General features: G+C 70.8%; 49 protein-coding genes and 1 pseudogene (1 of these 50 cut by a window edge). 19 read left to right on the top strand and 31 right to left on the bottom strand.

The genetic code is table 11. The annotated features are described in order from the left end of the window. The 3 genes in view from ACIBQ8_RS28740 to ACIBQ8_RS28750 are tightly spaced (each overlapping or abutting the next) and all read right to left on the bottom strand, a layout consistent with a single transcriptional unit that may run on beyond the window. Positions 1–684: the 5' portion of a carbohydrate ABC transporter permease gene (locus ACIBQ8_RS28740; RefSeq protein WP_397169790.1), read on the bottom strand. It extends 120 nt beyond the left edge of the window; the window shows 684 of its 804 coding nt (coding positions 1–684); it begins with the start codon at positions 682–684; the stop codon falls past the left edge of the window. Then, on the bottom strand, positions 681–1,640 hold the full coding sequence (locus ACIBQ8_RS28745; RefSeq protein ID WP_397193423.1) for a carbohydrate ABC transporter permease: 960 nt from the start codon (positions 1,638–1,640) through the stop codon (positions 681–683). The genes ACIBQ8_RS28740 and ACIBQ8_RS28745 overlap by 4 nt, the downstream gene beginning before the upstream one ends. Beyond that, the gene (locus ACIBQ8_RS28750) at positions 1,637–2,929 is read right to left on the bottom strand and encodes an extracellular solute-binding protein (RefSeq protein WP_397193424.1); all 1,293 of its coding nucleotides are present in this window, start codon (positions 2,927–2,929) and stop codon (positions 1,637–1,639) included. Before ACIBQ8_RS28750 ends, ACIBQ8_RS28745 begins: the two co-directional genes overlap by 4 nt. Positions 2,930–3,122: 193 nt before the next feature. On the opposite strand from ACIBQ8_RS28750, the gene ACIBQ8_RS28755 reads away from it, so the two are divergent. Next, positions 3,123–4,085, top strand: a complete 963-nt coding sequence (locus ACIBQ8_RS28755; RefSeq protein ID WP_397193425.1) for an alpha/beta hydrolase-fold protein — start codon at positions 3,123–3,125, stop codon at positions 4,083–4,085. On the opposite strand, the gene ACIBQ8_RS28760 is transcribed toward ACIBQ8_RS28755, so the two are convergent. Together ACIBQ8_RS28760 and ACIBQ8_RS28765 are read right to left on the bottom strand one after the other, a co-directional pair. After that, complete coding sequence (locus ACIBQ8_RS28760) at positions 4,069–4,965, bottom strand: serine/threonine-protein kinase (protein ID WP_397193426.1); 897 nt, start codon at positions 4,963–4,965, stop codon at positions 4,069–4,071. The two genes, ACIBQ8_RS28755 and ACIBQ8_RS28760, sit on opposite strands and share 17 nt — an antisense overlap. A 38-nt stretch (positions 4,966–5,003) precedes the next feature. Continuing rightward, positions 5,004–6,827 (bottom strand): class I SAM-dependent DNA methyltransferase, encoded by a 1,824-nt coding sequence (locus ACIBQ8_RS28765; RefSeq protein WP_397193427.1) that lies wholly within the window; start codon positions 6,825–6,827, stop codon positions 5,004–5,006. A gap of 75 nt (positions 6,828–6,902) precedes the next feature. Between ACIBQ8_RS28765 and ACIBQ8_RS28770 the strand changes: the two genes are divergently transcribed. Beyond that, the gene (locus ACIBQ8_RS28770; protein ID WP_357970990.1) at positions 6,903–7,673 is read left to right on the top strand and encodes a protein phosphatase 2C domain-containing protein; all 771 of its coding nucleotides are present in this window, start codon (positions 6,903–6,905) and stop codon (positions 7,671–7,673) included. Positions 7,674–7,797: 124 nt separating this feature from the next. Continuing rightward, positions 7,798–8,730: a CHAP domain-containing protein gene (locus ACIBQ8_RS28775; RefSeq protein ID WP_397193428.1), complete on the top strand. Its 933-nt coding sequence runs from the start codon at positions 7,798–7,800 to the stop codon at positions 8,728–8,730. An 11-nt stretch (positions 8,731–8,741) separates the two neighbouring features. Here the strand turns inward: ACIBQ8_RS28775 and ACIBQ8_RS28780 are convergent, their stop codons facing one another. Further along, on the bottom strand, positions 8,742–9,794 hold the full coding sequence (locus tag ACIBQ8_RS28780) for a glucose 1-dehydrogenase (RefSeq protein ID WP_397169778.1): 1,053 nt from the start codon (positions 9,792–9,794) through the stop codon (positions 8,742–8,744). Positions 9,795–9,921: 127 nt separating this feature from the next. Between ACIBQ8_RS28780 and icmF the strand changes: the two genes are divergently transcribed. Both icmF and tpx read left to right on the top strand, forming a co-directional pair. Then, complete coding sequence (icmF, locus tag ACIBQ8_RS28785; protein WP_397193429.1) at positions 9,922–13,128, top strand: fused isobutyryl-CoA mutase/GTPase IcmF; 3,207 nt, start codon at positions 9,922–9,924, stop codon at positions 13,126–13,128. 129 nt (positions 13,129–13,257) lie between these two features. Continuing rightward, the gene (gene tpx, locus ACIBQ8_RS28790) at positions 13,258–13,758 is read left to right on the top strand and encodes a thiol peroxidase (RefSeq protein ID WP_397169775.1); all 501 of its coding nucleotides are present in this window, start codon (positions 13,258–13,260) and stop codon (positions 13,756–13,758) included. A 23-nt stretch (positions 13,759–13,781) separates the two neighbouring features. On the opposite strand, the gene ACIBQ8_RS28795 is transcribed toward tpx, so the two are convergent. Together ACIBQ8_RS28795 and ACIBQ8_RS28800 are read right to left on the bottom strand one after the other, a co-directional pair. Continuing rightward, on the bottom strand, positions 13,782–14,681 hold the full coding sequence (locus ACIBQ8_RS28795; RefSeq protein WP_397193430.1) for a TIGR03619 family F420-dependent LLM class oxidoreductase: 900 nt from the start codon (positions 14,679–14,681) through the stop codon (positions 13,782–13,784). 9 nt (positions 14,682–14,690) lie between these two features. Beyond that, positions 14,691–15,497 (bottom strand): SAM-dependent methyltransferase, encoded by an 807-nt coding sequence (locus ACIBQ8_RS28800; protein ID WP_397169771.1) that lies wholly within the window; start codon positions 15,495–15,497, stop codon positions 14,691–14,693. Between the two features lie 142 nt (positions 15,498–15,639). On the opposite strand from ACIBQ8_RS28800, the gene ACIBQ8_RS28805 reads away from it, so the two are divergent. After that, positions 15,640–16,365, top strand: coding sequence for a helical backbone metal receptor (locus ACIBQ8_RS28805; RefSeq protein WP_397193431.1), 726 nt, complete (start codon positions 15,640–15,642; stop codon positions 16,363–16,365). Here ACIBQ8_RS28805 and ACIBQ8_RS28810 read toward each other — a convergent pair whose 3' ends face one another. From ACIBQ8_RS28810 to ACIBQ8_RS28825, 4 genes are read right to left on the bottom strand one after another with little or no spacing between them, the layout of a single operon-like run. Beyond that, positions 16,366–17,511, bottom strand: a complete 1,146-nt coding sequence (locus tag ACIBQ8_RS28810) for an ROK family transcriptional regulator (protein ID WP_397193432.1) — start codon at positions 17,509–17,511, stop codon at positions 16,366–16,368. It lies immediately after the preceding gene. A 2-nt stretch (positions 17,512–17,513) separates the two neighbouring features. After that, complete coding sequence (locus ACIBQ8_RS28815) at positions 17,514–18,359, bottom strand: carbohydrate ABC transporter permease (protein ID WP_397193433.1); 846 nt, start codon at positions 18,357–18,359, stop codon at positions 17,514–17,516. Next, positions 18,346–19,260, bottom strand: a complete 915-nt coding sequence (locus tag ACIBQ8_RS28820) for a carbohydrate ABC transporter permease (RefSeq protein WP_397193434.1) — start codon at positions 19,258–19,260, stop codon at positions 18,346–18,348. Before ACIBQ8_RS28820 ends, ACIBQ8_RS28815 begins: the two co-directional genes overlap by 14 nt. Further along, on the bottom strand, positions 19,257–20,627 hold the full coding sequence (locus ACIBQ8_RS28825) for an ABC transporter substrate-binding protein (protein WP_397169763.1): 1,371 nt from the start codon (positions 20,625–20,627) through the stop codon (positions 19,257–19,259). The genes ACIBQ8_RS28820 and ACIBQ8_RS28825 overlap by 4 nt, the downstream gene beginning before the upstream one ends. Before the next feature lie 449 nt (positions 20,628–21,076). On the opposite strand from ACIBQ8_RS28825, the gene ACIBQ8_RS28830 reads away from it, so the two are divergent. From ACIBQ8_RS28830 to ACIBQ8_RS28840, 3 genes and pseudogenes are all read left to right on the top strand, one after another. Next, on the top strand, positions 21,077–22,111 hold the full coding sequence (locus ACIBQ8_RS28830; protein ID WP_397169761.1) for a zinc-binding dehydrogenase: 1,035 nt from the start codon (positions 21,077–21,079) through the stop codon (positions 22,109–22,111). After that, complete coding sequence (locus tag ACIBQ8_RS28835) at positions 22,108–22,893, top strand: sugar phosphate isomerase/epimerase family protein (RefSeq protein ID WP_357971002.1); 786 nt, start codon at positions 22,108–22,110, stop codon at positions 22,891–22,893. The genes ACIBQ8_RS28830 and ACIBQ8_RS28835 overlap by 4 nt, the downstream gene beginning before the upstream one ends. Beyond that, a pseudogene (locus tag ACIBQ8_RS28840) lies at positions 22,890–24,068 on the top strand (MGH1-like glycoside hydrolase domain-containing protein); the annotation flags it as partial. The gene ACIBQ8_RS28835 and the pseudogene ACIBQ8_RS28840, both read left to right, overlap by 4 nt. A gap of 9 nt (positions 24,069–24,077) precedes the next feature. Here the strand turns inward: ACIBQ8_RS28840 and ACIBQ8_RS28845 are convergent. Further along, positions 24,078–25,196 carry a zinc-binding dehydrogenase gene (locus tag ACIBQ8_RS28845; RefSeq protein ID WP_397169759.1) on the bottom strand — a complete coding sequence of 373 codons (1,119 nt, stop codon included), beginning with the start codon at positions 25,194–25,196 and terminating at the stop codon, positions 24,078–24,080. Next, a complete protein-coding gene (locus tag ACIBQ8_RS28850) occupies positions 25,189–26,139 on the bottom strand; it encodes a Gfo/Idh/MocA family protein (RefSeq protein WP_397169757.1) in 951 nt (316 codons plus the stop codon). The genes ACIBQ8_RS28845 and ACIBQ8_RS28850 overlap by 8 nt, the downstream gene beginning before the upstream one ends. Positions 26,140–26,237: 98 nt before the next feature. Here ACIBQ8_RS28850 and ACIBQ8_RS28855 point away from each other — a divergent pair, with 98 nt between their 5' ends. The 3 genes from ACIBQ8_RS28855 to ACIBQ8_RS28865 are packed head-to-tail and all read left to right on the top strand — an operon-like array spanning position 26,238 to position 28,948. Beyond that, positions 26,238–27,212: a glucosyl-3-phosphoglycerate synthase gene (locus ACIBQ8_RS28855; protein ID WP_397169756.1), complete on the top strand. Its 975-nt coding sequence runs from the start codon at positions 26,238–26,240 to the stop codon at positions 27,210–27,212. After that, positions 27,209–28,327: a glycosyltransferase gene (locus ACIBQ8_RS28860; RefSeq protein ID WP_397193435.1), complete on the top strand. Its 1,119-nt coding sequence runs from the start codon at positions 27,209–27,211 to the stop codon at positions 28,325–28,327. Before ACIBQ8_RS28855 ends, ACIBQ8_RS28860 begins: the two co-directional genes overlap by 4 nt. Positions 28,328–28,339: 12 nt before the next feature. Next, entirely contained in the window at positions 28,340–28,948 is a 609-nt protein-coding gene (locus ACIBQ8_RS28865) for a DNA-binding response regulator (protein ID WP_397169752.1), read from the top strand. Here the strand turns inward: ACIBQ8_RS28865 and ACIBQ8_RS28870 are convergent. Both ACIBQ8_RS28870 and ACIBQ8_RS28875 read right to left on the bottom strand, forming a co-directional pair. After that, complete coding sequence (locus ACIBQ8_RS28870; protein ID WP_397193436.1) at positions 28,889–30,991, bottom strand: sensor histidine kinase; 2,103 nt, start codon at positions 30,989–30,991, stop codon at positions 28,889–28,891. The two genes, ACIBQ8_RS28865 and ACIBQ8_RS28870, sit on opposite strands and share 60 nt — an antisense overlap. A 10-nt stretch (positions 30,992–31,001) precedes the next feature. Then, entirely contained in the window at positions 31,002–31,796 is a 795-nt protein-coding gene (locus ACIBQ8_RS28875) for a universal stress protein (protein ID WP_352349903.1), read from the bottom strand. 79 nt (positions 31,797–31,875) lie between these two features. Here ACIBQ8_RS28875 and ACIBQ8_RS28880 point away from each other — a divergent pair, with 79 nt between their 5' ends. Both ACIBQ8_RS28880 and ACIBQ8_RS28885 read left to right on the top strand, forming a co-directional pair. Then, entirely contained in the window at positions 31,876–32,178 is a 303-nt protein-coding gene (locus ACIBQ8_RS28880) for a hypothetical protein (protein ID WP_397193437.1), read from the top strand. A gap of 86 nt (positions 32,179–32,264) precedes the next feature. Beyond that, positions 32,265–32,813: a phosphatase PAP2 family protein gene (locus ACIBQ8_RS28885; RefSeq protein ID WP_358283356.1), complete on the top strand. Its 549-nt coding sequence runs from the start codon at positions 32,265–32,267 to the stop codon at positions 32,811–32,813. Here ACIBQ8_RS28885 and pip read toward each other — a convergent pair. Further along, positions 32,779–33,738 (bottom strand): prolyl aminopeptidase, encoded by a 960-nt coding sequence (gene pip, locus ACIBQ8_RS28890; protein ID WP_397169748.1) that lies wholly within the window; start codon positions 33,736–33,738, stop codon positions 32,779–32,781. The genes ACIBQ8_RS28885 and pip overlap by 35 nt on opposite strands. Positions 33,739–33,804: 66 nt before the next feature. On the opposite strand from pip, the gene ACIBQ8_RS28895 reads away from it, so the two are divergent. Further along, a complete protein-coding gene (locus ACIBQ8_RS28895) occupies positions 33,805–34,722 on the top strand; it encodes a threonine/serine dehydratase (protein WP_397193438.1) in 918 nt (305 codons plus the stop codon). Here ACIBQ8_RS28895 and ACIBQ8_RS28900 read toward each other — a convergent pair. The 5 genes from ACIBQ8_RS28900 to ACIBQ8_RS28920 all read right to left on the bottom strand — a co-directional run bounded on the left by ACIBQ8_RS28900 (position 34,713) and on the right by ACIBQ8_RS28920 (position 37,512). Next, positions 34,713–35,291, bottom strand: a complete 579-nt coding sequence (locus tag ACIBQ8_RS28900) for a hypothetical protein (protein WP_397193439.1) — start codon at positions 35,289–35,291, stop codon at positions 34,713–34,715. The genes ACIBQ8_RS28895 and ACIBQ8_RS28900 overlap by 10 nt on opposite strands. A gap of 67 nt (positions 35,292–35,358) precedes the next feature. Then, complete coding sequence (mscL, locus tag ACIBQ8_RS28905; protein WP_358283364.1) at positions 35,359–35,778, bottom strand: large conductance mechanosensitive channel protein MscL; 420 nt, start codon at positions 35,776–35,778, stop codon at positions 35,359–35,361. A gap of 80 nt (positions 35,779–35,858) precedes the next feature. Beyond that, positions 35,859–36,074: a DUF397 domain-containing protein gene (locus ACIBQ8_RS28910; protein ID WP_397169742.1), complete on the bottom strand. Its 216-nt coding sequence runs from the start codon at positions 36,072–36,074 to the stop codon at positions 35,859–35,861. A 164-nt stretch (positions 36,075–36,238) separates the two neighbouring features. Continuing rightward, positions 36,239–36,442 (bottom strand): DUF397 domain-containing protein, encoded by a 204-nt coding sequence (locus ACIBQ8_RS28915; protein ID WP_397169740.1) that lies wholly within the window; start codon positions 36,440–36,442, stop codon positions 36,239–36,241. Between the two features lie 221 nt (positions 36,443–36,663). After that, positions 36,664–37,512, bottom strand: a complete 849-nt coding sequence (locus ACIBQ8_RS28920; RefSeq protein WP_397169738.1) for a helix-turn-helix domain-containing protein — start codon at positions 37,510–37,512, stop codon at positions 36,664–36,666. Positions 37,513–38,118: 606 nt separating this feature from the next. Between ACIBQ8_RS28920 and glgX the strand changes: the two genes are divergently transcribed. The 4 genes from glgX to ACIBQ8_RS28940 all read left to right on the top strand — a co-directional run bounded on the left by glgX (position 38,119) and on the right by ACIBQ8_RS28940 (position 45,218). Further along, positions 38,119–40,212, top strand: a complete 2,094-nt coding sequence (gene glgX / locus ACIBQ8_RS28925) for a glycogen debranching protein GlgX (protein ID WP_397169737.1) — start codon at positions 38,119–38,121, stop codon at positions 40,210–40,212. Beyond that, a complete protein-coding gene (gene treY, locus ACIBQ8_RS28930; RefSeq protein WP_397193440.1) occupies positions 40,205–42,355 on the top strand; it encodes a malto-oligosyltrehalose synthase in 2,151 nt (716 codons plus the stop codon). The genes glgX and treY overlap by 8 nt, the downstream gene beginning before the upstream one ends. After that, complete coding sequence (gene treZ / locus ACIBQ8_RS28935) at positions 42,345–44,057, top strand: malto-oligosyltrehalose trehalohydrolase (RefSeq protein WP_397193441.1); 1,713 nt, start codon at positions 42,345–42,347, stop codon at positions 44,055–44,057. The genes treY and treZ overlap by 11 nt, the downstream gene beginning before the upstream one ends. Positions 44,058–44,252: 195 nt before the next feature. Next, on the top strand, positions 44,253–45,218 hold the full coding sequence (locus ACIBQ8_RS28940) for a hypothetical protein (protein ID WP_397193442.1): 966 nt from the start codon (positions 44,253–44,255) through the stop codon (positions 45,216–45,218). A gap of 172 nt (positions 45,219–45,390) precedes the next feature. Here ACIBQ8_RS28940 and ACIBQ8_RS28945 read toward each other — a convergent pair whose 3' ends face one another. From ACIBQ8_RS28945 to ACIBQ8_RS28985, 9 genes are all read right to left on the bottom strand, one after another. Further along, positions 45,391–46,992: an FAD-dependent monooxygenase gene (locus ACIBQ8_RS28945; protein WP_397193443.1), complete on the bottom strand. Its 1,602-nt coding sequence runs from the start codon at positions 46,990–46,992 to the stop codon at positions 45,391–45,393. A gap of 1,275 nt (positions 46,993–48,267) precedes the next feature. Then, a complete protein-coding gene (locus ACIBQ8_RS28950; protein ID WP_397169729.1) occupies positions 48,268–48,558 on the bottom strand; it encodes an MTH1187 family thiamine-binding protein in 291 nt (96 codons plus the stop codon). 432 nt (positions 48,559–48,990) lie between these two features. After that, the gene (locus tag ACIBQ8_RS28955) at positions 48,991–49,320 is read right to left on the bottom strand and encodes a hypothetical protein (RefSeq protein ID WP_397193444.1); all 330 of its coding nucleotides are present in this window, start codon (positions 49,318–49,320) and stop codon (positions 48,991–48,993) included. Between the two features lie 10 nt (positions 49,321–49,330). Beyond that, positions 49,331–50,008: a uracil-DNA glycosylase gene (locus ACIBQ8_RS28960; protein ID WP_352320349.1), complete on the bottom strand. Its 678-nt coding sequence runs from the start codon at positions 50,006–50,008 to the stop codon at positions 49,331–49,333. A 69-nt stretch (positions 50,009–50,077) separates the two neighbouring features. Then, positions 50,078–51,451, bottom strand: coding sequence for a M1 family metallopeptidase (locus tag ACIBQ8_RS28965; RefSeq protein ID WP_397193445.1), 1,374 nt, complete (start codon positions 51,449–51,451; stop codon positions 50,078–50,080). An 82-nt stretch (positions 51,452–51,533) separates the two neighbouring features. Then, positions 51,534–52,433, bottom strand: a complete 900-nt coding sequence (locus tag ACIBQ8_RS28970; protein WP_397193446.1) for a carbohydrate ABC transporter permease — start codon at positions 52,431–52,433, stop codon at positions 51,534–51,536. Then, on the bottom strand, positions 52,430–53,803 hold the full coding sequence (locus tag ACIBQ8_RS28975) for an ABC transporter permease subunit (protein WP_397169721.1): 1,374 nt from the start codon (positions 53,801–53,803) through the stop codon (positions 52,430–52,432). Before ACIBQ8_RS28975 ends, ACIBQ8_RS28970 begins: the two co-directional genes overlap by 4 nt. Before the next feature lie 12 nt (positions 53,804–53,815). Further along, positions 53,816–55,144: an ABC transporter substrate-binding protein gene (locus tag ACIBQ8_RS28980; protein ID WP_397169719.1), complete on the bottom strand. Its 1,329-nt coding sequence runs from the start codon at positions 55,142–55,144 to the stop codon at positions 53,816–53,818. 8 nt (positions 55,145–55,152) lie between these two features. Then, entirely contained in the window at positions 55,153–56,400 is a 1,248-nt protein-coding gene (locus tag ACIBQ8_RS28985) for an ABC transporter substrate-binding protein (RefSeq protein WP_397169718.1), read from the bottom strand. Between the last annotated feature and the right edge of the window lie 111 nt (positions 56,401–56,511).

The raw sequence follows: 56,511 nt of genomic DNA on the forward strand, positions 1-56,511 counted from the left end.
GACGTAACCGCTGGCCAGCGTGGACAGAGCCACCTGGACGGTCGGGTTGTCCGGGTTCAGCACGACCAGCGGCCAGAAGTAGTCGTTCCACGCCGACATGAACGTCAGCATGCCGAGCACGGCCGCCGCCGGCCGCGCGGCGGGCAGCACGACGTGCCAGAACAGGCCCCACGTCGTGCACCCGTCCACCCGCCCGGCCTCCAGCAGCTCGTCCGGCAGCGCCCGGGTCAGGTACTGGGTCATGAAGAACACCCCGAACGCGTTGACCAGCGCCGGCACGATCAGCGCGTAGTCCGTGCCGGTCCACTCCAGTTTCACCATGAGCAGGTAGAGCGGGATGATGCCGAGCTGGGCCGGGACCATCATGGTGGCCACGGTGATCACCAGCATGGCGTTCCTGCCCCGGAACCTCAGCTTGGCGAAGGCGAACCCGGCCAGCGTCGAGAAGAACATCACCGCGACCGCGATCGAGCCCGCCACGATGACCGAGTTCAGCAGCGCCAGCCCGAAGGGCACGGTGTCGAACACGCGGGCGACGTTGGCGAAGAAGTTCCCGCCGGGCAGCAGCGGCGGCGGGACCTCGGCCAGCGCCGAGTTGTGCCGCGAGGCAACCACGACGCTGTAGTAGAGCGGGAAGGCGGAGAAGAAGGCGACCGCGACGAGGGTCAGGTAGCGCAGTCTCATGTCGTGCCGCCCTTCACCCGCCGGCTGATCAGGAAGTTGATCCCGGCGGCGACCACCACGACCAGGAACATCAGCCATGACGCCGCCGAGGCGTACCCGAAGTCGAACTTGGTGAAGCCCTGCTCGTAGACGAACAGCGCGAGCGTCTGGTACTGGCGATCCGGGCCGCCGCTGGCCGCGCCGCCGCCCGCGCCGCTGCTCTGGCCGAACAGCAGGGGCTCGGCGATGATCTGCATCGCGCCGATCGTGGAGACGATGACGACGAAGATGATCGTGGGCCGGATCATCGGGATGGTGATCCGGCGCAGCTGGGTGAAGCTGCTCGCGCCGTCGAGGGTGGCGGCCTCGTACAGCTCGCGCGGTACGGCCTGCATGGCGGCCAGGAAGATGAGCGCGTTGTAGCCGGTCCAGCGCCACATGATCATCACGGAGAGGGCGATGTGCGAGGTCGCGGTGCCGGCCGCCCAGTCGATCTTCCCGATGCCGACCCACGACAGCACCCAGTTGATCAGCCCGAAGTCGCGGCCGAAGAGCTGGCTGAAGATCACCACCACGGCCACCACGCTGGTGACGTTGGGCAGCAGCATCGAGATGCGCAGCAACGTCTGGAAGCGCAGCCGCCGGTTCAGCAGGTGGGCCAGCCAGACGGCCAGCAGGAGCTGCGGCACGGTGGACAGCACGCCGATGGACAGCGTGTTGAAGGTGGCGTTCCAGAAGTAGCCGTCGGCCAGCAGCGTCTGGAAGTTCTTGGCGCCGACGAACGTGTGCTCCTCCGACAGCAGGGTCCAGTCGTGCAGGCTCACCCAGGCCGTGTAGACCAGCGGGAACAGCCCGAAGGCGCAGAAGAGCAGGAAGAAGGGGGCGACGTAGGCGTACGGCGACACCCTCACGTCGAGGGTGTGCCGCACGCTACGCCGCCGGTGCTGGGCCGGCGCCGACAGCGGGAGCGTACTCATTTGATCTTCTGGACGTCCTGGAGAACCTGTGCCCACGCCTCGTCGGGCGTCTGCTTGCCCTGCTCGACCCGGCCGAGCCCGTTGCCGATCGCCACCCGGACGTCGGCCTCCTTGGGGCCTAGGTGCTGCGGCTTGAGCGCCTTGGCGGCGTCGGAGTAGATCTTGCCGATGGGGGCGTCGCCGAAGAACGGCTTGGTGAAGTTCTGGATCGAGGGGTCGTCGTACAGCGACGGGATCGACGGGAACGTGCCCTCCTCCTTGAACACCTTGGCCTGGTTCTCCTTGGAGGTCAGGAAGTCGATCAGCTCGGCCGCCTCCTTGGGGTGCTTGCTCTGCTTGGGCACCATGAGATGCGAGCCGCCGCTGTTGCCCGAACCGCCCGGCACGGTCGCGATGTCCCACTTGCCGGAGGCGTCCTTGGCCTGCTCCTGGATGAACCCGGTCATCCAGGCCGGGCAGATGATCGTGGCGAACGAGCCCTTGGCGAAGCCGGTGTTCCACGGCGGGGTGAAGGCGGCCAGCTTGGCGGTCAGGCCCTCCTGGGTGAGCTGGTTGGACAGGTCCCACGCCTTCTTCACGTCGGGGTTGCTGTCCACGATGATCTTGTCCTGGGCGTCGTACAGGCCGACCGGGGCCTGGTTGACCATGGCGCGGAAGATCTCGCCGGGGGAGTCGACGAACTTGGCGCCGGCGACGTCCGCGGCGCCGAACTTCTTGCCGGTCTCGATGTACTGCTCCCAGGTCGGCCAGAGAGCGCTCACCGCGGCCCGGTCGCTCGGCAGCCCGGCCTTCTTGAACAGGTCCTTGCGGTAGCACATGGCCAGGCCGCCGACGTCGGTGCCGAGGCCGAGGAGCTGCTGCCCGTCCTTGCTCAGGCCCTGCTGCCACTTCCAGTCGAGGTAGTCGCCCTGGCGCTTGTCCAGCCCGTACTGCTTGAGGTCGACGAACTTGCCGGGCTGGGAGGTGAACGTGCTGATGTAGCCCACCTCGACGGCCTCGACGTCACCCGCGCCGGCGTTCGTGGCCAGGCGCTTGACCAGGTTGTTGTGGTGGTCGTTGAACTGGGTGACAGCTTCGGTGATCTCGATGTTCGGGTGGGTCTTCTTGTATTCCTCGTAGAGCGGCTTGAAGCCGAAGTCGCCGAAGAGCCCGATGGACAGCTTGATCTTCTCGCCGGGCTTGGCGCTCGCCTCGGTGGTGGGGCCGCCGCCGCCACCGCAGGCGGTCGCCAGCGCGAGCAGGGACGCGGTGAGCACGGGCAGGGCGAGCCGCCGGACACGAGGGGTCATGGAAACCCTCCTGGGGGGAGCTTGGGGGCAGGTGAGAGAGCGCTCTCTCGCCAGATTCGCGGCCGTCACGCCGCCCTGTCAACGGGGTCCGCATAACGATCGGCGTTACCAAGAGAGCGTGTTCAGGGCCGGTCCCGGAGTGGTTGGGGTAGGGTGCTGCAACGTCTCCGACCGGATCGAGGAGCAGCCCGCCTTGACGAGCGACCTTCCGCCCGAGACCCTGCCGGTTCCCCGTCCCGGCGCGGCCGTCACGCCCGTCGTCACCCGGCTCGACGACGAGCACGACGCGGTCACGTTCCTGTGGCGCGGCCCCGCCCGCGAGGTGCGCGTCCTGGCCGGCCGGCTGCGTCCCGACGGCGACGACGCCCTGCTGGAGCGCGAACCGAGCCTGTGGAGCCGTACCTTCCGCGTGCGGCACGGCTGGCGCGCCTCCTACCGCCTCCAGGTTGACGGCGCGCAGCTCGCCGACCCGCTCAACCCCCGCCTGTGGCGGGGCTGCTCGATCGCCGAGACGACCCCGTCGTCACCGTGGCTGGTCCCCGGCCGGCGCCGCCACCGGCTCGTGCGCGAGCGCGCCGGGTTCCGGTACGAGCCCGTCCTCCCGCCGGCCGGCTCGCTGGTCGCGCTCGACGGCGAGGAGTGGACCGGCGACCTGCCCGTCATCCTCGACAACCTCATCGCGGCCGGCCGCATCCCGCCGGTGCGGGCCTGGCTGGTCGAGTCGGGCCCCGAGCGCACGGCCCGGCTCACCTGCGACCCTGCCTTCGTGGACGCCCTGCCCCACGACGGCCGCACCGTGATCGCCGGCCAGAGCCTCGGCGGGCTCACCGCCGTCTACGCCGCCCACCGGCATCCCGGCAGGTTCGCGGCGGCGGTGTCGCAGTCGGGCTCGTTCTGGTGGCCGGACGGCCCCGAGCCCGAATGGCTGACGGGCGAGCTGGCCAGGGGCCCGGCGCCGCGCGTGCACCTCCAGCTCGGCAGCCTGGAGGACGACGACATGCACGGCCCGACCGAGCGGCTGCGGGCCGTCCTCGGCGCGGCGGCGGACTACCGGGAGTTCGAGGGCGGCCACGACCGCTACTGCTGGCGCGACCGCCTGGGGGACGCCCTGATCGCCGCCTTCGCCGGGCTCCCGGGCGCTACGACCGGCGGTTGAGCACGCGGCCCACCATGCGGGCGTACATGCGGCCGGGGCTCGGCGCCTCGGTCAGGAAGCCGGGCAGCATCGGCAGCTCGACGGCGAAGGGGGCCAGCCGCTCGTACAGGTCGTCGGCGTCGGCCGGACGGTTCTCCGGCTGCTTCTCCAGCAGCTCGGCCAGGAGCGCGCCCAGCTCGTCGGGCAGCCCGGGGATGGCCGGAGGGCGCTCCTTGACCTGCTGCTCGAACACCACGTAGTCGGTCGGCCCGGTGAAGAGCTGCCGCCCGGTCAGCATCTCGTGCAGGACGCAGCCGAGGGAGTACAGGTCGCTGCGCGGCTCGGCCACGCCGTGCTGGATCTGCTCGGGGGCCATGTACGCCGGCGTGCCGAGGATCTGGCCGATGCGGGTGAAGGTGGTGACGTCGGCGTCCCGCAGCAGCGCGAGCCCGAAGTCGAGCACCTTGACGCTGCCGTCGGGGCAGAGCATGAGGTTGGTCGGCTTGAGGTCGCGGTGGCAGATCGCCAGGGCGTGGGCCGCCGACAGCACCGCGCACGCCTGGGCCGCGATGGCCGCCGCCCACGGCACCGGCAGCGGGCCGTGCTCGCTGACCACGTCGGCCACGGTGACGCCCTCGATGAACTGCATCACCTGGTAGAGCCGCTGCTCGTGGGTGCCGAAGTCGTAGAGCACGGGCGCGCCCGGGTGCTCCAGCCTGGCCAGGATGCGCGCCTCACGGATGAAGCGGCGTTCCAGCTCGTGGTCGGGGCCGCTCGGCAGCCTGAGCAGCTTCACCGCCACCCTGCGGTCGAGGTGGCGGTCGTGGCCCGCGTAGACCGCGCCCATCCCGCCCTGCCCTAGGGGGAGGTCGTCGAGCTCATAGCGGTCGCCGATGACCATTCGCCCCTCCACGCAGCCTTTCGGGAAAAACTACACCGTCAGGACTGCGGGTGCAGATGGCCGTCGGCCAGCCCGTCGAGGCCGAGCCTGATCAGCGTGCGGCCGAGGGTCGAGGTCTCGCGAAGCGCGTCCTCCAGCACGGCCAGTTGCCTGAACGCCTCCCCGTACGCCTTCTGCTCCTTCAGCGACAGCCGCGGCACGCGGGTGCGGCGCACGTCGAACCTGCTGGACCCGGTGGTCACCCGGCCGCCCGCGGCCCGCAGGAAGCCGGCGAGGAAGTCGGGGTCGAGCCGGCGGGCGTCGACCCGGTAGAGGGTCAGGTGGGGGCCGAGCACCGCGCCGCCGTCGGTGATGACCCGCACCCCGGAGTAGGAGGCCACCACGTCGCCCGGACGGATCACGACCAGGCCCGGCTGCATGGTGGTCAGGCCGGACGGCGCGCCGCCGCGCAGCACGTCGTCGGCCGTGAGCACGGCCACGTCACCCCCGTCGGCGGCCATCTTGGGCGGCGCCTGGGACGTGCTCACCAGGCCCTCCTTGATCAGGTCGCCGAGCGTCGTGGACGGCTGGTCGAGCGGCTGGTCGAGCACCTTCAGATCGGGCGGGACGGCCGCGGCGGCCAGGAACCGGTCGCGGGCCTGCGCGAAGGCCCGGCCCACGTCGTCGCGGCGCTGGTGGCGGGCCGGGGTCATGTCGACCTCGTCGGCCAGCAGGTCGATGATGCGCACGGTCTGGTCGGAGCGGTCGTCGAGGTAGGCCAGCCAGGCGGGCTCGACCGGCGCCAGGTCGGCCGTCGCGTCGAGGATGAGCACCTCGGACGGCGGCCGCTCGCCCGCCTTGGGCCGGCGCAGCAGCCACAGGTCGGAGCCGGGCAGCGCCACCACCGCGCGCAGGGCCCCGGCGCGCAGCAGGTTGGCCCTGATCCGGCGGCCCGCCTTGCGGCTCGCGGCGGCCGGCGGCATGAGCACGGCGACCAGGCCGCCGGGCCGGACGTGGGTGAGGCAGTGCTGGACCCAGGCCAGCTCGGGCTCGCCGCGCGGCGGCAGGCCGTGCTCCCAGCGCGGGTCGCCGGTCAGCTCCTCGTAACCCCAGGCCCGCTCGTTGAACGGCGGATCGCACACCACGGCGTCGGCCTTGACCTCGGGGAAGCCGTCGAGCCGCATGGAGTCGCCGGCCACGATGTCGGCCTGGATGCCGCGCAGCCGCAGCCGGGCGGCGGTGATGGCGGCCGAGGTCTCGCTGAGCTCCTGCCCGAGCACCCGGGCGGGCCGGCCCGGCGGCGGGTCGTCGCCCGCGGCGGGCGCGGGGTCGCCGGCAGCGCCTTCGGACCGTTCCGCCGCGCCGGGCGGCGGCAGGAGCAGGGTGCCGACCCCGCAGGCCGGGTCGAGGACGGTGGCGCCCTCGGCGCGGACGAGCCGCAGCATCAGCTCGGCCACGTCGTGCCGGGTGACCGAGAGCTGGCGGGAGTGGGCCTCCAGGTAACGCTCGCAGAGGAACTCGTAGGCCGTCAGCGCGCCGTGGCGCTCGGCCAGCTCCGACACGAGCCCGGCCAGCTCGGGCTCCAGCTCGCTCTCACCGCTGGTCAGCAACGTTCCAGCCTGGGCGACCAACCGGCCCAGCCGCAGATCGCCGGCGGCTTTCAGGCGTTGCCACACCCGATCTCCCAGCGAGACCTGGTAGGACTTCCCGTAGCGGCGCAGCCAGGACTCGACCTGCCGCAGCGAGAACAGCGGCTGGTTCGCGGTTCCGCCGATCGGCTGGGGGAAGTCGTCGTGGCGGCGGCGCCAGTTGCTCACCGCGGCACGCCCGACACCGGCGAGCCGGGCGATGTCCCCGGCGTTCACGGTCGGGTCGTGGCTCATGAGGCCACAGTAGTTCACAAGAGTCTTCAGCGCATCTGCTTGTGAAGTCTTTCAACCAATGATTTACTGCTGGGTATGAAGCACAACATCCGCTATGCCGCCGGATCAGACGTGGGCCGCCGCAGGGAGCAGAACGAGGATTCCGGCTATGCCAGTGGCCGGTTGCTCGTGGTTGCCGACGGAATGGGCGGGCACGCGGCCGGCGAGCTGGCGAGCTCGGCGGCGATCGCCGTCATGCGCGAGCTGGATGCCACGCTTCCCGAGACGGGCTCGGACCTGGAGGCGGCCCTGGAGGGCGCCGTGCACGAGGCGGCCCGCAGGCTGGTCGAACTGGCCGACATCGACCCCGCCCGCCGGGGGATGGGGACCACGGTGACCGCCATGCTGTGGGACGGCTACCGGTTCGCCCTTGCTCATCTCGGTGACTCCCGCGGATACCTGCTTCGTGACGGTGCGCTCTATCAGATGACCAAGGATCACACACTTGTGCAGTCGATGGTGGACGAAGGGCGGATAACGGAGGATCAAGCCGCCGTGCATCCCCGGCGTTCCATGGTGCTGCGCGTCCTGGGCAGCGAGGGCAGGGCCGAACCGGACATGGCGCTGCGCGAGGCCGAGCCTGACGATCGCTACCTCCTCTGCTCCGACGGGCTCACCACCGTGCTCGGGCCCGAGGTCCTGCACGAGGTGCTGACCACGGTGGCAGACCCCGCGGCGGCCGTCCAGCGGCTCATCGACCTGGCGAACGAGGGCGGCTCGCCCGACAACGTCACCGTGATCGTGGCCGACGTGGTGGCGCCGGGCGCGGGCGAGGTGAGCGTCTACCGGGTCGGCGCCGGGACCTGACGGGCGGCGCACCATCCGTCTCAGTAGTCACATGCGTCCCGATGCCGAAATTTGGGCCCATAAATAGACACTTTCTGAATGATTCGAGCAATTTCGCGATGGCGCTACTACAGTCCATCGTGATTTGTCGGTTTTTCGGGGAGGAGTCACCCTGGACCCGATCGCGGACGCGCTGCTGAAGCAGGTACGGCAGGAACTCGGTTACAAGGAGAAGAGCGGCCAGACCACCAAATTCGGCCAGTGGTACGCGGATCGCGTCCAGGACACCCAGTACCGCGACGCGCCCTGGTGCGACATGTTCATCGCCTGGGCGGCCGACAGGACCGGCCTCGGCCCGTACGTCGGGCAGTTCGCCTGGACGCCGTCCCACGCCGCCTGGTTCATCAAGCAGAAGGCCTGGGCGCAGCGCCCCGAGCCCGGCGCGCTGGTCTTCTTCGACTGGAGCGGCGGGAAGAGCTACAAGGGCGTCGACCACGTCGGGATCGTGGAACGGGTCGAGGGCAAGAAGATCCACACCATCGAGGCCAACGTCGACCGCGTCTGGCTCAAGCGCAAGGTCAGGGACACCGACAAGGTCGTCGGCTACGGCCTTCCCCGGGTCGTCAAGGCCGCGGCCGACCAGGCGACCGAGATCCGGTCGACCGAGCGGCCGTTCGTGCCCGCGCCGCGCACGGACGCGGACCGGTCCTCGCCTCTCGACGTCCTGGGCACGCCGCCGGCGTTGCTGGTCGCCATGGTGCTGGTGACCGTCGTGCTCTCCTTACGCGTGACCGGCCGCCGTCGTGGCGTCCACCGCCGCTTCGGCTGGCTGCGGTTCTGGAACGCGCCAGAGGGCCGCGCCGCCGGGCGGACGAGGGACGACGAGGAGTGGGCGCCGCGCGTGACCGTGCTCACCCCCGCCCCGCCGCCGCGCGAGGCCGCCGGAGTCCGCGTGGGCGCCGCCCCCGCCGCCCCCAGCGCCTCCAGCGCCTCCACCGTGCCCGCGCCGCGCGACGGCCGGACGGGCGCGGGCCCTGTTCCCGCCAACCGCCGCAGGCCCTACGCCCCGAAGAACTGAGCTGGCGGGGATCACGAGGTGAGGTCGAGCACCACCTTGACGTCGCCTGGCTCGTGGACGAAGGCGTCCTTGGCCCGGCTGAGCGGGACGCGCCGGGTGACCAGGCGTTCGAGCCAGCTCCGGTCCGCCTGGGCCAGGGCGGTCGCGGCGTCCCGGAAGTGGCGGAGGTTGGCGTTGACCGTGCCGAAGATCGCGTCGTTCTCCAGGACGATGTCCCGGTTGATCTCGCTGACGTCCAGCCGGTGGGTGCGCCCGCCGGCCCCGAGCCCGGCCAGGCAGACGATCCCCGCCGCGGACGTGCAGGTCAGCGCCTCCATGACGAGCTGCCCCACCCCGGTGCCCTCGATGATGATGTCCGGCTTGGCGTCCATGAAGGCCTCCAGGTCGCTGCCCACGTGGTACGTCGCCCCCAGATCGGCCACCAGCGCGGGCTTGGCCCCGCCCGCCGTCCGGTCCAGGACGTGCACCTCCAGCCCGCGCTGCCGGCCCAGCAGCGCCGCCAGCAGCCCGATCGGCCCCGCGCCGGTCACCAGCACCGTGCGCGGCTCGAACCAGGCGCGCGAGCCGATGCGCTCGATGTGCTCCCACGCCTTGGCCACCACGGACGTCGGCTCGACGAGCATGCCCACGCTCTCCAGCGACGGGTCCAGGCGCACGGCGTACCCGGCCTTGACCGCCCACTGCTCGCTGGCGTAGCCGTCGATCTCCTTGATGCCGCGCTCGGTGTAGCGGCCGTTGCGGCACATGTCGAACTCGCCCCGCGCGCAGGCCCCGCACGGCTCGGGGTCGGGCCGGCGCACCACGCCCACGACCAGGTCGCCGGTGGAGAAGGCGGACCCGTCGGGCACCTGCAGCACCCGGCCGAGCGACTCGTGGCCGATGACCATGCGGCTCCTGCCGGGCGGCGCCCAGCCGTACTCGGCCGCCGCCAGCTCCCTGTCGGTGCCGCACACCCCCAGTGCCAGCCCCTGCACGAGCAGCTCCCCGGGCCCCGGCTCCGGATCGGGCACCTCTTCCACCTCTAGCGTCCCCTGCCGGCCCGGCTCGAATGTCAACGCGCGCATCGGCGTCACCCCCTGGGGCAGTCCTTACCCAGACCGGAAGGAGCTACGAGGACGTCCTACTATCGAAATAGTTGGACGTCCTAGTATCTTCGCAGGAGGGGTCCCCCTCACAAAGGAGTGATCAGGCGTGCACGTTCCGGCGTACCCTGTCCGTTTCGTGACCGCCGCGGCGCTGTTCGACGGCCATGACGCGGCGATCAACATCATGCGGCGCATCCTCCAGACGCAGGGGGCCGAGGTGATCCACCTCGGCCACAACCGGTCCGTGGACGACATCGTCACGGCCGCCGTCCAGGAGGACGTCCAGGGCGTGGCCATCAGCTCCTACCAGGGCGGCCACGTCGAGTTCTTCACCTACCTGGTCGAGCTGCTGCGCGAGCGCGGCGCGGGCCACGTCAAGGTGTACGGCGGCGGTGGCGGCGTGATCGTCCCCGAGGAGATCGAGCTGCTGCACGAGCGGGGCGTCACGCGCATCTTCTCCCCCGAGGACGGCCAGCGGTACGGCCTGCCCGGCATGATCAACAAGCTGATCGAGGAGTGCGACCACGAGCTGGGCGACCCGCCGTCGGTCGAGGCCGTGCTCTCGGGCGACCAGGCGGCGCTGGCCCGCGCGATCACCTTCATGGAGTCCGGCCGCGCCCCCGCCGAGCTGGCCGAGGGGCTGAAGGCGGCGGTCGCCGTCCAGGAGCGTCCGGCGCGGGTGCTCGGCATCACCGGCACGGGCGGTTCGGGCAAGTCCTCGCTCACCGACGAGCTGGTCCGCCGGTTCCGGGTGGACAACGACGACAAGCTGCGCATCGCCATCCTCGCCATCGACCCCACCCGCCGGCGCGGCGGCGGCGCGCTGCTCGGCGACCGCATCAGGATGAACAGCCTGGGCCCCCAGACCTACTTCCGCTCGCTGGCCACCCGCGGGGCCGCCAACGAGGTCCCGGCCTGCCTCGACGACGTGGTCACCGCGTGCCGCGCGGCCGGCTACGACCTGGTGATCGTGGAGACCCCCGGCATCGGCCAGGGCGACGCCGGCATCGTCCCGCACGTCGACGTGCCCATCTACGTCATGACCCCCGAGTTCGGCGCGGCCTCCCAGCTGGAGAAGATCGACATGCTCGACTTCGCCGAGGCCGTCGTCATCAACAAGTACGAGCGCCGCGGCGCCGAGGACGCCCTGCGCGACGTGCGCCGCCAGCTCGTGCGCAACCGGGAGGCGTTCGGTCAGTCGCCCGAGGACATGCCGGTCTTCGGCACCATCGCCGCCCGCTACAACGACGCCGGCGTCACCGCCCTCTACCAGCACCTCAAGGGCCTGCTGCTGGCGGACGTCGGGCCGGGGCTGCTGCCCGTCGTGACCGAGCGCACCTCCAAGGCGGCCGCGGCGATCGTCCCGCCCGCCCGCGCCCGCTACCTGTCCGACATCGCCGACTCCGTCCGGGCCTACCACGCCGAGACGCTGGCCCAGGCGGAGGTCGCGCGCCGCCGTCAGCAGCTCGCCGCCGTGCGGGAGCTCCTGGACGGCGAGGACGCCCGGCTGGCCGGGCTCGCCGAGCAGGCCGAGGGGGAGCTGAGCGAGGAGAGCCGCCGCCTGCTCGACGGCTGGCCCGCGGTCAGGGAGGCGTACCGCAGCGACGAGCTGGTCGTGAAGATCCGCGACCGGGAGATCCACACCCCGCTCTGGCGCGAGACGTTGTCCGGCAACCGCATCCCGCGCGTGGCCCTGCCGCGCTTCAGCGACCACGGCGACCTGCTGCGCTTCCTGCGCTCGGAGAACCTGCCCGGCTCGTTCCCGTTCACCGCCGGGGTGTTCCCCTTCAAGCGCGACGACGAGGACCCGACCAGGATGTTCGCCGGCGAGGGCGACCCGTTCCGCACCAACCGGCGCTTCAAGCTGCTGTCGGAGGGCCAGCCCGCCACCCGGCTGTCCACCGCCTTCGACTCGGTCACCCTGTACGGCCACGACCCCGACCTGCGTCCCGACATCTACGGAAAGGTCGGCACCTCGGGCGTGTCCATCGCCACGCTCGACGACATGAAGGTGCTCTACGACGGGTTCGACCTGGCGGCGCCCAACACGTCGGTGTCCATGACGATCAACGGCCCGGCGCCCACGATCCTGGCCTTCTTCCTCAACGCCGCGCTCGACCAGGCCCTCGACCGCTTCCGCGCCGAGCAGGGCCGCGAGCCCGACGAGCAGGAGGCCCGCGATCTGCGCGCCCGTACGCTGGCCACGCTCAGGGGCACGGTGCAGGCCGACATCCTGAAGGAGGACCAGGGGCAGAACACCTGCATCTTCTCCACCGAGTTCTCGTTGCGGATGATGGCCGACATCCAGGAATGGTTCATCCAGAACGGGGTCAGGAACTTCTACTCGGTCTCCATCTCCGGCTACCACATCGCCGAGGCGGGGGCCAACCCGATCAGCCAGCTCGCGTTCACGCTGGCCAACGGGTTCACGTACGTGGAGGCGTACCTGGCCAGGGGGATGCGGATCGACGACTTCGCGCCGAACCTGTCGTTCTTCTTCTCCAACGGCATGGACCCCGAGTACAGCGTGCTCGGCCGGGTGGCGCGCCGGATCTGGGCGGTGGCCATGCGCGAGCGTTACGGCGCGGCCGAGCGCTCCCAGAAGCTCAAGTACCACATCCAGACCTCGGGCCGGTCGCTGCACGCACAGGAGATGTCCTTCAACGACATCCGCACCACCCTGCAGGCCCTGATCGCCATCTACGACAACTGCAACAGCCTGCACACCAACGCCTTCGACGAGGCCGTCACCACCCCGTCGGCCGACTCGGTGCGCCGGGCGATGGCGATCCAGCTCATCATCAACCGCGAGTGGGGCCTGGCCAGGAACGAGAACCCGCTGCAGGGCTCGTTCATCATCGACGAGCTGACCGACCTGGTCGAGGAGGCCGTGCTGGCCGAGTTCGAGCGGCTGTCGGACCGGGGCGGCGTGCTCGGCGCGATGGAGACCGGCTACCAGCGCGGCAAGATCCAGGACGAGTCGATGCTGTACGAGATGCGCAAGCACGACGGATCCCTGCCGATCATCGGCGTCAACACCTTCCGCAACCCCGGCGCCGAGCAGTCCGACCCGCACAAGCTGGAGCTGGCCAGGGGCACCGAGGAGGAGAAGCAGTCGCAGCTCGACCGCCTGCGCGCCTTCCACGAGCGCAACCGGTCGCAGGCGCCCGCGGAGCTGTCCCGGCTGCGCGAGGTCGCGATGTCCGACGGCAACGCGTTCGCGGTGCTCATGGACGCGGCCCGCGTCTGCTCGCTCGGCCAGATCACCGAGGCCCTGTTCGAGGCCGGCGGCCAGTACCGGCGCAACGTCTAGCCGCAGGCGGCGAACCACGGCCCGCAGGCGGCGACAGCCGCCTGCGGGCCGTCCCCGAGCCGCTACGGCGTGGGGGAGATCGCGCCGCTAGGATCGCTGGTCGGGGAACATCGCTATCAGGAGGCTTTCATGTCCGACGTCACTTTCAAGGGCAACCCGATCACCGTGGGCGGCGCCTTCCCGAAGCCCGGCGACGCCGCGCCCGCCTTCAAGCTGGTCGGCACCGACCTGGCCGACCGCACGCTGGCCGACTTCGCCGGCAAGACCAAGGTGCTCAACATCTTCCCGAGCGTCGACACCGGCGTCTGCGCGGCCTCCGTGCGCCGCTTCAACCAGGTCGCGTCCGAGCACCCCGACGCGGTCGTGCTCTGCGTCTCGGCCGACCTGCCCTTCGCCCAGAACCGGTTCTGCGGCGCCGAGGGCCTGGACAAGGTGACCATGCTGTCGCTCATGCGCGGGCGCGAGTTCCTCGCCGACTACGGCGTGGCCCAGGAGTCGGGCCCGCTGGCCGGTCTGGCCGCGCGCGCGGTCGTCGTGATCGACGGCGACGACAACGTGGTCTACTCCGAGCTGGTGCCCGAGATCACCCAGGAGCCCGACTACGAGGGCGCGCTGTCCGCGCTCAAGTAACCCGCGCTCAGGCAGCCCCGCGCTCAGGCGGCGCCGAGGCGCTCACGGAAGTCGGCGGCCAGCTCCAGCAGGTGGTCGTCGTTCGCGGCGGTGTGCTGGAGGTCCAGGATGACCTCGTGGACCCCGGCCTCCGCCGCCTGCGACAGGTACGCCGCGATCTCGGCGACCGTGCCGCTGCGCGGCGGGACGCCGTCGCCGGTGATCACCGGGTTGGCGCGCAGGATCATGCGCAGGGCGCCGGGGTCGCGTCCGGCCTGCTCGGCGCTCTTCCTGACCGTCTCCCACATCGACAGGAGCACGGGCACGGGCAGCGTGGCCGTCAGCCAGCCGTCGCCCCTGCGCCCGATCCGGCGCAACGCCTCCGGGGCGAACCCGGCCAGCAGCAGCGGCGGGCGGCGGGCCGGCTTGGGGTCGATGTGGCTGGGCGCGATCGTCCACAGCTCGTGCTCGAACGTCACGGGGTCCGCGCCCCAGATCGCCTCCAGGGCGTCGAGGGTGGCCTCGTAACGTTCGGCCCGGCCCTTCCAGGGCACGCCCACGGCGGCGTACTCGTCGGAGGACCAGCCGAGGCCGAGGCCCGCCGCCAGCCGGCCGCCGCTCAGGTGGTCGATCGTGGTGAGCGAGCGGGCCAGCACCGGCGGGGGGTACCAGCAGGCGTTGAGCGCGCTGGTGCCCAGCCGGGCCGACGAGGTCACGGACGCGGCCACCGCCAGCACCGCGAACGGGTCGAGGAACACCCGATGGGCCTCAGGCACGCTGCCGTCGCCCCCGGGATAGCGGTCCTTGGGCCGCAGCGGCGTCAGCAGCCGGTCGCCCGCCCACAGGCTCGCGAACCCCATCGCCTCGGCCTCGCGGGCCACCCGCGTCACGCTGCCCAGCGCGGCGAACCTGCCGTACTGGGGGACGGCGAGGCCGAGGTCCATGGGCGCGTCCTAGACCTTCCTGGCCACGCCGCACACGATGAGCGACGACTCGGGACGGTCCATGAAGTCGATCGTGTCCGCCTGGTCGGGATGCCATTCGGGCAGCCACACCAGACCGGGCTCCACCAGCTCGAACCCCTCGAACAGCTCCCTGATCCTGGCCCGGCTGCGCAGCGCCAGCCGCGCGGTGGCGTTGCGGTAGACCTCGGTGCCCGTGCTGACCGCGTCGGGACGGGCGTCGCTGGTGCCGTGGGACATGACCAGGTAGCTACCCGGCGCCATGGCCTCACGCAGGGTCTTCAGGATCCGCTCCGGATCGTCGGACTCCTCGATGAAGTGCATGATCGCCACCAGCAGCACGGCGACCGGCCGGCTGAAGTCGATGGTCCGCAGCACCTCAGGGTCGCGCAGGATGTCGCCCGGGTTGCGCAGGTCGCCCTCGACCACCGTGGTGTCCTCGCCGTGGCCGGTGAGCAGCGCCCTGGCGTGCACCAGCACCACGGGGTCACGGTCGACGTAGACGACGCGGGAGCCCGGAGCGACCTTGGCGGCCACCTCGTGCACGTTCCCCTGGGTCGGCAGCCCCGTGCCGATGTCGAGGAACTGCCTGATCCCGGACTCGGCGAGGTGGCGTACGGCGCGGCCGAGGAAGGCGCGGTTGGCCCGCGCCGCCGCCCGTACCTCGGGCGCCACCGTGAGGATGCGCTCGGCCGCCTCGCGGTCGACCGGGAAGTGATCCTTGCCGCCGAGGTAGTAGTCGTAGAGCCGTGCCACGTTCGGCGTGTTCGGATCGAAATCCGATGCCTCGTGCTCCAACCGTCGAGCCCCCGATCACAGAGTTTTAACGATCTTTACCGGGATTCTACGGATCTATACCGACATAAGAGTGGTGCTACGCATATTTCAGGAAAACGCAACCTAAGGTGGTGCCGTGGTCCACGATGACACAGGGGTCCCTGTGGGGGTACCCCAGACCGTCCGGCGGATCGTGTCGCTGGTGCCGTCGCTGACTGAGTCGGTGGCGGCGACCGTCCCGGAGGCGCTGGTCGGGGCGACGGACTGGTGCACGCACCCGGCCGATCTGGACGTGGCCCGGGTCAGGGGCACCAAGAACCCCGACCTCGACGCCGTCCTGCGCCTGCGCCCGGACGTCGTCCTGGCCAACGCCGAGGAGAACCGCGCGCCCGACGTCGAGGCCCTGCGCGAGGCGGGCGTGGCGGTGTGGGTGACCAGGATCGAGACGCTGGAGCAGGCGTTCGCCTCGCTGGAGCGCATGTTCGCGCACGCCTGCCGTACCGGCTGCCCGGACTGGCTGGCGGAGGCCCGCCAGGCGTGGGGAGCCCCAGCGCCCGGCCCGCGCCGCACCGCGATCGTGCCGATCTGGCGCCGCCCCTGGATGGTCGTGGGCCGCGACACCTTCACCGGGGACGTGCTGCGGCACCTCGGCGTGGACAACCTGTACGCCGCCCACCCCGACCGCTACCCGAAGATCCCCCTGCCCGAGCTGACCGGCCACCGCCCCGACCTGGTCGTGCTGCCCGACGAGCCCTACGCCTTCAGCGCGGACGACGGCCCCGAGGCGTTCCCCGGCCTGGCCTGCGCGCTGGTCAGCGGCCGCCTGCTGACCTGGTACGGCCCCTCGCTCACCGAGGCCGCCACCGCCCTGCCGCGCGCGCTGGCCTGATCAGCCGACGGCGGCCAGCGCGCCGTCCACGGCCGCGGGGGAGAGCACGTGCTCCATCACGATCACCGCCATGCCCACGATCCCGGCCCGGTCGCCGAGCCTGCTGGTGACGATCTCCAGGTTGCGCGTCGTGTACGGCAGGCTCCGCCGGTAGACGATCTCCCTTATCCCGGTCAGGTAGTGCTCCTCCGTCTCGGCCATGTCCCCGGTCAGCACCAGCACGCCGGGGTTGAGCAGGCTGACCGCGGTGGCCAGCACCACGCCCAGCGTGCGGCCCGCCTCCTGGACGCCTGCGATCGCCGCCGGGTCGCCGGCCTGCACCAGGCGCACGACGTCGCGGCTGGTCTCCCGGCCGAGGTCGGCCGCGAGCGCGTGCCCGCTGGCCAGGGAGGCCACGCAGCCGCGGGAGCCGCAGGTGCACACCCGGTCGTCGGTCTCCCGGATGCGGACGTGCCCGATGTTGCCCGCGGCCTCCTCGACGCCCCGGTAGATCCGCCCGTCGAGGACGATGCCGGTGCCGATGCCGGTGGACACCTTGACCAGGATCAGCGACTCGGTCTCCCGCCAGGACGACCACCACTCGCCGAGCGCCATCGCGTTGGCGTCGTTCTCGACCAGCACGGGCACGTCGTACGCGCGCCCGACGGCCTCCCTGATCGGGTGGTCGTCCCAGCCGGGCATCAGGAACGACCTGATCACCCGTCCGCCGGTGTGGTCGACCGAGCCGGGCAGGTCGAGCCCGATGCCGCACACGTCGCCCGCCGGCCGCCCGGCCCTGTCCAGCAGGCGCTGGAACGCCTCGCGCACCCACGTCAGCACCGGCTCGGGCCCGCGGTCGATGCGCATCTCGGCGCGTTCCTCGGCCATCGGACGGGCGGCCAGGTCGGTGAGCGCCACCCTGGCGTGGGTGGCGCCCAGGTCGGCCACGAGGATCAGCCGCCGGGCGGCGTCGATGTCGAGCACCGAGGGCGGCCGGCCGCCGCCCGAGGCGCCGACGCCGGACTCGTGCAGGTAGCCGGCGGCGATGAGCCGGTCGACCCGGTCGGTGACGGTCGACCGGGACAGGCCGGTGAACTCGATCAGATCCTTGCGGGTACGGCAGGAGCCATCGCGGATGAGCTGGAGGACCTGCCCTGCCGTCAGCATGTCTATCCCTTCTCCGCTCCCGCCGTGAGGCCCTCCGTCAGCAGGCGTTCGCTGGCGAAGAACACGATCACGATGGGCAGCGTCAGCACCACGGATCCTGCCATCAGCACCGTCGTGGGGATCTCTATGCTCCCCGCCAGCTGAGAGAGCCCCAGGGAGACCGTCCAGCTCTCCCGCCGCTCCACGAGGAACAGCAGGGCGAACAGGAACTCGTTCCACGCGATCATGAACGCGTAGAGGCCGGTTGCCATGAGCGCGGGCTTGGACAGTGGCAGCACCACCCGCCAGATGGTCGACAGCCGCGAGCAGCCGTCGATCGCGGCCGCCTCCTCCACGCTCTGCGGCACGGTCTCGAAGTAGTTGCGCAGCATGTATACCGTGACGGGCACGGTTTGCGCGATATAAACCAGGATCAGTCCGACCAGAGATCCCCTGAGACCCAGCATGGTGAACAGCACGAACAGGGGGATGGCCAGCACGATCGCCGGGAACAGGTAGACGGCGAGGAACAGGAAGTGCACCTGCCGCCGGCCGAAGAAGCGCAGCCGCGCGACGGCGTAGGCGCCCGGGATCGAGATCAGCAGCGTGGCGGCCACCGAGGCGACCGCCACGACCGCGCTGTTCCTGATGAACGTGAGGAACCCCTGCGTGGTCAGCACGTTCACGTACGTGTCGAGGGTGAAGTGCCGCGGCCACACCGAGCCCGGCTCCAGGACGAGCTCCTGGATGTCCCGTACGGACAGCGTCACCATGTACAGGAACGGCACCCCGGTGACGGCGAAGAGGAACACGATAACCACGGGCCGCAGCGCCGCGAACAGCGCGCGCTCGAACCTATCCCTGCTCACGGTCGCCTCCCGAGAAGAAGCGCAGGTACACGGCCAGGAGGACGACGAGGACGACGGCCAGGACGATCGCCTGCGCGGCCGAGGCGCCGATGTCGTCGCGGCCGGTCAGGAAGTTGTAGACGCGCACGCTGACCACCTCGGTGCCGGCGCCGCCGCCGGTCAGCAGGTAGACGTCGTCGAACTTGGTGAAGGTGAACACGAACCGCAGCACCGCCAGCAGCGCCACGATGCGCCAGAGCTGCGGCATGATCACGTGCCGGAAGCGCTGGGTGGGGGTGGCGCCGTCCACGACCGCGGCCTCCTCCAGCTCGGCCGGCAGCGCCTGCAGCCGGGCCAGGATGAACAGGAACGCGAACGGGAAGTACCGCCACGCCTCGAACGCGATCACCGTGAGCAGCGCGACCGGCACCTTCAGCCCAAGAAGGTTGCCCTGGGCCTGGGTGAGGAAGGCGATCGGCTCCTTCAGCCAGGTGTTCACGATGCCGTACTGGGGGTTCAGCATGGTCTCCCACAGGAAGGCCACGGCCACCACCGGCGCCACGTACGGGATCAGGATCGAGGCCCTGACCAGCGTGCGGCCGGGGAACCTGCGGCGCAGGGCGAGCGCGGTCACCAGGCCGATCGCGATCGACAGCGCCGTGCCGGCCACCGTGTAGACCAGGGTGTTGAGCAGCGACGCCCAGAAGCCCGGCTCGGAGATCACGTACGTGAAGTTCTCCAGCGTGTAGTGCCCGAAGACGCCCGCCCGGCGGATGTTGATCAGCCGGACGTCCTGGAAGGCCAGCATGATCGCCCACAGCAGCGGCAGCACCACCACGACCAGCGTGATGACCAGCGTGGGCGAGATCAGCGCCAGCCCGGCCCGCCCCTCCCGCTGCCGCAGGGTGCGGGGTGCGCTCATTGCCGGATCCCGCGCTTGATGGTCTCCACGTCCTTCTTGGCCTGGGCGGCGGCGGCCTGCGGGGTCAGCGAGCCGTCGGCCACCTGGCTGAGGGCCTTGGGCACGGGCAGCTCGCCCATCGTGGCGCCGACCAGCTTGCCCTGGCCCTGCGGGATGCCCCAGCGGGCGAAGGTGTCGGGGCTGCGGCGCAGCGCGTCGAGCACGTCGGCCGGGTAGACCTCCGACAGCGGCTTCTTGACGTCCACGCCCGCGGGCAGCTTCTTCCACTTGTCGGCGAAGCCCTTGCGGGTGGGGAACTTGCCCTCGGGGGCCATCCCGATCCAGCGCTCGTAGCCCTCGTCCATCATGTACTTGACGAACGTGGCGGCCGGGTCGGCGGCGGCGCCGCGCAGCACCGCCCAGGAGACGATCTCGCCGTACTGGGCGGGCGCGCTCGCGCCGGGGCCCTTGAGCGCGGTGACCACGCCGGTGTTCCGCGCCAGCCACTCGGGGTCGCCGCGGCACTCGGCGCAGCTCGGCAGCGCGTCCTTACGCAGCCCCGCCAGCTCGTCGAGGATGAACGACGACCAGATCATCATGGCCGCCTTCCCGGAGAAGTACGTGGCCCTGGTGGAGTCGACGTCCTGTTTGCCCTTGACCGAGTAGTTCTTCGCCAGTTTCGCGTAGAAGTCGAAGGCTTTCACACACTGTGGGCTGTCTAGCGCGACATTTCCGGAATTGTCGACTAGTTGGCAGCCGTTCGCCAGCGCCACGTGCTCGAAGCTCTGCGCGGTGAAGGAGTCCTTGGGCGCGATCGCCAGCGTGATGCCCGCCACCCCACCCGCGTTCAGCTTCGCCGCCGCCGCCTCCAGCGCCTCGTAGGTGTCCGGCGGCGCCAGCCCGGCCTTGTCGAACAGGTCCTTGCGGTAGAGCAGGAGCTGCGCCCAGCCGTCGCTGGGCACGGCCAGCAGCCTGCCGCCCGAGGAGTCCAGTTCGAGCGCGCGCGGCGAGAAGGAGTCCCTGCCGAGCCCGTCCACGATCCGGCCCGGCGTCTCGGTGTCCAGCAGGTCGTTGGCCTCCAGTTCGCGGACGGAGGCCAGCGGCAGCGCGCCGATGACGTCGGGGAGGTCGTCCGCGGCGGCGGCCGCCGTCACGGTCTGGCTGAACTGGTCCTCCCCGACGCCGACCAGCTTCACCTTGATCCCGGTCTTCCTGGTGAACTCGGCGATGATCTGGTTCTGCACGGCCATCCGGTCGCCGAGGTTCTCCTCGGTCCAGACGGTGATCTGCTTCGGGCCGGACTGCTGCTCGCCGCCGTCGCCGCAGGCCGTGAGGGCGGCCGAGGCCAGCAGTGCGACGGAGAGGACGGCGGTGACCCTGTTCGGCATGGCGCGCTCCTCTGGTTGGGGATATGCCGCACTTACCCGTAGAAAAGGGGCAGGCACCTGGCGTAGGCGAGAACGAGACCGGTCCGTACCCTCGCCGTGCCGCCGCCGCACGTCATCAGGGCCTTCGGTAAAAGGTTGGTCGGCTTTGCGGCAAATCTTTCCCAGAACCGATCACGGACGCCCACCTCGAAACGATCTGGTCTGATGTCATTTCGGTCATCCGGCTGCTGCCCGGACAAGCACTTCCGGCGCTTCCGGAACAGGTGGCCAGACAGGGCGTGACATGTCGGTAAGGTCTCTTTCCAGAACGCGCCCTACCGGAAACCTGGATTCCATCGGCCGCGATCGACGGAAGTCGTAGACTTACGAGTGTTTCGAGCGCAACTATGGTGTGCAAACAAACACTAAATCTCCGACTTTTGTTTGATCAAGAAGCGTAAGTGTGGGGTATGCGCGTCATCACCTTCCAAGAGCCAGGCCGTGTCAGCGTCAGCCTGGAATCGCCCGCCGAACTCGTGCCGGGCTCCGTCCGGGTGCGGACCCTCTATTCCGGGGTCTCCGCGGGCACCGAGCTGACCGCATATCGCGGCACCAATCCCTACCTCACCCGCAAGTGGGACACCGAGCGCCGGCTCTTCCTCGAAGGCCAGACGCACGCCTACCCCCTGTCCGGCTGGGGCTACCAGGAGGTCGGCGAGGTGGTGGAGGCGGCCCCCGACGTCGCCGAGCCGCCCGTCGGCAGCCTCGTGTGGGGCATCTGGGGCCACCGCGCGGAGGCCGTCGTCCCCGCCGAGAAGCTGGCCGGGCACATCCTGCCGCCGGGTGCCGACCCCGTCGCGGGCGTCTTCGCCCGGGTCGGCGCCATCGCGCTCAACGCCGTCCACGCCGCCGACGTGCACCTGGGCGACCAGATCGCGATCTTCGGCCAGGGCGTCATCGGCCTGCTCGCCACCCGCATGGCGGTGCTCAGCGGCGCCCGGGTGGTGGCCGCCGACGCCATCCCCGACCGGCTCGAACTCGCCAGGAAGTTCGGCGCGGCCGAGACGTTCGACGTGCGGTCGGGCTCGGTCGCCGAGTTCCTGCGCAAGCGCATCGAGGGCGCCGACACCGCGATCGAGCTCAGCGGCAGCCACCTGGGCCTGCAGGAGGCCATCAGGAGCGTGCGCAAGGGCGGCCGGGTCGTGGCGGCCGGCTTCTACCAGGGCGACGGCATCGGGCTGCGCCTGGGCGAGGAGTTCCACCACAACCAGGTGCAGCTCGTCTCCTCCCAGATCGGCGGCGTCGCCTCCTGGCTGGCCCACCGCTGGGACGTCGAACGCCTCCAGCGCACGTTCATGGAGCTCGTCCACCGGGGCGAGGTCGAGGTCGGCGACCTGGTCACCCACCTGGTGCCGGTCGAGCAGGCGGCCGAGGCGTTCGACCTGATCGACAAGCACCAGTCCGAGGTGCTCCAGCTCGTCTTCACCTTCGAGGAGTCACGATGAAGCTCGCCGCCCAGGAGCAGCTTCTGCCCGGCCGCAGCCTGCAGGAGAAGTTCGCCTTCGCGGTGGAGGCCGGGTTCGACGCGATCGAGCTGAGAGGCAAGGGCGACTTCCACTTCGCCGGCCGGCTGACCGAGCTGAAGCGGGCGCTGGCCGACGGCGTCGTGATGCCGACGGTGTGCGTCGAGATGCCGCACTTCATCGGCGACTTCGACCCGGCCAAGCGCAAGGACGCCATCCAGCAGCTCAGGTCGCAGCTCACGGTGATCGCCGAGCTGGGCGGCATCGGCGTCATGACCCCGGCCTCGTGGGGCCAGTTCTCGCTCCGGCTGCCGCCGTTCGAGCCGCCGCGCACCGCCGCCGACGACCGCGAGGTGCTGGCCGAGGCGCTCGGCATCCTCGGCGAGCACGCCCAGCGCAACGGCGTGCTGATCATGCTCGAACCCCTCAACCGGTACGAGAACCACATGGTCAACACGCTGGCCGACGCGGTCTCGTACTGCTCGATGGACTCGATCAGGATCGTCGGCGACACCTACCACATGAACATCGAGGAGGACGACCCCTGCCGGGCCCTGGCGGAGGCGGCCCCGTACATCGCGCACATGCAGATCAGCGAGTCCAACAGGAACCAGCCCGGCACCGGTCACCTCGACTGGGGCGCCCAGCTCGCCACGCTCGACGCCGTCGGCTTCGACGGCTACCTCGCCCTCGAATGCCGGCTGCGGGGCGAACCCGAGATCGTGCTCCCGCAGACGGCGGCCTTCATCAGGAAATTCCTATGATCCTTCGCGACGCCGTACGCGTGCTCGTCGCCAACTGGGACGGCAGCCACACGGTCCCCTCCCGTCGCCTGTACCCCCACCAGTGGAGCTGGGACTCCGCCTTCATCGCGATCGGCAACGCCCGCTGGTCGCCGCGGCGGGCCAGGGTGGAGCTGCTGTCGCTGTTCGGCGCCCAGTGGGCCGACGGCCGGGTGCCGCACATCGTGTTCAACCCCGTCGTGCCCGAGGGCGCCTACTTCCCCGGCCCGCAGTTCTGGGGCGCCCGCGCGCCGTCCGGCTCGGCGACCTCGGGCATCGTGCAGCCGCCCGTGCACGCGCTGGCGGCCTGGAAGGTGCACCAGGCCGAGCCCGACCCGGCGTTCCTGGCCAGGATCTACCCCAAGCTCGTCGCCCAGCAGGAGTTCCTGCGCGCCTCCCGCCGCTCGCCCGAGGGCCTGATCTCGATCGTCCACCCGTGGGAGTCGGGCATGGACAACAGCCCGGCCTGGGACCTTCCGCTGCGGGCGGTCGAGACCGGCGCGACGGGCTTCGTCCGCCGCGACCTCAACACCGTCAGCGCCGACGAGCGCCCCACCGACCGCGACTACGAGCGGTACGTCGCCCTCGCCGCCGCCTACCGCGACAGCGGCTACCAGCGGGCCGGCTCGTTCGAGATCGAGGACCCGCTGTTCAACGCCGCGTACGGCGTGGCCGAGTCGGCGCTCGCCGAGATCGCCGAGGTGTGCGGCCACGACCCCGCGCCCCACCGGCGCGAGGCCGCCGCCGTCACCGCCGCCATGATCGACCACCTCTACCAGGACGGCCACTTCCGCCCTCGCGACCTGCGCACCGGCCGGCTGATCCGCTCGGGCAGCGCCGCCGGCCTGGTGCCGCTCATGCTGCCGGGCCTGCCGCCGGAGATCGCCGAGGCGCTGATCGGCACGGCCCTCGACAAGTTCTCCCTCAAGGACGGCGTGCTGCCCAGCCACGCCCCGGCCACGGCCGAGTTCGACCCGGCCCGCTACTGGCGCGGGCCGAGCTGGATCAACCTGACCTGGCTGGTCTGGCAGGGGCTCAGGGACCGCCGTCCCGACCTGGCCGACCTGCTGGCCGAGGGCATGATCCACGCCGTCGCCCACTCCGGCTTCCGCGAGTACTTCAACCCCTTCACGCTGCGCGGCCACGGGTGCCGGGACTTCAGCTGGTCAGCGGCCCTCATCCTCGACGTCGTGGCTGAGCACGGCCTGGACGGCCTGCCGCCGTCGGGCCGCGAGATCGGTCAGAAGTTCGGGAGCCTCCCCGAAGCCGACGACGTCGGTGACCAGGTGCTCGCGTAGCAGCCTCCCGCGCTCCCTGAGCAGGCCGATCGTCTCGTGCGACAGGCGTTCCCGGTCCCAGGCGTGCGCGAGGCCGCGCGGCACCCGGCCGATCTGGGCGCAGCGCAGTGCCAGCCCGTTGTGGTGGAACTCCTCGCCGAGCCGCACCTCGTCGGCGCCCTGGGTGTAGAACGCGAGGTCGATCAGCGTGCCCTGCGGGCGCAGCAGCCGCAGCCCCAGGGCCAGCGCCCGCGGTTGACCGCGGCACTGGAAGACCAGGTCCGCGCCGCGGTCATTGGGGGCGTGCCGCCAGCGGCGCTTCAGCGTCACCGCCGGGTCGTCGTCGGGGGCGGCCAGCGTCTGCGCGCCGATCGCCTCGGCCACCGCGAGCCTGGCCCTGGTCTCGTCCACGACCACCACCTCGGCGGCCCCGCAGGACAGGGCGAAGGACGCGGTCAGCAGCCCCACCACGCCCGCCCCCACCACCGCGACGCGGCGGCCGCGCACCCCGTCGCCCAAATGCTGGACGGCCGGGCCGTGCAGGTCGGCGGCCGCGTGCAGCAGGCCGTTGGCGCAGATCGGGCCCATGTGGGCGACGTAGATGCCGAGCAGCGGGTCGAGGTCGCCGGGCAGCACGACGAACCGGTCGGCCATCGGGTCGGCCACGTACGCCGTGCGGTGGCCGTAGGCCATGGCGACCCGCGCGCCCTCGGCCACGGCCCGCGTGCGGGTCTCGGCGACCACGCCCACCTGCATGTAGCCGATGCCGCGCACCGGGTACGCCACCGACGGCGTGCCCGGCAGGAACAGCCCGAGCGCCGGGTCCCAGGCCGAGTTGAGGTAGGGGTTGGCGCCCTTGAGATAGGTCAGCTCGGTGCCCGCCGAGACGCCGCTGTGCGTGGTGGCGACCATGAAGCCGCCGTCGGGCAGGCCGGGCAGCTTCTCCTCGACCAGGCGCACCTCGCCGGGCGCCTCGATGCTCAGGGTCGTGCTCGTCGCCTCAGTCATCCAGCATCACCGGCCTCCGTTCCGCCGCGGAGCGCGCCAGCGCGACGGCCAGGCGGTGGGTTCTCAGGGCTTCGCGGTACGGCGCGCGCACGTCGGCGTCCTTCCCGCGCACCGCGTCGATGAACGCGCGGTCCACGAGGGTCTTGGCGTGCCCGCCGTCCTCGACGGCCTCCTCGCCGTCCACCAGCAGCCGGGTCTCGCTGAGTTCCAGCGCGATGCCGTCGGCGCACACCTCCAGCCCCACCCGGTGCTTGCGGCGCAGCAGGCAGGAGGTGGCCAGCAGGCCGGTCGCGCCGCCCGCGAAGCTCATGACGGCCGAGGTGGCCCGGTCGATCTCGCCGTCCACGGCGTTCCCGGCCGGTACGGCGTGCACCATCGACACCTCGCCCACCAGCAGCCGGGCCAGGTCCAGGACGTGCACCGCCTGCTCCAGGATCTGGCCGCCCGACAGGCTCGCCTGGAGCCACCAGCCGACCGGCGGGACCTTGTCCAGCCAGTGCCCGAGCGCGAGCTGCACGGGCCGGCCGTCGAGCCGTTCCCTGGCCCGGTCGACGATGTCGAGGTAGCGCCAGTGGTGGCCGACCGCGGACGGCAGCCCGCGCCGGTCGATTTCGGCTGCGATGTTTTCTGCGGTTTTGAGGTCGAGAGAAAGGGGTTTTTCCACAAAAATCGGGAGATTACACGACAAGACGTCGTATTCGGGGTTACCGTGCGCGAAAGGAGGCACACAGACGTAGACAGCGTCGAGACCGCCGGCCTCCAGCAGGCCGGCATGGTCGCCGTAGGCGGGGGCGCCGTGCGCGGAGGCCAACGCCTCAGCCTTGTGGAGATCGGTGTCGGCCACCCCGGCAATCGTCACATCGGGGAAGCCGGACAGGACATCTGCGTGGCGAGCGGCGACATTTCCGGCACCAATGATGCCGACACGGGTAATTGGGGACACAACCCGACATATGCCACGTCTAGGGGTTAACAAACAACGATGTTCAAAGGCGCATAGATCGGGCAGGGGTCGTGCCCCTATGAGATGGGGCTGACTGCATGGAGACAGATGTGCGAGCCTTGGCCAGGGCCCAGGAGTGGTACGGCCCGCATTCCAGTACGGCCGCGGAATGGCCGGTGGATGCCTTAATCGCAGCCAAGGGCAACACAACGGTGAGCGTCGTCCTGCCGGCGCGCGACGAGGAGCGCACGGTCGGGGACATCGTCACCGTGATCAGACGTGAACTGGTGGAGCAGGCGCCACTCGTCGACGAGATCCTCGTCGTCGACTCCAACTCCACCGACGCCACGGCCGAACGGGCACGCGCGGCGGGCGCGCGCGTCGTGGCGCAGAACGAGGTGCTGCCGCACCTGCCGCGCCTGTCGGGCAAGGGGGAGGCGCTGTGGAAGGGGCTGGCCGCCTCCCATGGCGACATCGTCGCGTTCGTCGACTCGGACCTGCTCAACTTCGGCGCGCACTTCGTGTCGGGGCTGGTCGGTCCGCTGCTGGCGGACCCGGGCACCCATTTCGTCAAGGCGACGTACGAACGGCCCTTCACGGGCGAGGACGGCGTGCCGCGGCGAGGCGCGGGCGGCCGGGTCACCGAACTGGTGGCCAGGCCCCTGCTCAACCTGTTCTGGCCGGAGCTGGCGGGCTTTCGCCAACCCCTCGGCGGCGAGTACGCCGCCCGGCGCGACGTGCTGGAACAGGTCCCCTTCGTCACCGAGTACGGCGTGGAGTTCGGCCTCCTCGTCGACCTCCTCAACCTGGTGGGACTGGACGCGATGGCCCAGGTCGACCTGGGCTCCCGCGCGCACGGCCACCAGTCCGTGCACGCGCTCGGCCGGATGGCCGGGCAGATCATGCTCACCGCGTGGTCCCGGCTGGAACGCCAGGGCCGCGTGATGTCCCCGGCACCCCCGGCCCACATGCTGCTGCAGTTCGGCCTCGACGGGCGGGCCGGCCTGGTGGACGTGGGAGTGGCGGAACGGCCGCCGCTCGCCTCGCTCATGCTGGAGGAGGACGTCGCGTGAAGGTGCTGATCAACGCGGGACCGTGGCTGGCGGTCCCGCCGCCCGGCTACGGCGGCATCGAGAACGTGGTCGCCACCCTGGTCCCCGCGCTGCGCGAACGCGGCGTCGAGGTCGTGCTGGCCTCCGTGGCGTCGAGCACGCTGGAGGCCGACGAGCTGATCGCCGTCTACGACGAGGGCCAGTTCGCCGAGCTGCAGAAGCCGTACAACCAGGTCATGGGGATCGCGCACGCGCACCAGGCGCGGGTGGCGGCCGAGCTGCGCGCCCGCGACGACATCGACCTCGTGCACGACCACGTGGAGGTGGTCGGGCCGGCGGTGCTGGCCGCGCTGGGCGGGCCGCCGGTCCTCCACACCCTCCACTGGGACCTGCGCAAACATCCGGCGTTCTACGGCGCCTTCCCGAGCTCGATCGCGGTCAACGGGGTGTCGGACTCGCAGCTCGCCCGCGCTCCGGAGGCCCTGCGCGCCGCCTCGCTGGGGGCCGTCCACCTGGCCACGCCGCTGGCCGGCCAGGACGTCCGCGCCGAACGCGGCGAGCATCTGGTGATCATGGGCCGGATCTGCGGGCTCAAGGGCCAGCACGTGGCCGCCCGGATCTGCCAGAAGCTCGGCCTGCCGCTGGTCGTGGCCGGTCCGGTCTGCGGCCGGGACAGCCAGGCCGAGCTGGACGTCGTCCTGCAGGACCCCTACCACCCGCTGCACAGCCACCCCGACGTGCGCTACCACCTGGACCAGGTGTCCCGTTACCTCGACGGCGACCTGGTCAGGTGGATCGGCGCGGTCGGCGGCCAGGAGAGGGACGAGCTGTACGCCTCGGCCCGCGCCGCGCTCTTCCCCATCCAGTGGGACGAGCCCGGCGGCACGGCCGTCGTCGAGGCCCTGGCGCTCGGGGTGCCGCCGGTGGGCCTGCGCCGCGGCTGCCTGCCCGAGATCATCGACCACGGCCGCACCGGCTTCCTCGCCGACACCGAGGAGGAGCTGGCCGAGTACGTCCAGCGGGTGGACGAGATCGATCCCGAGGAGTGCCGCCGCGAGGCCCGGCGCCGCTTCTCGCCCGGCGTGATGGCCGACCGCTACCTGGACCTGTACGACCGGGTGCTGCGCGCGGACTGATAGACATGTCGGGTGATTCGCCTCCTTCTGGCCGAGGACCAGGCCGTGATCAGGCACGCGCTCGCGACCCTGCTCGGCCTGGAGGCCGACTTCGAGATCGTGGCCGCGGTCGAGTCAGGTGACGCGGCCGTGGCCGCCGCCGCCGCGCACCGGCCCGACGTGGCCGTGCTGGACATCGACATGCCCGGCACCCTCGACGGGCTGGCCGCCGCGGCGGAGATCCGGGCCAGGGTGCCCGGGTGCCGCACGCTCATGCTCACCGCCTACGGCAAGCCCGGCCATCTCAAGCGGGCCCTGACCGCCCAGGTGGACGGCTTCCTGCTGAAGACGGCGCCGCCGGAGGACCTGGTCGCGGCGATCAGGGAGGTCACCCGCGGCGGCCGGGTGCTCGACCCGTCGCTCGCGGTCACCGCCTGGGACCTGGCCGACAACCCGCTCACGCCGCGCGAGGCCGACGTGCTGCGGCTGGTGGCGGGCGGCGCCGAGGCACCCGACATCGCCCGGCGGCTGCACCTGACCGCCGGGACCGTGCGCAACTACCTGACGGCCATCGTGGCCAAGCTAAACGCGCGCAACCGCACCGACGCCGTGCGCATCGCCACCGAGGCCGGCTGGATCTAGCGGGGCCCGTGCGTCGAGCCGGAACCAGCCGTCGGCGGCGGAGGTCGTGAGCCGCCCGCCCAGCGTGACCAGGCGGGTGGTGAGGTTGCCCAGCCCGGACGAGCCGCGACGGGGGGCCGCCGTCCCCGCGCCGTCGTTGCGGACGAGCAGCCCGACCTCGCCCCCGGCCGCCGAGGTGGAGATCACGCAGGCGCGCGCGGCGCTGTGGCGCAGGACGTTCGTCACGGCTTCGCGCAGCACGGTGCTGAGCACGGTCTCGACCTCGGACGGCAGCTCGGGGTGCGCGAGCCGCAGGGTGACCTCGACCCCGGCCGCCGCCAGCACCTTCCCGGCCGACTCGGCCTCGGCGGCGAAGGACAGCTCGCGCTGCTCGCCGGTGACCGAGCGCAGGTCGTGCCGGGCGTGCTCAGCCATGGCGACGACGTTCTCCAGCTCCCGGACGGGGTCGGGCAGGCGGCGGGCCAGCTCGCAGGTGAGCAGGATGGCGGCCAGGCTGTGGCCGAGCAGGTCGTGCAGGTCGCGGGCGGCCCGCAGGCGCTCCTCGACGACGGCCGAACGCGCCAGGCTCTCCCTGGCCGCGTGCAGCTCCTTGGCGAGCTGGGCCAGGCGCAGCAGGCTGTAGACCACCAGGCCGGTGGTGAGCGTGCTCACCGTGATGTTGACGCGGCCGGGCAGGTCGTACAGGGAGGCGACGGTCCAGACCGCGGCCAGGATCGCGGCCGTCAGTGGCCAGGCCGTCCGGGGGCGGAAGGCGAGCAGCACCGGACCGGCGAGGAAGCCCGCCGTCCCCAGCCAGATCGGCCCGAACACCGGGATCGGGGCGAAGGTGAGCGCCGCCATCACCCCCAGCGCCACCATGTGGCGGCCGGCGACCGAGCGCAGCTGCATGACGACGATCACGGCCAGCGCCGCGACCGCCGGGGCCAGCAGCCCGGCCGGGATCTGCAGCAGCGCCTTGACGCTGAACCCGACCAGCACGGCGGCCAGCAGGACCACCGAGACGTCGGGCGGCTCGCGCCGGGCCGCCGCGGGCGGGCGGGTGGCGGGCAGCGCGGCCTCCACCGTGTACCGGCCCCGGCCGGACAGGCCGCGGGTGAGCGTGCCGCCCGCCGCCGCCACCTGGCGCGCGAGCCCCGCCGGGCCGGTGAGCCCGCCGGCGTCGTCGTCCTCGGCCGTGCGGCGGCCGTCGTCGGCCACGCGCAGGTGCACCTGGGCGCGTTCCGGCTCCTCCCAGGTCTCGATCGCGCACACCGTGGCGGTGCCGCGGCGGGCGACGTCCGTGACCGCCTCGCGCAGCACCGAGGCGAGCAGCGCGCCGGCCGGGCCCAGCGGCTCGGTGTGGGCGGCGCGCACCTCGACGCCGACGCCGGCCGCCTCCAGCAGGGCGCGGGCGGTGGTCAGCTCGGGGGCCAGGGACATCGCGCGGTAGCTCGCCGCCGCGGCGCGCGCGTCCGCCAGCGACAGCCGCGCCGTCGCGACCACCTCGCCGAGCGTCCCGGCCGCCTCCCGCGGGGCGGCCAGCGCCCTTCGCGCGCCCGCTTCGATCGCGGCCAGGCCGCGCCCGAGGCCGTCGCTCAGCTCCGCGGCGATGCGCAGCCGTTCCTCGGCCACCGCCGCCGCGGCCAGCGCGGGACGGGTGGCCTCCATCTCGGCCACCCGCTCGACCAGCCGGATCAGGCCGAACACGACCAGCGACACCAGCACCGTGGTGATCGCGAGGTCCGTCGTGGAGACCGCGTCCCCGGAGTGGCGCCAGTGGTGGATGACGACGCCGCTGAAGCCCACCGCGGGCGCCAGCGCCCACCAGCGCGTCACCAGCAGCGACCCGGCGAGGAAGCCCAGGATCGCGACGGACGCGCCCTGCCCCAGCGTCACCGCGTAGACCAGCACCCCCTGGACGGCGAGCAGCCACCCCTTCCTGGCCCGCAGCGTGAAGGCGCACTGCGCGGCCAGCACCGGCAGCGCCCCCCAGGCGCCGGCCACCACGTAGACGCCGGCCAGCGAGGCCAGCACCACGACGACGATCAATCGGGCGACACGCACGCCCAGAAGCTTAGGAGAACCCCCGCGGCAGCACGGTGACCGGGCAGGACGACGACCGCAGCACCTTCATCGCCAGCTCGCCCAGGAACACCCGGTGGGGCTGGGCGTCCTCGCCGGCGGCGCAGACCAGCAGCTCGCCGGGCAGCCACTCGACGTCCTTGAGGGCGGCCTGCACGTCGTGGCCCTCGGCCACCTCCGACTCGGCCTCGATGCCGGTGCTCTCCCAGGCCAGCCGTACGGCCAGGGCGAGGTCGTCGCGCAGCTTGCCCTGGTTCTCGGTGCGCAGGTCGAGGGTGATCAGCCGGAGCGGCACGTCGAGCCGCAGCGCCGCCTGGGCCACCCGCTCGACCGCCGCGTCGCACTGCGGCCGGTGGACGTAGGCCAGCGTGAGCCGGGCGGGCTCGTCGGGCGGCACGTAGCCCGAGGGCGCCAGCATCACCGCCTCCGGCGACAGGTGCAGCAGGTGGTCGGCGGTGCTGCCGACGGCGATGCGGCCGTACTGGCCGCCGCTCGCCGAGCCGACCACGATCAGGTCGGCCCTGATCCTGCTGGCCAGCACCGACAGCCCGCGCCCGGTGCCCCGGCTCTCGAACGCCATGTACTCGGCCGGGACGACGCCCAGCTCCTCGCCCGCGTGCGCCAGGTTGGCCTGCGCCTCGACGGCCAGTCCCGGGCTGCCCGGGGGATAGATCGACGCCACCGTGAGCTCGCCCCCGGTCAGCCGGGTGATGGCGGCCCCGAGCGCGAGGGCGTCCCGCCCACCGGGGTCGTTGCTGTAGCCGACGATCACGTGCTCTCCGATCACGTTTGCCCTCTTACCCGCTCTGAACTGGGAATACGCGGTCTCTGTCGATGCGTTTGAAACGATTGGAGGCGTAAAAACAGTGAAGATCACCCTTGACACCCGTTTCAACGGGTCCCTTGGCCCGGTCACCCTTCGTGAAGCGGTTCAGCAGCTCAAGGCGCACGACCTGACGTGCACCGTCCCCGCCGGAGTCGTCGAGCAGAAGGTCACCGTCTTCTCCGACTGCGTGGAGCGCGGCTTCACCCCGCTGCGCAGCGAGATCATGGCCGCGTACTACGTGGCCGAGCGGGACGCCGGCGCCGAGGCGTTCGACCGCGGGCTCATCACCGAAGGCGAGCTGGAGCAGAGACGCGCCCTCCTCGTGCGCCAGTATCTTGGGTAAGGACCGGAATCGCCCTTTCGGTCGAAGCATTTGACGATCAAAGTTCATAAGGTCGTGTCCACTACCCGTTCACGGATTGGACACCTGTGTACCGCGACATCGTCGACTTCGCCCTGACCACGCCCGGGTGGCTGCACGCCCTCGCCGAGTTCGGCACGGACGCCGGCCTGTTCATCTTCGCGGCGCTGTTCCTCGTGTGCTGGTGGCGGGCGCGCCAGGCCCCCGCCCGCGACCTCGCGCTGGCCATCGCCGGCCCGGCCGGGGTGGTGGGCGCGTACATCGTGAGCGAGGGCGTGAAGCTGCTGGTCCGGGAGGACCGGCCGTGCCGCGGCGGCATCGCCACGATCGCGGCCTGCCCGCCCTCCACGGACTGGTCCTTCCCCAGCAACCACACCGTGATCGCCGCCGGGGCGGCGGGCACGCTCATCCTGGTCTGGCGCGCCCTGGCCTGGGTGGTGCTGCCGCTGGCCGCCCTGATGGGCTTCTCCCGGGTGTTCGTCGGCGTGCACTACCCGCACGACGTGGCCGGCGGCTTCCTGCTCGGCCTGGTGCTCGCGCCGCTGTTCGCGCTGCTGCTGGTCGGCGCGGTCACCCCCGCGGTCAGGCTCGCGCGAAGCCGTCTGTCGCCGCGATGAGCCGGTCGACGATGCCGGGCTCGGTCGCCGCGTGCCCGGCGTCGTGCACCACCTGGAAGTCGGCCTCGGGCCAGGCCTTGTGCAGGTCCCAGGCGGTGGCCATGGGCGTGCAGGCGTCGTAGCGGCCCTGGATGATCACGGCTGGGATGTGCCGGATGCGGTCGACGTCCCTGATGAGCTGCTCGGGCTCGAACCAGCCGCCGTGGTGGAAGTAGTGGTTCTCGATCCTGGCGAACGACACCGCCATCTTGTCCTCGCCGAACTCCGCCACCAGGCTCGGGTCGGGCAGCAGGGTGATCGTGGCGCCCTCCCACTGCGACCACGCCTTGGCCGCCGCGAGCCGGACGGCGTCGTCGTCGCCTTCGAGGCGGGCGCGGTAGGCGGCCATGAGGTCGCCGCGCTCCTCGGCGGGGATCGGCGCCAGGTACGACTCCCACAGGTCGGGGAACAGGTAGCTCGCGCCCTCCTGGTAGAACCAGCGCAGCTCGTGCGGGCGCAGCGTGAAGATGCCGCGCAGCACCAGCTCGGTCGTACGGTCGGGGTGCGTCTGGGCGTAGGCCAGCGACAGCGCGCTGCCCCACGACCCGCCGAACACCTGCCACCGCTCGATGCCCAGGTGCTCGCGCAGCCGTTCCATGTCGGCCACCAGGTTCCAGGTGGTGTTGGCGGCCAGCGACGTGCCCGGCGTGCTGGCGTGCGGCAGGCTGCGCCCGCAGTTGCGCTGGTCGAACAGGACGATGCGGTACAGCTCGGGGTTCCACTGCCGCCGGTGGTTGGCGCTGCACCCGGCGCCCGGCCCGCCGTGCAGCATGACGGCCGGCTTTCCGTCGGGGTTGCCGCAGACCTCCCAGTAGATCTGGTTGCCGTCACCCACGTCGAGCAGGCCGGACTCGTAGGGTTCGATGGGCGGGTACAGAGTTCTCATGTCTCGCGATCCTGCCATGGAGCAGGAGCTCGCCGAATTGTGCCGGTCTGAGCCTAGAGTGACCGTATGGACCTGGTGACGATCGACGACATCCGCGCGGCGGCCGGGCGGATCGACGGAATCGCGGTGCGCACGCCGCTCCTGAGGATGGGCGAGGCGTGGCTGAAGCCCGAGAGCCTCCAGACCGTCGGCTCTTTCAAGATCCGCGGCGCCTACAACGCGCTGGCGGCGCTGCGTCCCGACGGCGTCGTCACGCACTCCTCCGGCAACCACGGCCAGGCGCTGGCGTTCGCGGCGGCCGAGTTCGGCGTGCCGTGCGTGGTCGTCGTGCCCGAGGGCACCCCGGCGGTCAAGGCGGCGGCGATCGAGGGATGGGGCGCCGAGCTGGTGGTCGTGCCGCCCGACCAGCGCGAGGTGACGGCCGAGCGGCTGGCCGGCGAGCGCGGCCTGACGCTGGTGCCGCCCTACGACCACCGCGCGATCATCGCCGGCCAGGGCACGATCGGGCTGGAGATCGTCGAGGACCTGCCGGACGTCGAGGCGGTGCTCGTGCCGGTCAGCGGCGGCGGGCTGGCCGCCGGCGTGGCGGCGGCGGTCAAGGCGCTGCGGCCCGACGTCCGCGTGTACGGCGTGGAGCCCGAGCTGGCCGCCGACGCCGCCGAGAGCCTGGCGGCCGGGCACGTGGTCGCCTGGGAGACCACCCGCACGTTCCGGACCATCGCCGACGGGCTGCGCGTGAACCAGGTGTCCGAGCTGACCTTCGCCCACCTGCGCGAACACCTGGAAGGCATCGTCACCGTCTCGGAGGACGAGCTGCGAGCCGCCATGCGGCACATCGCGCGCACGGCCCGCCTGGTGGCCGAGCCCAGCGGCGCGGCGACCACGGCCGCCCTGCTGTCGGGCCGCGTCCCCGCCGGGCGCACGGTGGCCGTGCTGTCCGGGGGGAACGTCGATCCTGAGCTGTTCGCCCAGGTCTACGCCTGAGCCCAGATGTGGCGGGTGAGGAACCCGCGCTCGCCGGTGGCGTACTCGTGGAAGGCCAGCCGCACCTCGGCCAGCTCGGGCACCACCGCGCGGACCATCTCGCCCTCCTTGTACTCCAGCTCGTAGCCGGGGGAGACCTGGAGGAAGTGCCGGCCGAAGTTCACCAGGGCGACGAACGGGTTCTGCGGCGACAGGGTGGCCAGGACGTCGTCGACCAGCCCGAGGTCGGGGTCGTGCACGACCATCCCGTCGCCGGTGTGGAGCTGCATGCCCTCGTACACGCCGAGCGGGGCCACGTTGTGCACCAGGTCGCGCTGGGGGTCGTAGCAGACCAGGCCGTGCGCGCGGGCGGTGGTGAACACCTGGGCCGAGCTCTCGTCCATCGTGTCCAGGTCCATCGTCACCAGGACGTGCCCGGGGTACAGGGTGACCTGCCCGGGCAGCTCCTTGGCGACGTCGGGCACGTCCCCCTCGACGGGGTCGCTCCGCTTCACCGCCAGATACGTGGCCCGGGCCTGATCCCTGCTGATCGGCACGGGCTCGTTCCAGACCATCAACTCAACGCTCATCGGTCCATCTTGCCGAACGACCACCGTGCCGGCGCGCCACTGGGGTCAAGAGTCCGTGATGTACGGTTCAGCGCGGTTTCTCGGACTGGGGCACCAGCTCCACCGTGCAATGGGCGCACCTGCTGGCCTCGGCCGGGATGTCGGACAGGCACTCGGGGCACTCCTTGGTCGTGGCGGCCTTGTCGCGGTCGAGCAGGTGGATCAGCCGCGTCATCGGGGCCACGACCAGCCAGTAGACGACCGCCGCGATGACCAGGAAGGTCAGCAGGTGGTTGAGGAAGTCGCCGTACTTGAACTGGCTGCCGTTGATCGTGAAGGAGTATTCGGCGAAGTTCGGCTGCCGGCCGCCGGTCACCGCGCCGATGAGCGGGGTGATGAGATCGGTGACCAGTGCCTGGACGAGCCCGCTGAAGGTCGCCCCGACGATGACGGCGACGGCCAGCTCGACGATGTTGCCTCGGAGTAAGAACTTCTTGAAACCGCCCATGGAGTCGGCATATTGCCGGGGGCCGCGGCCTGAAACCCCGATGGCCCCCGACAGAGCCCGATGGAGAACGTCGTGGCCGGTCAGACCTGGGGCGCGAGCCGTTCGAGATCGAAGTGGCCGTGCCGCACGCCGTCGAGGAACGCGGCCCACTCGTCGGTGGTGAACGACAGGACGGCACCGCTGGCGTCCTGACTTCCCCGCACCCAGACCCGGTCGGCGAGCATGGTGACCTCGACGCAGTCGCCATTGTTGCACCGTTGCCAGCGTGCCTGGTCAAGGGCAGGTGGGCGTTTCATCCATTACCTCCTGAAGGCGGCTGTAGAGGTATTGAGCCGAAGGTGATTTTACCTTGACAGCCGAGGATGACCAGGCGACAAAAGGGGCGGTGCACCCGCCGGCGCCGGACAAAACAAAAGGCGGGCGTCCGTGAGGACGACCGCCGGAAAAAAGCGCCGCGCGCTCAGTCGGCCTGACGTATTCCGCGCAGGAACGCGTCCCATTCCCGGGCGCTGAAAGTCAGGACAGGGCCGGCCGGGTTCTTGTTGTCCCGCACGCCGATCTCGCCGGGGGACAGCAACGCGACCTCGACGCATTCTCCGTTGTTGCAGCGCGACGCGGCCCGCCACCGCGGAGCCGCCTGGACGTCAGGGTGGTGGGACGTCATTGTCTCCCCCTCGTGCATCGACAATGGGCGCGGCGGCGGTCGGACCTCGCCGGGCGCGCTGGAAGGTGTGTGCTCGGACACCGGCGATCTCACGTGGAGAGCGAAAGCGTCCCAATGGATGAACAGTAGCACCTGGCACTTGCCACGGAAGCGAGGTCCCGATGTGTCGGAGGCATCGTGCCAGGTGGCCGGAGAAAAAGAGATGATCTCGTGACGGAGTGCTAAGCGAAGTTTGCGGCCATCTCGGTAATTCGCCGCTTCGATTCTTGGATGCCCAGCGCCTCGGCCCGCAGATGGTCGATGATCTCGCGAAACCGCCGGACCACCTTATCGGCCTCCAGGTAGAAAAGGCCCATTTGATGTTCCACGAAAATGGTGTCGGCGATGCCGGAGTCATGGTCGAACTCCATGAGCCGGAAGGTGCTGTCGAAACCCACGTGCGCGCCCGCCGTGAACGGGATGACCTGGACGGTCACGTGCGGCAGCTCGCTCAGCTCGATGAGCCGGTCGAGCTGCTCGCGCATGGCCTGCCGGCTGCCCACGTGCCGGTAGAGCACCGACTCGTCCAGCAGGACCCAGTAGCGCAGGGTGTCGTGCCGGTGCAGCCACTCCTGGCGTTTCATCCGCACTTTGACCCGGTCTTCCAGCACGTCGGGCGCGATGCGGGGCAGCCAGCCGCGGATCACGGCGCGGGCGTAGTCCTCGGTCTGGAGCAGGCCGGGGACGGTGGTGATCTCGTACTCGGTGATGGCGCTGGCCTCCGCCTCCAGGCCGAGCATCTGGCGCAGCTCGCGGTTGTCGTAGAACTGCCACCACTCCTTCTGCCTGGCGTCCTTGGCCAGCGTCATGAGCTGGGCGGACTCGGCGGCGGAGACGTCGTACAGGCGGCACAGGTCGCGCACGTCGCGCAGGCTGACGCCGCGCTGGGCGGTCTCGATCCGGCTGATCTTGGCCGGGGAGCACAGGAGGGCCTGGGCGACCTCGGCGATGCTGAGGTTCTGCTCGTTGCGCAGCTCGCGTAAGCGCATCGCCAGTTGCCGCTGCCGGAGCGTCGGGTTGGGGATGGTCATCGCCGTGCACTCCCTTGCCGCGCGGTGGCCGGTCGCCCCGGAGCGTACCCCCGGGTTCGGTTTCGAAGGCATGTGCGGTAGGTAATCGTCACCGGCACGTTCCTATGGCAAGTGCCAATTCGGGGTGGGTTTCCGGCGTCGGCGGGTAAAAGTCAGCCAAGCCGTAAGAGAGGGGGATGCCCTGGGCTGATTTGATCAAACCACCCGAGAGCGAAATGCCGCGTTCATTCCCTGACGTGATGGCTCACCAGAGGCCGTCCGTCACATAAGGCTGGGCCGACGGGGGCTCGTCGGACCGGCCGCGACGATCGTTCGCTCCTGCCAGAGCGAAGATCGACCGTCCTGATCGCGGGGGATCGGGGACGCAGCGTCGCGTCGCCCGATCGCGGGTGCGGATCCGGTGCGCGGGGGCCGCGCACCGGATCCGTGAACCTCGCCGCACCCCCCACCAGGCCGAACACGTGAGCCGCCTGCGACACCGCGCCGTCGGAGGCGGCTCACTCGATTTTTCGGAGTATTCCGGACGGACGCGTGGGAAGGAACAGGGTGGCCTTGTCCGGCGGAGCGGGGGAACAGAACATGGGGAGAGACCGCAAGGGAGCCTCGATGATCGAGATCTGGCCTGGAGACCCCTATCCCCTAGGGGCGACCTACGACGGCGCGGGCACGAACTTCTCGCTCTACACCGAGGTGGCCCAGGCGGTGGAGCTGTGCCTGTTCGACGAGGACAACGTCGAGTCGCGGGTGCCGCTCACGGAGGTCGACGGGTTCATCTGGCACGGTTACCTGCCCGGCATCGGCCCCGGCCAGCGTTACGGCTACCGGGTGCACGGGCCGTACGAGCCGGCGCGCGGGCTGCGCTGCAACCCCAACAAGCTGCTGCTCGACCCGTACGCGATGGCGATCGAGGGCGGCGTCGACTGGCACGAGGCCGTCTACGGCTACCGGTTCGGCCAGCCGGACACGCGCAACGACGCCGACTCGTCCCCGTACGTGCCGCGGTCCATCGTGATCAACCCGTTCTTCGGGTGGGGGCACGACCGGCCGCCGGCGACGCCGTACCACGACACGGTGATCTACGAGGCCCACGTGCGCGGGCTGACGATAAGCCATCCCAAGATCCCCAAGCACCTGCGCGGCACGTACGCGGCGCTCGGCCACCCCGAGATCCTCGACCACCTCACCAAGCTCGGCGTGACGGCGCTGGAGCTGATGCCGGTGCACCAGTTCGTCACCGACCACATCCTGGAGCAGCGCGGCCTGTCCAACTACTGGGGCTACAACTCCATCGGCTTCTTCGCCCCGCACAACCGCTACTCCAGCACCGGGCAGCGCGGCGGGCAGGTGCTGGAGTTCAAGGCGATGGTGCGCAGCCTGCACGAGGCGGGCATCGAGGTCATCCTCGACGTCGTCTACAACCACACCGCCGAGGGCAACCACCTGGGGCCGACGCTGGGGTTCAGGGGCATCGACAACAGCAACTACTACCGCCTGGTCGAGAACGACAAGCGCTACTACGTCGACACCACCGGCACGGGCAACAGCCTGCTCATGCGCTCGCCGCACGTCCTGCAGATGATCATGGACTCGCTCCGCTACTGGGTCATCGAGATGCACGTCGACGGGTTCCGCTTCGACCTCGCCTCCACCCTCGCCCGCGAGCTGCACGAGGTCGACCGGCTGAGCGCGTTCTTCGACCTGGTACAGCAGGACCCGGTGTTGTCGCAGGTCAAGCTCATCGCCGAGCCCTGGGACGTCGGCCCCGGCGGCTACCAGGTCGGCAACTTCCCCTCCCGCTGGACCGAGTGGAACGGCCGCTACCGCGACACGATCCGCGACCTGTGGCGCGGGCAGGCCGCCACGCTGCCCGAGTTCGGCTCCCGCTTCACCGGTTCGAGCGACCTGTACAAGGACGACAGCCGCCGCCCGGCCGCCTCCATCAACTTCGTGACCTGCCACGACGGCTTCACCCTGCAGGATCTCGTCGCGTACAACGACAAGCACAACGAAGCGAACAAAGAGGGCAACCGCGACGGCACCGACGACAACCGGTCGTGGAACTGCGGCGAGGAGGGCCCGGCGAGCCTGGCCATCGAGTCGCTGCGCGAGCAGCAGAAGCGCAACTTCCTCACCACGTTGTTCCTGTCGCAGGGCGTGCCGATGCTCTCGCACGGCGACGAGCTGGGCCGCTCGCAGAAGGGCAACAACAACGGCTACTGCCAGGACAACGAGCTGACCTGGGTCGACTGGTCCGACATCCGGGAGAACTGGCTGCTGCTGGAGTTCACCCAGGAGCTCGCGGCGCTGCGGAAGAAGCATCCGGTCTTCCGGCGCAGGAGGTTCTTCTACGGCAAGCCGGTGCGCGGGCTGAGCGACATCGCCTGGCTCACCCCGTCCGGGGAGGAGATGACCGACAGCGACTGGAACGTCGGCTACGCCAAGTCGCTGGCCGTCTTCCTCAACGGCGACGCCATCACCGAGCCCGACCGGCGCGGCCGCCCGATCCGGGACGACTCCTTCCTGCTGCTGTTCAACGCCCACCACGACACGATCAAGTTCACGATCCCCCAGGACTACGGCGAGATGTGGCACACCGAGATCGACACCGCGATGCCCATCAGGCTCGACGTGCGGATGGTGCGCGCCGGCGAGGCGATCGAGGTCCCCGGACGCAGCGTGCGGGTGCTGCGCCGTGTCTAGGCCGACCTCGACGTACCGGGTGCAGCTCACCCCCGACTTCGGTTTCGCCCAGGTCGCCGAGATCGCCGGCTACCTGCGCGACCTCGGCGTCAGCCACGTCTACCTGTCGCCGGTGCTCCAGGCCACGCCCGGGTCGCGGCACGGCTACGACGTCGTCGACCACTCCAGGATCAGGGAGGAGTTCGGCGGGGCCACCGGCTTCCGCGAGATGGCCCAGGAACTGGCCGCGCACGACCTGGGCATCGTCATCGACATCGTGCCCAACCACATGAACACGATGAACGCCCAGTTCTGGTCGGTGCTCAAGGACGGGCCAGCCTCGCCGTACGCGAACTGGTTCGACATCGAGTGGGTGGAGGGGAAGGTGGCCCTGCCGGTGCTCGGCGACGACACCGAGCCCGTGGTCGACGGCGACGTCCTGCGCTACCACGAGCACGCCTTCCCCCACCCGGGCCACTACCGGCTGGTCGACTGGCGCGAGGGCCCCGGCTACCGGCGCTTCTTCGACGTGTCGTCGCTGATCGGGCTGCGCGTGGAGGACCCGGCGGTGCTGTTCGCCACGCACGAGGTGATCTTCTGGCTGCTCGACGAGGGCCTGGTCGACGGGTTGCGCATCGACCATCCCGACGGCCTGGCCGACCCCCGCGGCTACCTCGACCGGCTGCGCGAGCGGACCGGCGGCCCCTGGACGGTCGTGGAGAAGATCCTCATCGGCCCCGAGCGGCTGCAGCCCGACTGGGCCTGCGACGGCACGACCGGCTACGAGGTGCTCAACCGGGTCAACGGCCTGTTCGTCGACCCTTCGGGCAAGGAGCCGCTGGTCCGGCTGTTCAGCGAGCTGACCGGGCAGCCCGACGACTACCGTCCGGTGATGACGCAGGCCAAGCGCGAGGTGCTCGACCTGTTCTTCGGGGCGGAGATCGACCGGCTGGCCAGGGTCACCGGCTGCGCGCCCGCCGCGGTGTCGGAGCTGCTGGCCGCGATGCCGCTCTACCGCGCCTACCTGGTGCCGGGGGAGGAGCCGCCGCCCGAGTCGGTGGAGATCGTCGAGCTGGCCGCCGCGGAGTGCTCGCCCGCCGTGCGGCCGCTCGTCCAGGAGGTCCTGTACGGCTCGCCGGAGGCGATCGTGCGCTTCCAGCAGACGTGCGGGCCGGTCATGGCCAAGGGCGTGGAGGACACCGCGCTGTACCGGTGGTTCCCGCTGTCGTGCCTCAACGAGGTGGGCGGCGAGCCGGACGTGTTCGGCGTCTCGGTCGAGGAGTTCCATGACTTCTGCGGGGAGATGTCCCCGTACACGATGACGACCCTGTCCACGCACGACACCAAGCGGTCGGAGGACGTGCGGGCCCGGTTGTCGGTGTTGTCGGAGATGCCGCGGGAGTGGGCGTCCGTGGTGTCCGAGTGGTCGCGGGAGCTCTCCTTCGACCCCCACCTCGACTACCTGGCCTGGCAGAACCTCATGGCCGCCTGGCCGATCTCCGCGGAACGCTTCACCGACTACCTGCTCAAGGCGGCTCGCGAGGCCAAGACCGCGATCTCGTGGGTGCGTCCGGACGCCGGCTACGAGCGGCGGCTGCGGGAGTTCGCGCAGGCCGCCGTGCGGCTGCCGGTGGAGGAGTTCACCGAGCGCATCGAGCCGTTCGCGATGTCGAACTCGCTCGGGGCCAAGCTGGTGCAGCTCATGATGCCCGGAGTGCCCGACGTGTACCAGGGCAACGAGACCACCGACTTCTCGCTGGTCGATCCGGACAACCGGCGGCCCGTGACGTACCCGCGCAAGCCCGAGACCTCCTGGGACGCCGCCAAGCTCCTGGTCACCACGCAGGCGTTGCGGCTGCGCAGGCGGCTCGGGGGCGCGGCGCCGTACCTGCCGCTGCGGGCGGAGGGGGAGGCGGCCGAGCACGCGATCGCCTTCGCCAGGGGCGAAGGCCCGCAGGCGGTGGCGGTCGCCACCAGGCTGCCGGTACGCCTCGCGCGCCGCTCCGCGGTCGCCGGCCACTCGGTGTGGGGCGAGACCACCTTGACGCTGCCCGGCGGATCCTGGCGCGACCTGCTCACCGGCGAGCCGTACTCGGGGACGGTTCCGCTGGCCCGGCTGCTCGATCAGTACCCCGTCTCACTGCTGGAGCGACATGATCTTTGAGGTCTGGGCACCGAAGGCCACGGCTGTCGAGGTCGACGTTCTGGACGGACGCCGGCCGATGTCCCAGGGGGAGAGAGGCTGGTGGTGGGCCGAGGTCGCCGAGGCCGGCCACGGCACCAGGTACGCCTTCGTCCTCGACGGCGGCGGGCCCTACCCCGACCCGCGCTCCCGGCGGCAGCCGGAGGGGGTGTTCGGGCCGAGCGCGGTCTACGAGCACGACCGCTTCACCTGGTCCGACCACGACTGGAAGGGCCGCGACCTGCGCGGTTCGGTGATCTACGAGCTGCACGTCGGGACGTTCACCGGCGAGGGCACGTTCGCCGCGGCGATCGAGCGGCTGGAGCACCTGGTCGAGCTCTGCGTGGACTTCGTGGAGATCATGCCGGTCGCCCCCGTCCCCGGCGGGCGCAACTGGGGGTACGACGGCGTCGACCTCTACGCGGTCAACGAGACGTACGGCGGGCCCGACGGGCTGAAGTCGTTCGTGGACGCCTGCCACCGGGCCGGGATCGGCGTCATCCTGGACGTGGTCTACAACCACCTGGGGCCGTCGGGCAACTTCCTCCACCCCTTTGGTCCGTATTTTTCCGGCTTTGCTGGTAGCTATTGGGGCGAAGCGGTCAACCTGGACGGGCCGGGGTCCGACGAGGTCCGCCGGTACTTCGTCGGCAACGCCGTCCAGTGGCTGCGCGACTACCACATCGACGGGCTGCGGCTGGACGCCGTCCACGCCCTGCACGACAAGCGCGCCCGACACCTGCTGGCCGAGCTGTCGGAGGAGGTCGACGCGCTGGCCTGCTCGCTCGGCCGGCCGCTGTCGCTGATCGCCGAGTCCGACCTCAACGACCCGCGCATGGTGCGCCCGCTGGAGGCCGGCGGCCTGGGGATGACCGCGCAGTGGAACGACGACGTCCACCACGCCCTGCACACCGCCGTGAGCGGCGAGAGCCACGGCTACTACGCGGACTTCGCCGACCCGTCGGCACTGGCCAAGGTGCTGACCCAGGGCGTGCTGCACGACGGCGGCCACTCCAGCTTCCGCGACCGGGCGCACGGGCAGCCCTTCACCGGCGTGCCCGGACACCGGCTGGTCGCCTGCCTGCAGAACCACGACCAGATCGGCAACCGGCCCGGCGGCGACCGGCTGCCCGTGTCCGCGCTCAGGCTGGGCGCCGGGCTGCTGCTGACCTCGCCGTTCACGCCGATGTTGTTCATGGGGGAGGAGTGGGGGGCCGGCACGCCGTTCCTGTTCTTCTCCGACCACGTGGAGCCCGAGCTGCGGGAGAGCGAGGGGACGCGGCGCGAGCGCGAGTTCGACGGCTTCGGGTACGCCTGGGACGCGCCGAACCCGTCCGACGAGGAGGCGTTCCTGCGTTCCAAGCTGGACTGGAGCGAGCTGAAGGAGGAGGAGAACTGGTCCCTGCTGTGCTGGTACCGGGACCTCATCGCGCTGCGCAAGGCGCTGCCGGAGCTGTCGGATCCGCGGCTGGACCGGGTCCGGGTGGAGGCGGATCCGGCGGGCAGGTGGCTGGTCATGTGGCGCGGGACGGTGTGCGTCAGCGTCAACTTCTCGCCGGAGACGCTGACGTTGCCGCCGGCAGGCGCCACCCTCCTCCTGGCCTCGGACGACCCGGTCGCCACGGGCCCTGACGGCCTCCGCCTCCCCGGCCAAACCCTGGCCATCACCCGCACCACCCCCTGACCCCTTTGGTTGGACGGCTTCCGCCTCCTGTGCCCTCGTCCACCCCTGACCGGCCGACCTCCGCCTTCCTGGTGGTTGTCCACAGGGTGGGGGCCGGGCGGCGGGTTCGTCCCCAGAACCGGGTTCGGCCGCACCGCCGCCGGCCGGGTTCCGGATCCTGGGTGCCTCACCACGTTCTCGAAGGCGAGGCACCTCATGAAGATCGTCCTGCCGCTCCCCGCCATGCTGACCTCACTGTTCGTCGTAGCCGTGGAGCACCTGCCGTTCGACGTCGACACGTTCGTGCCCTGGCGCGTCCCCGGGCCGTACCGGAAGGCGGCCCGTGACGCGCTCGACACCCCGCCGTCCCTGACCGTCACCCATGTCCCCGCCCCCTGGCGACCGGCCGGCCTCACCCTCACGGGCGACGAACGACGGCGGCTGCGCCGGGCCGGTCAACACGTGCTGGTGTCCACCACCGTGCCCCCACGCCGCCTGCCCGGCAACGCGCAGACCGCCAGAGCCGTCGCCCGCGCCCTCGCCCGCCAGTGCGACGGCCTGCTGATCGACCCGTCCACCGCCTCGGCCGTGCCCGCCTGCCCGAGGTCGCCGGGCGAGCCGGAAGACTTCCGCCTCGGCGACGACTGGCTCACCTGGGACGTGCAGATGCGCGACGACGCCACCTGCCCGCCGTGGGACCCGTCCGAGACGGCCGCCTGCGACTGCCTGCGCGTCACCTCGCGCGGCCTGAGCCGCTTCGCGCTGCCGGAGATCACCCTCGACGGCGCCGCCTGCGCCCACAGCCGCTGCGCGACGGCCCTCCTCCGATCGGTGGCCCATCGCCTGGTCGCCGACCAGCTCGCCCACCTGCGGGCGCACCCCCTGGCCAGCTGCCACGAGATCGACGACCTCCTGCGGATCCAGCCGTCCGGCGCTCTGCGGGGCGTCCCGCCGTTCGGCGTGCGGCTGACCCCGTGCGACGGCGACCTCGGCGGACCGAACAGCTCGGGCGCCATCCGCCGCCTGAAGGTGGGTCCCGCCCCCGGCTCCGGCCGGCTCACCTGTCTGAAGGTGGGGCCGCCTTCCGGCTTCACCGGCTCGGTCAACGACTGGCTCCACGCCGCCGGCAGCCTCGACCTGACCTCCGCCGACCACCCCGCACGCCCGGCCCTCGCCGCCTGACCCCCGCCCCCGCGAGACGGCCAGACCCGTGGAACAGCCGCGTGCCACCCCGCTCATGAGGGCGTCTCACGCCTCCGTCGAACGTCGCCGGGGCGCAGGTCGCGCTCATGAGCGCCGTCTCACGCCCTCGGTGAACGTACGTCCGGGCGCCGGTCCGGCGCGAGGCAGGTGATCAGCGATGCAGGATCCGGGTGAGGGCCTGGTCGAGCGTGGACATGGGGTCGGAGGTGGGGCGAGGGGCGCGCCAGGCCACGTACCCGTCGGGCCGCACCAGGACGGCGCCGCCTTCCCGCACCCCGTACCGCTCCCGCCAGCGGCCCTCCACGTCCACCAGCTCGTCGTCCACCAGGATGCGGGTGAGCTGCACGCCCAGGCGCTCCTTGACCACGCGGCCGGCGTCCATCCAGACCTGGCCGCCGCACTTGTCGGCCAGCAGGACGAAGCCCGAGCCGAACAGGTCGATGGTCGAGATGCGCTGCCCCTCCCAGTCGAGCACGACGTGCGGGGCGCGGCTGCCGGGCCGGCCGCTCGGGACACGCGGGTCCTCCAGGAGCGAGCCGTCGTCCCCGGGCTCCTCCAGGACGGCGGCGGAGTGGTACCGGTAGCCGAGCATCGCCTGCAGGAAGTCCTCCAGGGGCTCGGGGTAGTCAAAGCGCTCGTCCACGGGCATGCGCACGCTGAGGTTGGCGAGCTGGGCGTCGGCGGTCAGGGCGCCGATCGGGCGGCGCTCGGCGTCGTAGGTGTCCAGGAAGCCGGGTCCGGCCTGCCCGCTGAGCACCAGCCAGAGACGCCAGGCGATGTCGCAGCCGTCCTGGAGGGCGGTGCTGCCGCCCTGGCCGCCGGTGGGCGGCATGGTGTGGGCGGCGTCGCCGGCGAAGAAGACGCGTCCGGCGCGGAAGGTGTCGGCCACGACGTGCGCCAGACTGAACGTCGCCGTGTCGAGCACCTGCACGTCCAGGTCCGGGATGCCGGTTCCGGCGCGGATGAGCTCGACGCAGCGTTCCTCGGTGAGGGCGTCCGCGCCGCCGTCCGGGGAGGGGGTCTGGTTGATGCCGAGCACGTGCGCGCCGACGCCCGTGCCGGTCACGATGACGCCGGTGAACGCGTCGTTGTGCAGGTACCAGACGATGACCTCGCGCTCGTTCACCAGGCCGGTCAGGTCGGCGTCGAACATGATCGAGCGCATCTGCACGAGGTCGCCCCTGCCGGAGGTGGGCACGGCCAGCAGCTCGCGCAGCGGGCTCCGGTGGCCGTCGGCCGCCACCACGTAGTCGGCCCGTACGACGCTTTCCTCGCCGTCGGCGGCGCGGATCACGGCGGTGACGCCGTCGTCGTCCTGGTCGAGGGAGATCAGCTCGGTGGAGAAGCGCAGGTCGGCGCCGAGCTCGTCGGCGTAGGCGCGCAGCACCCGCTCGACCTCCGACTGGGGAGCGCCCACGCGGGGCACAGGGGTGAGATCGGCCAGGACGTCGGATTCGCCCGTCTCCTCGAAGATCATCTGCGGGTCGGGGTCGGCCAGCGTCTTGGCGATCGCGATGCGCATGGAGTCGCCGATGCCGATCCAGATGTCGGCGAACGTCTGCTCGATCCCGGGGAGCGGCCGCAGCAGCTCGACGGCTCGCGGTCCCATGCCGAACGCCTTGGGCTGGATGGACGTGCTCGGGTGCCGCTCGACCAGAATGACGGGCACCTCGCGCCACGCCAGCAGCGCGGCAGCGCTGAGGCCCGCGTACCCGCCGCCGACCACCAGCACGGGCACTCGCTCTTGTCTCATTGCCTCCACCTCCGGGCACGAGTAGTATCGCGTTCCTCGATCAAGCGACACGATATGTCGCGTCTACGAAGCCGGTCAAGACATATCGCGTTTCCAACATTCATCGGACCTCTAAGCGTCCCTGGGGAAGCGCACCGCCTTCTGCCCCGAGGTCGAGCGGACGCTGCCCGCCCCGCCCGCGAGCCACGCAGCGCCGACACCCCCGGAAGGCCGACCCGTGGCACGTCGGCCCATGGCACGTCGACCCATGGCATGTCGACCCATGGCATGTCGACCCAAGCTCCGGCGCTACGCACCGGCGACGGGTCACCACGCCATGTGTCCGCTACGAGGCTCCGCACTACGCATCCCTCACAGGGGTCGCGCCGTGTACCCGCCACAGGGCCCCTCACCGCATGCCCGTCATGGGGGGCTCCTGTCCTATGCCCACCATGGGGACTGCGTGCCCGCTACGGAGTCTGCACTACGCGCCCGTTACGGAGGTTGTGAGCCCTGTGCCCGCCGTGGGGCTGTGCGCCGCGTACCCGATGCGGGGCTCTCCACCCTGTGCCCGCTATGGGACGGGTGTGCGTCACCCGCTTGCCGCGCGGCTCCTCGGTACGTGCTGCTCTGTGGCGGCTTCGCGCCATGTGTCTGTCGCCGGCGCTCCTCCCCACGTGCCCGCTAAGGGATCTCTGCCCCTGTGCCACCGTGGGGGCCGCGCCGCATGCAAGCTGCGGTGCTCAGCACCACACGCCCGCTACGGGACGGGTGTGCGTCACGTGCCTGCTGCGCGGCTTCTGGCCATGTGTTGCTACGAGGACGGTTCCGAGCCCTTGCCCGCTGCGGGGGCTCCTCGCCACGTGCTTGCCACGGGGGTTTCCTACCACCTGTGCCTTGGGGACGCGCCGCATGCCCGCTGAGGGGCTTCGCGCTCCGCGACCGCTACGGAGACTCTGAGCCGGTGCCTCCTGGGGTCCTTCGCGCTACGCGCCCGCTGCGGGGGCTCTGAGCCCTGTGCCCGCTGTGGGGGCTGTGCGTCGCGCTTCCCGGGGCTTCCCGCCATGTGCCCGCCACGAGGGATGGGGGCGGGCTACGTGCTACGTGCTGTTGCGCGGCTCCTCGGCGCGTGTTGCTCTGGGACGGCTCCGCGGGACGGGGATGGGGGCGGTTGGTGGGCGGTCGGGGTCGGATGTCGAGGGGCTGGCTGGGGCGGCTTCTGGGGGTGAGGTGCCCTGGTGGGGGGTGAGGGGTGCTGCTTGCAGTTGCGGGTGTTCTGCTTGTGGGGGAGGTGGGTCAGGGGAGGTGGCGTTCGAGGCTTTGGAGTTTGGAGGTCATGCCGTCCGTCACGCCTGGGCGGAGGTCGGCCTTGAGGACCAGGCTGACTCTCGGGGCGACCTCGGAGACGGCGTCTACCGCGCGCCGGACGACGTCCATGACCTCGTCCCATTCGCCTTCGATCGTGGTGAACATCGCGTCCGTGCGGTTCGGGAGGCCGCTCTCGCGGACGACCTTGACGGCGCGGGCTACCGGTTCGGCGACCCCTTCGCCGACGCCCAGCGGGGTGATGGAGAAGGCCACGATCATGGCGACAGATCCCTCGGAGAACGGAAAGAGCCCGGACGAGACGATCGTATCCGGGGCGAAGAGCCACGACGCGGGTGGGGCGTCGTGGCTGATCGCCGTACGTCAGAGGTCACGACGTGATGGGCACCGTGGCCGGCGTCGTACGACGGAGCCACGACGCGGGTGGGGCGTCGTGGCTGATCGCCGTACGTCAGAGGTCACGACGTGATGGGCACCGTGGCCGGCGTCGTACGACGGAGCCGCGGCGCGGAGGGGGCGCCGTGGCTGATCGCCGTACGTCGGAGCCGCGGCGCGGGAGGGGCGTCGTGGCCTGTCGCCGTGCGCCGGAGTGGCAACCCCGGGCGAGGCGTCGCGGCCGGTCGACGTACCTCACGTCACCTCACGTCACCTCACGTGAAGAGGTCACGTCTGAAGAGGTCACGTCTGAAGAGGTCACGCGTGGTCGTGGTCGTGGTGGTCCTCGTCGTCGTCCTCGCTCGGCCCCTCGGACGGCTCCACCCCGAGGACGGCCTCGCGCGGCTCGATCTCGGTGATGTGGTCCACGAGCTGCAGCACGTGGTCCGGCTCGATCAGCCACTGCAGCGCCGAGGCGCCGGTCTCGTCGGAGTTGACGAGGTCGGCCTGCTCGGAGCGCTCCTCGTCGCTGAGGTCGGCGTCGGGATGCCGGATCTCGGCCAGCGCCGCCGCCTGCAGCGCGTTCACGTCGAGCACCTCAACGGTCAGCTCGACCGTAAGGCGCAGGTATTTCGGTTCATCACTCATGGCGACGATGCTAGGGCAGCTTCCACTCGACAGGTGCGGCGCCTTGCTGGGTGAGCAGCTCATTGGCGCGGCTGAACGGCCGCGAGCCGAAGAAGCCGCTGCGCGCCGACAGCGGGGACGGGTGCGCCGACTCGATGCGCGGCACGCTGCCGAGCATGGGCGCGAGGTTGCGGGCGTCGCGGCCCCACAGGATGGCCACCATCGGCTTGTCGCGGGCCACGAGGGCGCGGATCGCCTGCTCGGTGACCTGCTCCCAGCCCTTGCCCCGGTGGGAGGCGGGCTTGCCCGGCATGACGGTCAGGACCCTGTTGAGCAGCAGCACGCCCTGCTCGGCCCACGGGGTCAGGTCGCCGTTGGCGGGACGGGGGAGGCCGAGGTCGGACTCCATCTCCTTGTAGATGTTGAGCAGGCTCCCGGGGATCGGCCGCACCTCGGGCGCCACCGAGAACGACAGTCCGACGGGGTGGCCGGGCGTGGGGTAGGGGTCCTGACCCACGATCAGCACCCTGACGTCGTCGAAGGGCTGGTTGAACGCGCGCAGGACGTTGGGGCCCGCGGGCAGGTACTGCCTGCCCTCGGCGATCTCGTTGCGCAGGAACTCACCCATCAAGGAGATCTGCTCGGATACGGGCTCAAGAGCCTGAGCCCATCCGGCTTCGACGACTTCATGCAAAGGACGACCGGCCATGGCCGTGAAGCTTATCTAGGTCTGGTACGGCTTGCCGCCCAAACGGACGCGCAAGCCGTACCGGAATGATCACAACGACGGCTTGCCGGGCTGGAAGAGCCAGGCGTCGAAGAGGGCGTCGAGCTGCCTGCCGGACACGCGTTCGGCCAGGGCGACGAAGGCGGCGGTGTCGGCGTTGCCGTACTTGTGGTCGTTCGCCCAGGTGCGCAGGATCGTGAAGAACGCGTTGTCGCCGACGGTCCGGCGCAGGACGTGCAAGGTCGCCGCGCCGCGGTCGTAGACGGGGTCGTGGAAGAGCGCGGCGGCGCCGCCGGGGTCGGCGGTGGGCGTCTGCCAGAACTCGTCGTCGGCGGGCCTGGCGTAGACGCCGTCGAAGGACGTCTGCACGGTACGGCTGCCGATCTTCTCCAGCCAGAGCCATTCCGCGTACGTCGCGAAGCCCTCGTTCAGCCTGATGTCCCGCCATAAGGTGGGCGTCACCGAGTCGCCGAACCACTGGTGGGCCAGCTCGTGCGCGAGCAGCGACTCGCCGGGCACCACGGGGTAGATGGGCCGGGTCTGGGTCTCCAGGGCGTAGCCGACGTTCGGCTCGTGGTCCACGATCCCGCCGGTGGAGGAGAAGGGGTACGGGCCGAAGAGCGAGCTGAAGTAGTCCAGGACGGGGGCGTGGCGGGCGGCGAAGTCCGTCGCCTTGGCGGCGAGCTTGGGGTCCACGGCGGTGATCACCCGGTAGCCGCCGGATCTGGTGTCGGTGAGCTGGAACTTGCCGATCGACACCGTGGTCAGGTAGCCGGCCATGGGCTCGCGGGCGTCCCACACGTAGGTGGTCCGGCCGCCGGACGACGTCCTGGCCACCAGGTCGCCGTTGGCCACCGCGACCCTGGTGCTGGGCACGGTGACCGAGAACCGGTAGGTCGCCTTGTCCGACAGGTGATGGTTGCCGGGGTACCAGGTCATCGCGCCCTGCGGCTCGTTGGCGTTGAAGACGCCGTCGCTGGTCCTGATCCAGCCGTCCCTGGAGCCGTCGGGGTCGAGGACGTGGGTGGGCCTGCCGTCGTACCGGACGACGACGGAGAAGCCCTGGCCGGAGGCAAGCGCGGCGGCGGGGGTGACGACCAGTTCGTCGCCGCTGCGGGTGAAGGCGGCGGGCCGGCCGTCCACGGTGACCGAGCGTACGGACAGCGAGCCGGACAGGTCGAGGTCGAAGCGGCTCAGCGCCTGGGTGGCACGGGCCGTGACGGTGGCGACGCCGGTCAGGACGTTGGAGGAGGGCTCGTAGTCGAGGGCGAGGTCGTAGTGGCCGGCGTCGTAGCCGCCGTTCCCCTGACCGGGGAAGTACGGGTCGCCCGCCCCGGGCGCGCCCGGGGTGCCGCCGAGCGCGGCGGCGGGGGTGAGGGGGAGGGAGATGAAGGCTGCTGCGGCGAGGGCGAGAAGACGCTTCATGAACAATCATCGGAGGTCCGGAAGGACGTGTTACGGGCGCCCGCCTGCCCCCCTCGGGAGGCGGGCGCCCGCCGGGAATGGCCTACTTGACGGAACCGGCCATCATGCCCTGGACGAAGTACCGCTGGAAGGCGAAGAACAGCACCAGCGGGATGATCAGTGACAGGAACGCCCCGGAGGAGAGGATGTCGACGTTCGATCCGAACTGCCGCATCTGGGACTGCAGGGCCTTGGTCATCGGCTGGTTGTCGGTGTTGGCGAACACGAGCGCGATGAGCATGTCGTTCCACACCCACAGGAACTGGAAGATCCCCAGCGAGGCGATGGCCGGCTTGCCCAGCGGGAACACCACCTGGGCGAAGATCTTCCACTCGGGTGCGCCGTCCATCCTGGCCGCCTCAAGGAGCGAGGCCGGGATGCCGACGAAGAAGTTGCGCAGCAGGAAGATGGCGAACGGCAGGCCGAACGCCGTGTGGAACAGCACCACGCCGGGGATCGAGCCGAAGATCCCGATCCCGCCGTAGAAGGCGGCGACGGGGATCAGCGCGATCTGGATCGGCACGATCAGCAGGCCCACCACGACCAGGAACGCCGTGTCCCGGCCGCGGAAGTCCATCCACGCGAACGCGTACGCCGCCATGGCCGCGATGCCGATCACCAGGATCGTGGTCGGCACGGTGATGGCCACCGTGTTCCAGAACGACGAGGTGAAGCCGCTGGCCAGCAGGTTCTTGTAGTTGGCCACGGTCAGCTCGGCGGGCTTGGTGAAGATCGTCCACCAGCCCTCGGCGTTGTTCACCTTCACCGTGCGCAGGGAGACGACCAGCAGGCCGAGCGTCGGCACCAGCCAGAACAGGCCGAGCACGATCATGATCACCTGGACGGCCCCGCCGCCGAGGCGGTCCACGATCCTGCTCGCCACGCCCCTGCGCGGCGCGCCCGACTCCAGTCCGTGAGAGGCGTTCACGGTCGCGGTCGTCATGTGTCTTCCCTTCTGAACCGGCGGATGTTCATGATCATGAAGGGGAGGACCAGGATGAGCAGGAACACCGCGAGTGCGCTGCCGAGCCCCTGGTTGTTCCCGCCGCCGAACGACACGCGCCACATCTCCAGCGCGACCACGTTCGACTGCGGCTGAACCGAGGCCGGCGCGATGATGTAGACCAGGTCGAAGACCTTCAGCGTATTGATGATCATCGTCACGAAGACGACGAGCAGCACCGGCGACAGCAGCGGCACGGTGATCCGCCGGAACACCTGCCACTCGGTCGCGCCGTCGATGCGGGCGGCCTCCAGGGCGTCCCGCGGGATGGCGGCGAGGCCGGCGGCGATCAGCACCATCGCGAACCCGGCCCACACCCAGACGAACGCGCCGATGATCGCCGGCGTGATGAGCGTCTGGCCGAGCCAGGTCAGGCCGCCGTAGCTGGCCTGGAAGTTCGACGCCGGCAGCCGTACGACGTAGGAGCCCGCGGGCAGGCCGTCGAAGCGGAACGTGCCGTCGTCGGCGGTCGTGGCGGTGCCGGCCACCTTGCCGTTCTGGACCGCCTCGACGGTGATGCCGGGCAGGCCCTTCTCCGTCGGGTCGACCGCGCCGCTCTGGCCGCCGCCGCCCTGGGTGAAGTCGAACCAGACGGTCCCGGACAGGCCGTCGCCCGAGGGGGCGCGGGCGGTCTGGGCGTTGGACGGCATGGTCTGCGGCTTGACGCCGACGATCGGGATCAGCACCGGCTTGCCCGCCTGGGCGGGCTCCTTGGTGACGACCGCGCCGTTCTGCTCGGTCACCGGAGACTGGTCGCCGCCGCGCGGCCGGGCCTCGGGGTAGCCCTTGGAGGAGGAGAACGTGTCGTGCACGGTGGTGAGCACGGCGTTGGCCAGGCCCTTGTCGGGGCTCTCCTCGTACACCAGGCGGAAGATGACGCCCGCGGCCATGAGCGAGACCGCCATGGGCATGAACACGATCAGCTTGAACGCCGTCGCCCACTTGATGCGCTCGGTCAGCACCGCGAAGATCAGGCCGATCGTGGTGACCACGATCGGCGCCACGACCACCCAGATGAGGTTGTTGCGGATGGTGACCAGCATGCCCTGGTCGCTGAAGATCGTGGCGTAGTTGCCCAGCCCCACGAACCCGCTGCCCGAGGCGTCGAACAGGCTGCGGAAGATGGAGTAGACGATGGGGTAGACCACCCAGACGCCGAGCAGCAGGGCTGCCGGCAGGAGGAAGGCGATGGCGACCGCCGGCGATGGGCCGAGGCGTCGTCTCTTACGGGGGGTTTCAGCCGGTCCTGCGGAAGGCCCGCCCGCGATCTTCGCGGGCGGGGCCGCCGGGCCGTCCAACCGTTCGGTCACGGCCTTACCTCTTTACTTCCAGGCCTTCTTGGCCTCGGCCTCGAGCGCCGCCTGGGCGCCCTTGACGTCGCTCGGGTTGCGCAGGAAGTCCTGGAGGACCTTCCACTCGCCCTTGCCGTCGGTGCCGCCGAAGGCGCTCGGGGCCAGGTCCGACATGTCGTAGCGGACGGCGTCGCCGGCGGAGACGATCGTCTGGCCGAGCTGCTTGGTCAGCTCGTCGGGGTAGTTGTCGGGGGAGACGTTCTTGTTGGGCGACAGGTAGCCGGGGAGCTTGGCCCAGATCTCGCCGCCCTCCTTGGAGGCCAGGAACTGCACCAGGGCCATCGCGCCGGGGGAGTCCTTCATGACCACGGCCACGTCGCCGCCGAGCACGACCGGGGCGGTGTCGCCGGCCTTCGGGAACGGGAAGTACTTGGCGCCCTCGCCGACCTTGGCGCCGTCCTGGGTGGCCTGGGTGGCGACGAAGTCGGCCTCGATGACCATGGCGGCCTTCTTGTTGCCGTAGACCTTGGTCACGCAGGTCGGGAAGTCGGTCTGCAGCGCGCCGGAGGCGCCGTCGAGCACGAACTCCTTCTTGCCCGCGATCTGCGCGATCTTCTCCAGGGCGGTGGCGACGCTGGGGTCGGTCCAGGGGATCTCGTGCTTGGAGAGCTTGTCGTAGTTCTCCGGGCCGGCGCTGGACAGGTAGACGTTCTCGAACAGGTCGGTCAGCGTCCAGCCGGAGGCGCCGCAGAGGGAGAAGGGCGGGGTGCCGGAGTCGGCGATGGTCTGGCCGGCCTTGATCAGCTCGTCCCAGGTCGTCGGCACCTGGACGCCGGCCTCCTCGAACGCCTCGGAGCGGTACCAGACCAGCGACTTGTGCGCCGCCTTGATGAGCACGCCGTACACCTTGCCGTCGGCGGAGCCGAGCTCCTTCCAGTACGGCGTGTAGTTGGTGTCGATCTCCTGGGTGACCTCGGCGGACAGCGGCTTGAGCGCGTCCTGCTTGGCGTACTGCTGCACCAGACCCGGCTGCGGCAGGATCGCGACGTCCGGCGGGTTCTTGCCCTGGATGCGCGGGCCGAGGTAGGCGCCGGTGTCCTCACCCGTGGAGGCGTAGGTGACGGTGGCGCCGGTCTTGTCGGAGAAGGCCTTGAGCACCTGCTCGAAGTTCTTCTGCTCCGCGCCGGTCCACTTGGCCGCGACCTCCAGCTTGACGCCTTCGAGCGTCTTGGCGCCGGCGGCGGAACTGGCCGGCGCCGACTCCGAGGCGGTGGGGGTCGTCGTCGTCGGGGCGTTGCCGCAGGCGGCGACGGCTACCGCGAGCCCTGCCAGGACTACTGCTGCACTGGCTTTACGCATGGCTTGCCTCACTGGGTTCTGATGATCTCTTCGAGTTCTGACTTCATGGAGGCCGCGACGTCGTCGGCGGACTCGTTCTCGGGGTCGGCCAGGGCCTTGGCGACCGAGCTGGCGATCACCAGGCTCACCTGGTTGTAGTTGGCGCTCACCGGCCGTGGTTTGGCGGCGAGGATGCTCTCCTTGAGCACGGGCAGGTACGGGAACCGCTTGATCAGGGCCGGGTCGTCGTACAGCTCGGTCCACACGGGCGGGAAGGAGCCCTCGGTGAGGACGCGGCGTTCGTTCTCCAGGCTGGTGAAGTAGCGGATGAACTGCTGTGCGGTCTGCTGGTGCTTGGAGTAGGCGCTGACGGCCAGGTTGATCCCGCCGAGGGAGCTGGATCCCTGGCCGTTGAGGCCGGGCAGCCGGGTCACCGCGAAGCGGTCGCCCAGTTTGGCCCTGGCCGGGCCGTAGGCGTGCGGCCAGTTGCGGGCGAAGGCCAGCTTTCCGTCCTGGAAGGCCAGCCGGGTCTCCTCCTCCTTGAAGGTCAGCGAGTCGCCGGTGATCCAGCGCTCCCGCAGCCCTTGCATCAGGAAGTCGAGCGCGATCTTCCCCTTGGCCGGATCGAGGGTCACTTCCGTGCCGTCGTGGTTGAGAATCTGCCCGCCCGCCGACTGCACTGCCTCGGAGAAGTTCACGGTCAAGCCTTCGTAGGCCAGGAGTTGGGCCGCATAGCCTCCGATGTCCCGCTTTTTCGTTACTTCTCGCGCTTTATCGCGAAGTTCCGCCCAGGTCTGCGGCGGCTTCTTGATGAGATCGGTCCGGTAGTAGAGCAGTCCCGCGTTGCTGGTGTACGGGACGGCCCAGAGCTTGCCCTTGTAGACGGCCGTGTCCACGACGGGCGGCAGGAACCTGTCGAGCGGGAACAACCCGCGCTCCAGGGGGATGATCCAGCCGTTCTCCGCGAACTCGGCGGTCCACACCACGTCGAGCCCCAGCACGTCGTAGCGGTTGCTCTGGGCCTGGAGGTTGGCCACCATCTGGGCGCGTTGCTCGTCGGCGGCCTCGGGCAGCTCCAGCAGCGTCACCTTCTCGGCCGGGTGGGCCTGGTTCCAGCGGTCCAGCAGGGGTTGCAGGTACGCCGTGGTGTCGCGTCCGGTGGCGAAGGTGATCGGGCCTGTGCCGCCCGTCCCCTTCTCGCCGCTGCCCTCGTCACCCGCCACCGTGCATCCGGCCGCCAGCACGACGACCAGAGCGAACGAAAGCGGGCGCAGCACTCTGTTTCCTCCACAATCTGCGGGGTTACATACGTGTTAGGTAGATGCATTCATGTTATGCACACCTGTAATCTGATGGTCAACGGATACCTACGTAACGCTCACGTAACA

It is taken from the genome of Nonomuraea sp. NPDC049646 (assembly GCF_044465525.1).
Lineage (GTDB): Bacteria > Actinomycetota > Actinomycetes > Streptosporangiales > Streptosporangiaceae > Nonomuraea.

What these genes read in the sequence shown, in the direction of transcription:
- tpx (WP_397169775.1), top strand. Translation starts at nt 13,258, where the DNA reads ATGTCCGACGTCACTTTCAAGGGCAACCCGATCACCGTGGGCGGCGCC.
- ACIBQ8_RS28830 (WP_397169761.1), top strand. Translation starts at nt 21,077, where the DNA reads ATGCGCGTCATCACCTTCCAAGAGCCAGGCCGTGTCAGCGTCAGCCTG.
- ACIBQ8_RS28920 (WP_397169738.1), bottom strand. Translation starts at nt 37,512, where the DNA reads ATGACCATCCCCAACCCGACGCTCCGGCAGCGGCAACTGGCGATGCGC.
- ACIBQ8_RS28970 (WP_397193446.1), bottom strand. Translation starts at nt 52,433, where the DNA reads ATGACGACCGCGACCGTGAACGCCTCTCACGGACTGGAGTCGGGCGCG.
- ACIBQ8_RS28855 (WP_397169756.1), top strand. Translation starts at nt 26,238, where the DNA reads ATGGAGACAGATGTGCGAGCCTTGGCCAGGGCCCAGGAGTGGTACGGC.
- ACIBQ8_RS28750 (WP_397193424.1), bottom strand. Translation starts at nt 2,929, where the DNA reads ATGACCCCTCGTGTCCGGCGGCTCGCCCTGCCCGTGCTCACCGCGTCC.
- ACIBQ8_RS28825 (WP_397169763.1), bottom strand. Translation starts at nt 20,627, where the DNA reads ATGCCGAACAGGGTCACCGCCGTCCTCTCCGTCGCACTGCTGGCCTCG.
- ACIBQ8_RS28940 (WP_397193442.1), top strand. Translation starts at nt 44,253, where the DNA reads ATGAAGATCGTCCTGCCGCTCCCCGCCATGCTGACCTCACTGTTCGTC.
- glgX (WP_397169737.1), top strand. Translation starts at nt 38,119, where the DNA reads ATGATCGAGATCTGGCCTGGAGACCCCTATCCCCTAGGGGCGACCTAC.
- ACIBQ8_RS28900 (WP_397193439.1), bottom strand. Translation starts at nt 35,291, where the DNA reads ATGAGCGTTGAGTTGATGGTCTGGAACGAGCCCGTGCCGATCAGCAGG.
- ACIBQ8_RS28965 (WP_397193445.1), bottom strand. Translation starts at nt 51,451, where the DNA reads ATGAAGCGTCTTCTCGCCCTCGCCGCAGCAGCCTTCATCTCCCTCCCC.
- ACIBQ8_RS28820 (WP_397193434.1), bottom strand. Translation starts at nt 19,260, where the DNA reads ATGAGCGCACCCCGCACCCTGCGGCAGCGGGAGGGGCGGGCCGGGCTG.
- mscL (WP_358283364.1), bottom strand. Translation starts at nt 35,778, where the DNA reads ATGGGCGGTTTCAAGAAGTTCTTACTCCGAGGCAACATCGTCGAGCTG.
- ACIBQ8_RS28895 (WP_397193438.1), top strand. Translation starts at nt 33,805, where the DNA reads ATGGACCTGGTGACGATCGACGACATCCGCGCGGCGGCCGGGCGGATC.
- treZ (WP_397193441.1), top strand. Translation starts at nt 42,345, where the DNA reads ATGATCTTTGAGGTCTGGGCACCGAAGGCCACGGCTGTCGAGGTCGAC.
- ACIBQ8_RS28945 (WP_397193443.1), bottom strand. Translation starts at nt 46,992, where the DNA reads ATGAGACAAGAGCGAGTGCCCGTGCTGGTGGTCGGCGGCGGGTACGCG.
- ACIBQ8_RS28915 (WP_397169740.1), bottom strand. Translation starts at nt 36,442, where the DNA reads ATGACGTCCCACCACCCTGACGTCCAGGCGGCTCCGCGGTGGCGGGCC.
- ACIBQ8_RS28910 (WP_397169742.1), bottom strand. Translation starts at nt 36,074, where the DNA reads ATGAAACGCCCACCTGCCCTTGACCAGGCACGCTGGCAACGGTGCAAC.
- ACIBQ8_RS28780 (WP_397169778.1), bottom strand. Translation starts at nt 9,794, where the DNA reads ATGCGCGCGTTGACATTCGAGCCGGGCCGGCAGGGGACGCTAGAGGTG.
- pip (WP_397169748.1), bottom strand. Translation starts at nt 33,738, where the DNA reads ATGAGAACTCTGTACCCGCCCATCGAACCCTACGAGTCCGGCCTGCTC.
- ACIBQ8_RS28760 (WP_397193426.1), bottom strand. Translation starts at nt 4,965, where the DNA reads ATGGTCATCGGCGACCGCTATGAGCTCGACGACCTCCCCCTAGGGCAG.
- ACIBQ8_RS28765 (WP_397193427.1), bottom strand. Translation starts at nt 6,827, where the DNA reads ATGAGCCACGACCCGACCGTGAACGCCGGGGACATCGCCCGGCTCGCC.
- ACIBQ8_RS28810 (WP_397193432.1), bottom strand. Translation starts at nt 17,511, where the DNA reads ATGCTGACGGCAGGGCAGGTCCTCCAGCTCATCCGCGATGGCTCCTGC.
- ACIBQ8_RS28960 (WP_352320349.1), bottom strand. Translation starts at nt 50,008, where the DNA reads ATGGCCGGTCGTCCTTTGCATGAAGTCGTCGAAGCCGGATGGGCTCAG.
- ACIBQ8_RS28950 (WP_397169729.1), bottom strand. Translation starts at nt 48,558, where the DNA reads ATGATCGTGGCCTTCTCCATCACCCCGCTGGGCGTCGGCGAAGGGGTC.
- ACIBQ8_RS28745 (WP_397193423.1), bottom strand. Translation starts at nt 1,640, where the DNA reads ATGAGTACGCTCCCGCTGTCGGCGCCGGCCCAGCACCGGCGGCGTAGC.
- ACIBQ8_RS28795 (WP_397193430.1), bottom strand. Translation starts at nt 14,681, where the DNA reads ATGGACCTCGGCCTCGCCGTCCCCCAGTACGGCAGGTTCGCCGCGCTG.
- ACIBQ8_RS28980 (WP_397169719.1), bottom strand. Translation starts at nt 55,144, where the DNA reads ATGCGTAAAGCCAGTGCAGCAGTAGTCCTGGCAGGGCTCGCGGTAGCC.
- ACIBQ8_RS28770 (WP_357970990.1), top strand. Translation starts at nt 6,903, where the DNA reads ATGAAGCACAACATCCGCTATGCCGCCGGATCAGACGTGGGCCGCCGC.
- ACIBQ8_RS28835 (WP_357971002.1), top strand. Translation starts at nt 22,108, where the DNA reads ATGAAGCTCGCCGCCCAGGAGCAGCTTCTGCCCGGCCGCAGCCTGCAG.
- ACIBQ8_RS28955 (WP_397193444.1), bottom strand. Translation starts at nt 49,320, where the DNA reads ATGAGTGATGAACCGAAATACCTGCGCCTTACGGTCGAGCTGACCGTT.
- ACIBQ8_RS28845 (WP_397169759.1), bottom strand. Translation starts at nt 25,196, where the DNA reads ATGACTGAGGCGACGAGCACGACCCTGAGCATCGAGGCGCCCGGCGAG.